The sequence below is a fragment of the Ruegeria sp. CDSA079 genome (assembly GCF_059612245.1).
In genome coordinates this window covers 1-56,919 of sequence record NZ_JBXWQF010000022.1, presented here as the reverse complement: position 1 = coordinate 56,919, position 56,919 = coordinate 1, and the positions used below count along the sequence as shown (strand labels likewise).

Below are 56,919 nucleotides of genomic sequence, written 5' to 3'. Positions count from 1 at the left end.
AATCACCTTCAAATTGGTCAGGCGCTTTCCGTCTTCGGACAATCGTGCCACGGCGACTGCAGTGCCTGCCCCCCGATTCTGCGGTTTCGAGAAAGTCAGGAAGACCTCGCGGCTTTGCTTGAAGTCGCGTGGGATCGTTACATCCAGCAGTCCACCCTGACCCGTGGCCGCAACTTTCGGCACGCCCTGCACTGAACTTGCTGCACCGTCTTTAACGTATAGAAGGTCGCCCTCCCGCTCTGTCACAAGGAACCTCCCATCCGGGAGAATGCCTACGGCCCAAGGCGTATCCAGTCCGCTGACCATTTCGGTCAGTTCAATGCTTCCGGCTGACGTTGGCAAGGTCTGCGCCGCAGTCGAGATAGCACTGAGGACGAAAAACAAAATCGCAGCTGCACGTAACATGTCGGCCCTTTTCGGTGATCGTCACAGAAGAATTCTATCAAAACAGTTAGTTTCGCGACCGGTAAAAACACGTTTCCGTTTGGACTTTTCTTTTTGGACCAGCTTGCCTAGGGTCGAGATCAGAACAAAGACGTTCAATACAGGGAGTAACCGTATGAAAAAGCTGCTTACTGCAACTGCAGCAACCGCACTTCTGGCCGGTGCGGCCATGGCCGAAGACGTGAAACTGGGCATTCTGCTCGGCTTTACCGGCCCGATTGAATCGCTTGCCCCAGCGATGGGATCCGGTGCCGAATTGGCGATTGCCGAAGTTAACGAATCTGGCAAGTTCATGGATGGCGCCAGTGTATCTGGTATGCGGGCCGACACGGGCTGTATCGACAACGGTCTGTCCACGTCGAACGGCGAGCGTATGATTGCGGATGGCATTGCCGGAATCATTGGCGGAGACTGCTCGGGCGTGACTGGCGCGATTCTGCAGAACGTGGCCATTCCAAATGGCATGGTCATGATCTCGCCGTCGGCCACCTCACCAGGCCTGTCGACTATGGAAGACAACGGTCTTTTCTTCCGCACCGCCCCGTCGGATGCGCGTGAAGGTCAGGTGATGGCGGACATCCTCAAGGATCGCGGCATCGAATCGATCGCTTTGACCTACACCAACAATGACTATGGCAAGGGCCTGGCAGACGCGATCCAGTCGTCGTTCGAAGCCGCCGGTGGCGAAGTGACCATCGTGGCCGCACACGAAGACGGTAAAGCCGACTATTCTGCTGAAGTTGGCGCTCTGGCTTCCGCCGGTGGCGACATCCTGGTGGTTGCGGGCTATCTGGACCAAGGTGGGCTTGGCATCATCCAGTCGGCGCTGGACAGCGGTGCATATGACACATTCGGTCTGCCGGGTGGCATGATCGGTGACTCGTTGCCAGCAAATGTTGGTCCCGACCTGAACGGTTCCTTCGGTCAGATCGCGGGTGCGGGTGGCGAAGGCCCCGAGAAGTACTTTGCCCTGGCCGAGGCTGCGGGTTTTGATGGTTCCTCGCCCTATTCACCTGAATCTTACGACGCTGCAGCGCTGTTCATGCTCGCCATGCAGGCTGCGGGCTCGGCGAGCCCTGCCGATTATGCAGGCAAAGTCATGGAAGTGGCCAACGCACCGGGTGAAAAGATCTATCCGGGTGAACTGGCCAAGGGTCTTGAGCTTCTGGCAAGCGGTCAGGACATCGACTATGTCGGTGCGTCCGGTGTCGAGCTGATCGGCCCCGGCGAAAGCGCAGGTTCCTATCGTGAGATCGAAGTGACCGACGGCGAGAACAAGACCGTCAATTTCCGTTGATCCAGCATAAAAAGCCATAAGAACAAGCAGCCCGGGCCTTGTGTCCGGGCTGTTTCAATGACAAAAGGCTGCACCTCGTTTTTGCGAGGAAAAGGCAAGGGGATAACATGATCGTCGTCGAAGACGTGCACAAGCATTTCGGCGGGTTTCACGCGGTGGACGGGGCATCGCTGGAAATCCAGAAAGGGTCGATCACCGGCCTGATCGGGCCGAACGGGGCCGGAAAAACCACTCTGTTCAACGTGATCGCGGGCGTTCTGCCCCCAACCAGCGGCAAGGTCTTCATGGATGGTGAGGATATCACCGGCCTGCCCCCACATGAGTTGTTTCACAAGGGCCTGCTGCGCACTTTCCAGATCGCGCATGAGTTTTCTTCAATGAGCTGCCGCGAGAACCTGATGATGGTGCCCGGTGCACAATCGGGTGAATCGCTGTGGAACACATGGTTCGGGCGCAAGCGCATCGCGAACGAAGAACGCGCGCTGAGGGCCAAGGCCGATGAGGTGCTTGAGTTTCTGACCATCGAACATCTGGCCGACCACAAGGCCGGTCAGGTCTCAGGCGGGCAGAAAAAGCTGCTGGAACTTGGCCGCACCATGATGGTCGACGCCAAGATCGTGTTTCTGGACGAGGTCGGCGCGGGCGTGAACCGCACCCTGCTGAATACCATCGCCGATACCATCCTGCGTCTGAACAAGGAGCGCGGCTACACCTTCGTGGTCATCGAACATGACATGGATTTCATCGGCAAGATCTGTGACCCGGTCATCTGTATGGCCGAAGGCAAGGTCTTGGCCGAAGGCACCCTGGACGAGATCAAGGCGAACGAGCACGTGATCGAGGCCTATCTGGGCACTGGCCTGAAGAACAAAGACAAGCTGGAGGCAGGCGCGTGAGCGACAATCCTTACCAGGACGACAAGGGGAACAAGGACGCCTCGATCACCAACACGCACGGCGTTGGCTCGATGACACCTGCGCATGCGAAAAGCGGTGAATCGCACTACGTCGGTGGCGGTCCCTTCCTAGTCGGGGACACGATGACCGGCGGTTACGGAAAGGGTCCGGACATCCTGCACGACTGCACAATCGGCGTTGATAAGGGTGAGATTGCGGTGATCGTTGGCCCCAACGGAGCGGGCAAATCCACGGCGATGAAGGCGGTGTTCGGAATGCTGGATGTGCGTGCCGGTTCGGTACGGCTGGACGGCGAAGACATCACCAATCTGTCTCCGCAGGACCGTGTGATCAAAGGTATGGGCTTTGTGCCGCAGACCTCGAATATCTTTACTTCGATGACGGTGGAAGAGAACCTGGAAATGGGCGCCTTCATCCGCCGCGACGAAATCAGCCAGACAATGGAGCAGGTCTATGACCTGTTCCCCATCCTGCGCGACAAGCGCAATCAGGCCGCCGGAGAACTGTCGGGCGGACAACGCCAACAGGTCGCTGTGGGCCGCGCGCTGATGACCCAGCCCAAGGTGCTGATGCTGGACGAACCAACCGCCGGTGTTTCGCCGATCGTGATGGATGAACTGTTCGACAGGATTATCGAGGTGTCCCGCACCGGCCTGCCGATCCTGATGGTCGAACAGAACGCCCGCCAGGCACTTGAAATCGCCGACAAAGGTTATGTTCTGGTGCAGGGGCGGAATGCTTATACCGGTACCGGCAAGGAATTGCTGGCCGATCCCGAGGTGCGCAAGAGCTTCTTGGGAGGGTGAGTACAGGGTTTATTACGAAAAGGCTGTATCACTTTCTTGTTTTGGCTTCCTCCGGGTTAGCTTCAGCAAGCGCAGGATATGCCGACGACATTCCTCAGACATATTGCAAAATGAAAATGTGCGCGGTTCAAGCGCACTGCATTTCCAACGACTGTGAGGCAGTCGATTGTCCAAAAGGCAGCTTTAGCATGGAACTGTCGTCCATCGGGGGTCAGCTAAATACATTTGCCGTGTCACCGGACAGGGACTCTAAGTTTCCGTTGGGGGGATTTGTGGTGGACCCAGAACTAACCGCAGAAGACGTTCTTATCGCCAGCCGCATCGAAGAAAACGAGATAGCACATATTCAAGTCAACTTGCACAAAGGTAAACCAACGGTTGTAACAATCACGACGCAAACCAAAGGTTGGATGGTCGACGTTTCAGTATTCCACGGCCACTGCGGAGAAGAGAGCTAATGGACTTCGTCAACACACTTGTGGCGCTCTCCCACATCGTCCTTGTTCCTTCAATCGCCTTTGGCAGAACCTGACCCTTCTTAAGAATGGCGAGCAAGAAGACGTGGCTGACGCACTATGTCAGCACTCCCCGTTGTCCTGGCATTTGGGAAATTCGTCCCCCTCGTCCGGAGTTTTCAGACAAGCATTGAAGGCGGCTACGACTTGCGTTTGACCACGGGCAACCGCCTTTTCCAAATTTATCCGGCTGGATCGCTACAATACCCGGAGTCATTCACTGCGTGTGGGCCTTTGATCGACATGTCATAGTGCAGGTTGTCGAAGTCCACCACAAAGGTCACGACGTCCTGATCCATGATATGCAGGAAGGTCAGTGAGTTCAGGCCGGGAATGATCTGAGCCTCTCCCTTGATGTTGTCGGCCACAATGAACCCTTTGTCGGTCGCACCGGACCGCGCCAGAGTCACCGCGCCCCCGTTGCCGTCCGACATGCAATTTACCACAAAGTCAGCACCATTCAGGGGATCGCTTGTTGCGGAATGCGCCACCACCGGCAAGATCGCTCCCAGGGCAAAAGCTGCGAAAATCTTCATGTCGAACCTCTTTCATTTCATTCTGCGCCCCCACGCCTTGGACAAAATTCGTTACGAATCCGAAGGTTGCAATAGGTTGGACCCGCAACTTCACCTAACCTTGAAATCCGGTGATGGGACGTGTGAACCAAAACCCTTGGTCAAAGTGCCTGACTGTGCCGCGGGGATGGACCGGCGATCCGTAACGAAACGTCACCTATGCGACACGAGTTAAAGGCTGCGAACGGATTTAAAGCGCGTCTTGGTCGTGTTTTCCATGCCAAACACGACGTTAAGCACATAGGAAATATTGTCATTTCACCTGACCGCGTGCCATAAGATCGCACCCGGACAAAGAGATGGATTCATGGACTTACTCAACGCGCTTGTAGCGCTTGCAAATTTTGTGTTGGTGCCTGCTGTGGCCTATGGCAGCCAACTGGCGCTTGGGGCGCTTGGGGTCACGTTGATCTACGGCATCCTCCGGTTCTCGAACTTTGCCCATGGCGACACGATGGCCTTTGGCGCAATGATCGCCGTGCTGGTCACGTGGGGTCTGCAGGCTGCCGGGATTAGTTTTGGCCCTCTGCCAACCGCTCTGCTCGCCCTGCCCTTCGCCATTTTGGGCTGTATTGTTCTGGTGCTGATCACCGACCGGCTGGTCTATCGCTTTTACAGGGAACAAAAGGCCAAACCTGTGATCCTCGTGATCGTTTCGATGGGTGTGATGTTCATCTTGAACGGCCTCGTGCGCTTTATCATCGGGCCGGATGATCAGCGCTTTTCGGACGGCGCGCGGTTCCTGATCAAAGCGCGGGATTTCAAAGAGATGACTGGCCTGCGTGAGGGGTTGGCGATCAAGACCTCTCAGGGCATCACGGTTGTCGTGGCCGTTGTTGCCGTGGTGCTTTTGTTCTGGTTCCTCAACAAAACCCGTACCGGCAAATCGATGCGCGCTTATTCAGATAACGAGGATCTCGCGCTGCTGTCCGGTATCAACCCGGAACGCGTGGTTATGATCACGTGGATCATCGTAGCGGCGCTCGCGACCACGGCGGGTGTGCTTTATGGTCTCGACAAAAGCTTCAAACCCTTTGTCTATTTCCAGTTGCTGCTTCCGATCTTTGCGTCAGCCATCGTTGGAGGGCTGGGAAACCCATTGGGAGCCATCGCAGGTGGGTTCATCATCGCGTTTTCCGAAGTGACGATCACCTATGCCTGGAAGAAGGTACTGACCTATGTCGCGCCGGAAGGTCTGGAGCCGTCGGGATTGGTGCAGTTCCTGTCCACTGATTACAAATTTGCGGTCAGCTTTGTCATTCTGCTGATTGTGCTTCTGTTCAAGCCCACGGGTCTGTTCAAAGGAAAAGTGATATGAGCGAGCCCGTCAAAAACACGCTGCTGTTTGCTGTTGTTGCCGGTCTGATCCTGCTGACTGGATTCACGCAAAGCTGGAACACGGCCATTCTTATCCTGAACATGGGGCTGATCTCGGCCATCATGGCGATTGGGGTCAACCTGCAATGGGGCTTTGCGGGCCTGTTCAATGTGGGTGTCATGGGCTTTGTCGCGCTTGGCGGTCTGGCGGTTGTGCTGGTGTCAACACCACCTACGCCGGGGGCCTGGGTTGCAGGCGGTTACGGGATTGTTTTGTCGCTGCTGCTGGGGGCCGCAACCGTTGTGGCCGCCGTTCTGGTTGCTACGAAGATGCCTAAGGGCCGGATGCAGACCTTGACGATCATCGCCGTTCTGCTCGTTGGGTTCTTTGTCTATCGCGCGGTGTTTGATCCCAATGTTGCAGCGATCGAGGCCATCGATCCAGCAATTGCTGGCAATATCGGCGGTCTGAACCTGCCGGTCCTGCTGGCATGGCCTGCGGGCGGTTTGCTGGCTGCCGGTGCCGCGTGGCTGATTGGGAAAACCGCGCTGGGTCTGCGGTCCGATTATCTGGCCATCGCTACATTGGGTATTGCCGAGATCATCATCGCCGTCATGAAAAACGAAGACTGGCTGGCCCGAGGTGTGAAAAACGTCTACGGCATCCCGCGCCCGTCCCCTGTGGTGGGGTATGAGGTCGATTTGCAGCAAGATCCAGCGTTCCTGGCGCGTGCGGATTGGTTCGGGCTTGACCCGATCACGGCCTCGACCCTATCGGTCAAGCTTGGTTATTCCTTGCTGTTCATGATCGTGCTTCTGGTGCTGCTCTGGATGGCTCAGATGGCACTGAAAAGCCCATGGGGCCGTATGATGCGCGCGATCCGCGACAATGAGGTTGCGGCTGAAGCCATGGGCAAGGACGTCACGCGTCGGCATCTGCAGATTTTTGTTCTGGGATCGGCCGTTTGCGGTATCGCGGGCGCGATGATGACCACGTTGGACGGCCAATTGACACCAAGCGCCTACCAACCGCTGCGTTTCACCTTCCTTGTTTGGGTGATGGTGATCGTTGGTGGATCAGGCAATAATTTTGGGGCTGTGCTGGGCGCATTCTTGATTTGGTTCCTTTGGGTTCAGGTTGAACCGATCGGCTTGTGGCTGATGAGTTTGATTACCTCAGGTATGCCCGATGGCAGCTGGTTGAAGGCGCATCTGATCGACAGTGCTGCCCACATGCGCCTGTTCACCATGGGCCTGATTCTGTTGATTGTTCTCAGATTCAGCCCGAGGGGCCTGATTCCAGAGAAATAGACCACAACGCTACGTAAAAAAGTTCAACCGCGCCTGAAAACGGGCGCGGTTTCTTGATTCTTGAAGGTATTATGACTAAACGGGCGCACCGCAGTGTTTTTCTTTTGCGGTCTGTTGCTGGCACTCACACCCGCTCAAGCCGATCTTAAACGATCATTCTAACGTGTTGATACGAGTAAAAAAATGAAAGCACCACGCTTCGGAACAGTTCTTTTGCTTTTGGTTGTTGTCGCCACAACAGCCGCCTGTATACCCAGACCCGAAGATCTTGAAACAACGCCGGTCAAGGTTCAGACGCCCCAAGGGGTCGTGACCTGCCAGTTGTATCGCCAGGATCGAGTGACTTGGGACCGCGCAATCGATTTTCCGGCCACAAAAATGTCGGTTCCTCAGGCCGACGCTTATTGCCGCCAGGAAGGTCTGCGTCGTTTGAAATAATTGCGTCGGCGCCCGTTTTGGGCGCCGCGCCATTATCTGTTTTTGAATAAACCGCCCAGAATACCGCGCACAAGACGTCGCCCGGTTGTTCCTTTCAATTCCTTGATCACGGCTTCGGTCATCGCCGTTGCAAACGTGTCTTTCCGGCGCTGTACACGAGAAGACGATCGCCCCACCCGGCTGCCTGAGTATCTGCGTGCGGCAGAAAATTCGCGTTCCATCGGCGATTGCGCTTCAAGCACCTCATCAGCTTCTGCCTGTTCTGCAGCTTTGGCGGCCGCATCGGCCCGCGCTTGCAAGATTTCAAAAGCAGATTTTCGGTCTACACCTTTGTCATATTTCGCTGCCATCGGGGACGCGGCAAGGATCGCTTTGCGTTCCGCCGCTGAGACCGGCCCGAGCTGAGACCCCGGCGGGCGGATCAAGGTGCGCTCGACAATGCCCGGAACGCCTTTCTTTTGCAGCATCGAGGTCACGGCCTCTCCGACGCCAACCTCTCGGATCGCGGCTTCGGTGTCGAAAGCCGGGTTCTCTCGGTAAGTTTCGGCTGCCATGCGTAGGTTCTTGCGGTCACGTGCGGTGAAAGCTCGCAAGGCGTGTTGGACCCGATTGCCCAGCTGGCCCAGAATATCTTCGGGGATATCCGCCGGGTTTTGCGTGATGAAATACACCCCAACGCCTTTTGATCGGATCAGACGCGCCACCTGTTCGACCTTGTCCACCAAAACCTTGGGGGCATCGTCAAACAGCAGATGTGCTTCGTCAAAGAAGAACACCAGCTTGGGTTTCTCGGGGTCGCCCACTTCAGGTAGTTCCTCGAACAGCTCGCTCAGCAGCCAAAGAAGGAAGGTGGCATAGAGCCGGGGCGAGGCCATCAATTTGTCCGAGGCCAGGATGTTCACCATCCCCTGCCCGTTTTCATCTGTGCGCATCAGATCGGCCAGATCCAGCGCGGGTTCGCCAAACAGTTTCGTGCCACCCTGGTTTTCCAGCACCAGCAAACGTCTTTGGATTGCGCCAATCGAAGATGTCGACACGTTGCCATAGCGCAGGGACAGCTGCGCGCGGTTCTCTCCGATCCAGACCAGCAGTGCCTGAAGGTCCTTGAGATCCAGCAGCGGCATCCCTTCTTCATCAGCCACACGGAACGCGATGTTCAGAATGCCTTCCTGCGCCTCGCTCAGTTCCATCAGGCGCGACAGCAGCAGGGGCCCCATTTCCGTGATCGTTGTGCGCACCGGATGGCCCTGTTCGCCAAACAGATCCCAGAACGTTACCGGACAAGCGGAATAGCTGAAATCCGAAAAACCGATACGTTCAGCACGGTCCAGAAATGCCTGGTGCAATTTATGTTCTGGGCTTCCAGCCAAAGCCAGACCAGACAGGTCCCCTTTGACATCCGACAGAAACACCGGGACGCCTGCTTGTGAGAATCCTTCAGCAAGTATTTGCAGCGTTACGGTTTTACCCGTTCCAGTGGCACCGGCGATCAATCCGTGGCGGTTTGCGTAGTTCAATGCCAATTCCTGCGGTGCGCCATACCCTTCGCCACCGCCGCCCAAAAAAATAGTCTTGCCCATTAACACTGCCTTATTGTTCACCGATCCGTGACCAGCATACAAAGTTAACCTTTGACTGCGATAGTCAATTTGCTCTGCGGTGGTTTTGATCTCGTGGGGCAGACTTCCTCCCTGTCGACTGGCCGTGCCTTCGGGCACGGCTTTTTTGCTTGCGTCAAGACATGTGCAAGTTCTGACGAGCAGATTAAAAATTCAGGATAGCTGTTGACCCACCTGCGCCGCTCTCGTAGGGTTTGCGCATAAATAAGTCGGCCAGTCCGACGGGGAGAACCTTTTGGGAAAGGGAGCTGATCAAACGGCTCCCTTTTTCTAATGAAAAAGGGTCTTGTCTCACATTCAGGCAAAAATCCGTTCAAGTTCACAGAGGATGCTCTGTTAGTGCCTGACACCGGTACAGAAGAATGCTAAACGAGGCAAAAAGCTCAATCATCACACCGAGGCATTCATGATCAAGAAAATCCTCTCGTTTAACACAGTGGCAGCCCTTTTGCTCTGTGGTACGGCCTATGCTCAAGAGACACCAACAACCGAACCAAAGACTGGGCTTGACCTGGGTCAGGAAGGGCCACGCGTTGGTGAACAGTTTGTTCGCGAAGAATTCGGCGATTGGGATGTGTCCTGCATCAAAGCGCAGGCTGGGGAAGACCCTTGTGCCGTCGTTCAGGTGTTGAATGGCCCCGCAGGCGACCCGATTGCAGAAGTTTCAATCGGAAAATTGCCGGAAGGTGGAGCCGCTGTTGCTTGGGCAAATGTGATCGTTCCATTGGAGACGCTGCTGCAAGCCCAGCTCGCCTTGTCCATCGATGGCGCGCCACGCAAGCTGTACAACTATCATCATTGCCTGCCGGTTGGCTGCGTTGCACAGCTTGGCCTTAGCCAAGGTGACATTGACGCCATGAAAGCAGGCAGCAAGGCGACATTCTCGCTGGTTCCGGCCCGGGTTCCCGATCAGGTACTGGAAATGGACATGTCGCTGTCCGGCTTTACATCCGGCTATGACGCCCTGAACATCAACACGAACTAATCCGCGTTAACGCTTGCGCCGCTGCACAAAGTGCGGCGGCGTTTGTGTCTGTCATATCCGCTTCAATGCCAGAACGGCATTTAGCCCGCCGAACGCAAACGCGTTGCTCAGCGCGACGTTGACTTTCGCTTCTCGCGCTTCATTCGGCACCACGTCCAACGCACATTCAGGGTCTGGTTCTTCGTATCCGATGGTCGGTGCAATGACGCCGTCTCGAAGCGCCATGATACACGCCAGCAGTTCAACGGCCCCTGTGCCACCAATCAAATGCCCATGCATGGATTTGGTGGATGAGATCATCAGATCATCTGCATGGGGACCAAAGACACCTGCAACTGCCGCGCATTCAGTTTTGTCATTCGCCGCCGTGCCCGTGCCATGTGCGTTGATATAGCAGACATCGCTGGCATTCAGTTTGGCATCGGCAAGGGCGCCCGCCATGGCCCGCGCAGCGCCCTGTTTGCTTGGCATCACAATGTCCGCTGCATCAGACGACATGGCAAAGCCGGCAACTTCACACAGTATCTCGGCACCGCGCGCACGCGCGTGTTCATATTCTTCGAATACAAAGATGCCGGCACCTTCCCCCTGAACCATTCCGTTGCGGTTGGCGCTGAAGGGGCGGCAGGCGTCTTTGGACATCACGCGTAAACCTTCCCACGCTTTGATCCCGCCGAAACACAGCATGGATTCCGACCCACCTGTGATCATCGCCGGGGCGGCCCCGCTGCGCACCATCTGAAAGGCTTGCGCCATGGCGTGGTTCGAAGAGGCGCACGCGGTCGAGACCGTAAAGCTGGGGCCTTTGAGGTTGTACTCTATGGACACGTGACTGGCTGCCGCGTTGTTCATCAGCTTTGGAACAACAAACGGGTGAACCCGGTTTTTACCATCCTCATAGACCGAACGGTAATTGTCATCCCAGGTCGAGACGCCCCCACCCGCCGTTCCAAGTACAACGCCGGATCTGGCAGCCAATTCACCGTGGAACTCAATTCCCGACTGCTCAATCGCTTCTTTGGCGGCAGTCAGGGTGAACTGAGTGAACCGGTCGTACAGAGACATCTGCTGGCGGTTAAACCGCCCTTCTGCCTCAAACCCACGAACTTGACCGCCGATCTTGATGGCCAAACGATCTACGTCCCGGAATTCCAGCTCCGAGATGCCGCAGCGACCTTCGCGCATGGCTTCCAAAGTGTCAGGAACCGAGTGGCCCAGCGAATTGATCGTACCTGCGCCGGTAATGACAACACGTTTCATGAGCGCTGATCAGACCTTTTCCGACACAAGCTTTTCGATCCCGGTAATGATCGCAGCCACATTGGAAATGTCGAAATCATTGGCCTCGGGTTCGTTTGCGTTGAACGGAACAGATATGTCGAACTCTTCTTCGATGGCGAAGATGCTCTCAACCAAACCAAGGCTGTCGATGCCCAGATTTTCAAGCGTGCTTTCGGGCGTCACATCCGATGGCTCCAGCACGGCCTGCTCTGCAATGATTGCGATGACGCGGTCGCTGATGCTCATGTCGATCCCCTGGTTTCCAGTTTGAGGATGATTTAATCGCTTAGGGTCTGTTTGAAAACAGCCTTTTTGAGTGCCTCAACGTCGCGTGCCATACGCGGCAGCCGCCGCTGCGCCTTATAGACATCAGTATGGGTCTCCATTTTGATGGCTGGATACCCCATAATAACGCGCCCGGCGGGAACATTTGAAAGAATCTTTGTGCCTCCGCCCGCAATGACACCATCCCCGATGAAAATATTGTCGGACACTCCGGTCTGTCCGCCCAGAACAACGTTGTTGCCAATCTCGACGGACCCCGACACGCCTGTCTGTCCACACAGCAGGCAATCCTGCCCAACGCGGGTGTTGTGCCCGACATGGACAAGGTTATCCAGTTTCGAACCATCACCGATGCAGGTGTTGCGGATCGTGCCGTTATCCACTGTGCAGTTTGACCCAACTTCGACGTCATCACCGATTTCGACCGCGCCCAAGGAATGAATGCGCAGCCAGCTTTGGGCTTTGGCTTCGCCCTGATCGCCCAAGGTTTTTCGGGCATTTTCGGTCCCTGATATTTCGGGCGTCACAAAGCTGAACCCATCACCTCCGATCCGAGCACCGGGTTGGGCGATAAAGCGGTTACCAATCTGGGCCCGTGCACCAATGCTGACCATTTCCCGCAAAAGCGCCTGTTCACCAAGAACCGCGTCCATCCCAATCACACAATGCGCCCCAATGACCGAACCTGCACCAATCCGCGCGCGTGCGCCGATAACGGTCAAAGGCCCAACAGAAACTTCCGCACCAATCTCGGCTGTAGGATCGACCACCGCAGACGGGTGAACGCCAGGTTCAACCCCCTGCCCTCGATCCAGCATTGCGGTGATACCGGCCATCGCCATACGCGGTCGTTTGACGAAAATCGCAGCGCGCAGCCTCAGGGCCTGCCAATCTGCCCCTTCCCACAAAATCGCCGCCCGCGCCTGGCCGTTCGACAGTGCGTCGGCATATTTTGGAGACATGGCCAACGCCAGATCAGTCGGACCCGCATCACCGGGTTCAGCAGCCCGTACAATTGTCAGGCCAGTGTCGCCCTGACATTCAGCACTCAGAGAGTCGGCGATTTGCTGTACGGTGAACTGCATGACGGGTTTCCTTTTGGCAGGATTTGACCAGTGCTTACCCCTGAACGTCCGGCAGTGCCACCCCTGCCTTTTGCAGAGCCTCCCAAATCTTGGCATCGCGATTATAGACATCGCGGCGATACTGCACTTCGCCCTTCGGCCCGATATAGGCCGTCCGATAAATCAAATGTACCGGAACATGTTGTTGCAGTTCGACCTTGGTTTCCTTCCCGCTCTTGAGGACACGGTGAAAGAATGCCTTGGGGTCTTCTTCCTGTTTCGCCAGCAAAGCATAAGCGAACTCGAATGGTTGCGCCAATCGGATACAGCCATGCGAAAACGCCCGCACCTCACGCGCGAACAGGTTTTTCTGAGGCGTATCATGCAGATAGATGTTGTACTTGTTGGGGAACATGAACTTCACCAGTCCCAGTGCATTGCTTTTGCTGGGTGGTTGGCGCATTGCAAACGGGAAATTCCGGGCCGTGAACTGGGTGAAATCCACCGCTCCACGATTGACTTGCCGGCCGCTTCGATCGGTGATTTCAATGTGCCCAACTGCATTTGGATTGGATTGCAGTTTCGGCAGGTATTCCTTGGTAATGATCGAGCGCGGCACATACCAACTTGGGTTGATTACCATATGCTCCATCACATCCGAAAACTCGGGGCTGCGTCGATCACTGGTGTTCTTGCCAATCACCGTGCGGGTTTCAAAAGTGACCCGGCCGTCATCAACGATCTTGGCCGAGAAATCGGCCTGATTCACCAGGATATGACGTGCGCCCCGCTCTCGTGGCAGCCAACGTTCACGCTCGAGCGCTACATAAACGGCCTTCAACCGGTCTGAGGCTGGGCGATTCAGTTCTGTGATCGTGCCCTGACCTGCGACACCATCAGACGCCAGCCCATGCGCGGTTTGAAACGCTTGAACCCCGGCCAGAAGCGCATCGTCAAAAACCGGGCTGGCCGAAGGTTTCATATACCCCATCTCAACCAGTCGGTTACGCAGTTTCACAACATTGGGGCCGGTATCGCCGAATTCCAGCTTGCTTACGGGCACTGTTGCGCCCCATCCACCTTGATCCACCAGCGCTTCAAGTGCCAGTTTCTGCTTCATCAACGCCCGGTATTGAGGGGTTTGCGGTGGCAACTGCTCAATATACTGTGCGCCTTCCGCATTCAAACCTGCCAAGTGCGCTGCGGCGCTGCGGCGTTCAACGGTCCGAACCAGACCCTCGTCCACACGCCCAGGCTGAACTGTACCCGAATATAGCGTGTCGGCATATTCAACGAAAACCCGACTAAGCTCTGCTTCGATTGCGCCAAGGTCGCGCACGGATCGCGCTTGCGCCATCTCTTCCAACACGACTGCCACCGTAGCCTCGGATCGTGGCAAACCATGCAGATGTGCGTTTGACAATGCCGAGATCAGCGCGGCCCGGCGCTGAGTATGTTCCAGCGTATCCCCAACCCAGATCGGCGCGAATCCATTGGCGCGATAGAACGCGGAAATCTCTGAATTTAGCGGTGTATTCTCAGCGATTGCCATCTGAAACGCGGTGTTCGGCGCTGGTTCAGAAGCGGTATTGGCGACACTGGCCGTTGCCGCAAAACATGCGGTGAGAAGGATACTGGTACTGGTTCGAAAAACAGAAAGCATTGGATGGCCTTGAGGATTCAATAACTTGAGGTGGGATATTCGCGTCGAGCCACTATGGATTTGAGGTCCAATGCTTGTCTATTCACAAATACCCTACCATAACGCTTCTGTCCGCGCCTGATGCGCGTTTGCATCGGCAGGGTGATCCAATCCTCACAACTGCATAAAAAATGCGAGACCCTGTGTCATTTGCGCAAAAAACTGCCGAAAATTCCCCCTTGAAAAGGTGAATGTGAAACACTTCTTGGCCGCTGATTCCGATTGTGCCATACATTTCGCATCTGGGGTGGAAAAAAATTAAGACAGCGCGCGTAACATCGTGTGCAGGCAGGAACAGTACGGGACGAACCAAAAATGACCAAGAGCAGTTCCTCGGGCTTGACCCGGCGTGCCCTATTGGGTGCGTTTGCAGCAACCGCAGTCGCGGCAGCACCCTCTTACTCCAATGCAGCAGGCTTTTTGCGCGGTGGCGGTGATATCCGTCGCATTCGTATGTATTCCGGTCGCACGGGCGAACGGTTGGATATGATTTATTGGGTCGATGGTAAATATATCAAGGACGCTGTCAAAGAAGTGAACCACTTCATGCGTGATTGGCGTACAGATCAGACAAAATCCATCGATTTGCGCGCGATTGATATCATGGCAGCATCACACAACCTTCTGGATGTGAATGAACCCTATATGCTGCTGTCGGGTTATCGCTCGCCGCAGACCAACGCGATGCTGCGGTCCAGGTCGCGCCGCGTTGCGCGCAAGTCGCTTCACATGGAAGGTCAGGCTGCTGACCTGCGTTTGGCGTCTCGCTCGGTGTCGCAGATGGCCAAGGCCGCGATGTCTTGCCGCGCCGGTGGCGTTGGCCAGTATTACGGTTCGAATTTCGTTCACATGGATTGCGGCGTTGTCCGCACCTGGCGCGGTTAAAGCCCAGCTTGAACGCCTGACTATATCTGTCCCCGCGCCTCGCGGGTTGAGGAAACTCAACGACTTCTCTGGTCGAATCGTAGTGCTGAGAGGCCTGCTTCCAGATTGTGTAGAGTCTCAGCCTGCCACAGATGGATTTTCTTTAGCACCACTGTGTTTTTGAGTTGCTCTGCAACCACTCACCCCCACGATTGTCACGCGCGTCGGGGTAAAACCCTCTTTTTGCGAAAGAAAACCTACAGGAGGGTATTTTCGAAAATGGCGCACCTGAGAGGATTCGAACCTCTGGCCTCTGCCTTCGGAGGGCAGCGCTCTATCCAGCTGAGCTACAGGTGCCTTGAGGGTTAGCTAACCTTGTTCCGGTTTGGGTGCAACTGGAAATCGTGCCCGTTGCACCCAGTTTCAGACCAAAATCAGGCGAAAAGATCGTGCGCTAATTCAAGGGCATCGATCAAAATGTCGACCTCTTCCGTGGTGTTATAAAGACCAAAGCTGGCACGGCAGGTTGCGGTCACGCCCAGATGGTCCATCAGCGGCCCGGCGCAGTGATGACCAGCGCGGACAGCCACGCCTTTTTTGTCCAGGATGGTCGAAACATCATGTGCATGGCCAGCCCCGTCCAGTGTAAAGCTGAAGATCGCGGCCTTATCGGGACGTGTGCCTTGCACCTGCAACCAGTTCAATCCTGTCAGTCGCTGCATGGCATAGTTACGCAGATTGGATTCGTGGACCGCGATGTTCGCCATTCCCAGATCCATCATGTAGTCCAGCGCAACGCCCAAGCCTATGGTCTGAACGATACCGGGCGTACCCGCTTCGAACTTCATTGGCGGGTCGTTATAAATGACCTCATCCTTGCTGACCTCTTTGATCATGTCACCGCCACCGATGAAGGGGCGCATCTCGGCCATGCGTTCGGATTTGATGAAAATCGCGCCAGACCCGGACGGGCCATACAGCTTGTGACCGGTGATTGCATAGAAATCACAGCCGATCTCTTCGACATTCACCGGCATATGGACCGCGCCTTGGCTGCCATCCACCAGAACTGGAACACCTTTGGCATGGGCACCCTCGGTGATGGCTTTGACATCCACGACCGTGCCCAGCACATTCGAACACTGGGTCACAGCAACCAGCTTGGTTTTTGGACCAATCGCATCAATTACGGCCTGAGGGTCCAGACCCCCGTCCACGTCCACATCCACCCACTTCAGAACAACGCCTTGCCGTTCCCGCAAGAAATGCCAGGGTACGATATTGGCGTGATGCTCCATGACGCTTAGAACGATCTCGTCCCCGGCCTCAAGTCGCGGCATCGCCCAGCCGTAAGCGACAAGGTTGATCCCTTCGGTCGTGCCCGAGTTCAGGACGATCTCATCCTCATTCGAAACCCCAAGAAAACGGGCAATGGTGCCACGCACGGATTCGTATTTCTCGGTGGCCAGATTGGACAGGAAATGCAGGCCGCGATGAACGTTCGAATATTCCTCGGCATAGGCGCGAGTCACGGCATCAATAACGACCTGAGGCTTCTGAGCCGAAGCGCCGTTGTCCAGATAGGTCAAAGGTTTACCATTGACCTGACGCGACAGAATCGGAAAGTCAGAGCGGATTTTCTGCACATCATACATAAGCGTATTTCCTAGACAGGTCCGGTTGGGGTGAACATGAGGACTATGGGCAAGGCGACAATCGCCGCCAGCAGGATTACGGCAAACGCCTTGCCGAGCGAGCCGAACTGATGCGCCTCGTTCAGGAAATGGAGCGTTATGTAAAGGCTCCACCCCAGGGTCGCCAGCAGCAGCAGAAACGTCAAGGCGGGTATGGTTACGCTGGAGATGACCATGGCCAGCAAAGCACCGCTTTGCAAAAAGCTCAGCCAGATCATAAGGGTCAACAGGCCCGAAAGCGTTGCATTCCCCCCAAGCACTCGCCCGACCAACAGAAAGGCGACGACGCTCAGCAGCATTGCACCAGCTGATCGGATCAGAATGAAAGGGATGCCTTCCGCCTCGGGGTTCAACTGGGCGTCCGGCGTCGGGATGATCAGATCGGTGCTGAGTTGGATCAGGCAGTTGAAGACCACCACCAGGAAAAAGCTCAGCCAGACGGCTTCCCGCCCCAGATCAAGGGTCAAAATCTGACGGGCCGCTTCGGCAGGCCGTCTGAGCGTCAGAACGACCAGGGGACCCAAAGGTGGAATATTCATTCAGCTGACCTTTGTACTTGTCTGAGACCGGATAACCAGAACCAGACAAAAACAGCAACCCAAAGGAAGCCCACAATCGACAAAGCAGGTCCCGGCCCGATGAATCCGGCCACCAAACCGTTCAGCAAGACCAACGGCGCCGACGAAAGTAAGGCCCAGAACAGGGCAAGCCTTGCCCCGTAGGCGGTGCCCTTGCCGCCAACCAGTCGCGCAGCCCAATGCGAGACCAAAGCCAGCGTGTAGAAAAACAAAGGCAAAATGAACACAGTACCCAGCAGCGCACCACCCAGCAGCATATTCAACTCAACGCCTTCCAGATGCGCCTGACGCGAGAGCCCAGGCATCTGCGCAATAAACGCGACGATGCAAAAGCCCATCACAAAGACCAGCGCCCGGTCTTCTCGTGGCCCCAAGTCCAGAAGCCGGCGCACAACACGCCCCGGCCCCCGGTATGTTGCCAAAATATCCGACGAAAGAGCCATTAACTGCGGCGGGCGAGCCACCCCTCCAGACGGCTGACAATCTCTTCAGCCAACGCGCTGTCTTCGATTTCGTCCACCGCTTCGGCCAGGAACGCAAGTGTTAGCATATTGGTCGCGTCCTTGGTCGGCACCCCGCGAGACCGCAAATAGAACAGTGCGGTTTCGTCAATCGCACCCGACGTCGAGCCATGCGAGCATGCCACATCATCGGCGTAGATCTCAAGCTCGGGCTTAGCGAGAAACTGGCTGTCACCGTCCAGAAGCAGCGATTGGCTGATCTGATAGCCGTCGGTTTTCTGAGCCCCTTCTTTCACAAGGATCTTGCCCTGAAACACGCCGGTCGCACCGTTGCGCAGCACTTTCTTGAAAACCTGACGGCTTTCACAATTCACTGCGTCATGGGTGACGAACACAGTGTCGTCATGATGGAAGTCGCCATCACCGACACAGGCCCCGGCCACATGGGCCATCGCGTCATCGCCGGTCAATTCCACGACCTGTTCATTGCGCGTCAGCATGCCATTTACGGTCAGGGTGAAGGATTTGTAGACCGACTCAGTCCCCAGGCGCGAGAACATATGGGTCGCAGCGCGACGCTCATGGTCCCTGCCCTGCGCACGGACATGATGCAGCGTGCCCTTGTCGGCAATGTCGATTTCCATGCACTTGTTGAAGCGTGACGCCGCCGGGCCGGTTTCCAGAATGGTTGCCTCGGCCCCGCTTTCCACACGCACAACATGGTGCATGATCACGTCAGAGGTTGGCGAGGCGTGGCGATAGATCAGGTTAATCGGCTTGGACGGTTTGCCTGTCACGTGAATGGCCACACCATCCGAAGCAAAGGCCGTGTTCAGTGCCGCGAGCGGACGCTGCACCGGAGTTTGACCGCGGGCTTCCAGAACCCCATAAAGATCCTTGGCCCAGTGAATATCCTTGCAGCAGATATCCTCGAGCCGGTCGATGCTTACACCTTCCAGTGACAAGTCGTCCGACTCCTCGGCGCTGAAAACACCGTCTACGAAAACGATACTCAACCGGTCGAGCGCATTGAACATCAGGGGTTCATCATCTGCAAAAACTGCAGCCGGGATAGCATCTGGCGAGACCAGCGAATCCGGTTGAGTGTACTTCCAGTATTCATCACGCCGGTTTGGCAGACCAGTTTCAAGCACACGTGCCAGCGCATCTTCGCGCGCGGCACGGGTGCAGCCTGCGTCGGGCATGGTCAACGTAGACAGCCGTGCCTCGGTTGCGGATTGTTTGGCTTCGGGCAAGGCCATCAGTTCACCTCGGCAAGAATGTCGGCATAACCATTGTTTTCAACCTCAAGCGCCAGATCCGGACCGCCGGTTTTGACGATGCGGCCATCGGCCATAATGTGCACCACATCCGGTTTGATGTGGTCCAGCAGGCGCTGATAGTGCGTGATCACCAGGAAACCACGGCCTTCGTCGCGCAGTGCGTTTACACCTTCGGCCACCAGCTTCATCGCATCCACGTCAAGACCCGAGTCGGTCTCGTCCATGATGCACATTTTGGGTTCCAACATGGCCATCTGCAGAATCTCGTTGCGCTTTTTCTCACCACCTGAGAAGCCCACATTGACCGGACGCTTCAGCATGTCAGCGTCGATTTTCAGAGTTTTTGCCTTAGCGCGCACTTCTTTCAGAAAGTCGGCGGCTGACAGCTCTTCTTCGCCACGTGCCTTGCGCTGCGCGTTCACGGCGGTCCGCAGGAAGGTCATGTTGCCAACGCCCGGAATTTCGACCGGGTACTGGAATGCAAGGAAAACACCCGCCGCGGCGCGCTCTTCCGGTTCCATTTCCAACAGGTCTTCACCGTTCAACGTGGCCGACCCTTCGGTAACCTCATAGCCGTCGCGACCGGACAGAACATAGCTGAGCGTCGACTTGCCCGACCCGTTCGGACCCATGATTGCATGCACTTTGCCGGCTTCAACCGTCAGGTCCACACCTTTGAGAATTTGCTTTTCTTCTTCTTCAAGCTGCACGTGCAGGTTTTTGATTTCCAGCATGTTTTGTCCTTTTGCGTATCGCAAGGGGCGTCACGGCCCCATCAATTTCCTAACCCAGAATTCTGCGGATCAGCCGCGCGACGATCCAACCCAGGATCGCCCCTCCGCCCACCGCCCAAACCGGGTTCATGAACTCCATATGATTGACATTGACGAATGCGACGCCCAGCAACCCACCCAGAACAGGAAGGATGTATCCAACCCAGGTCAGCACATTATCCTTCTGGATGCGAGTGCGGCGTGCACGTGTCATCAGCCAACCGAACCTTCCAGCGAGATTGCCACCAGTTGCTGTGCTTCCATGGCAAATTCCATCGGCAGCGCTTGCAGCACGTCCTTGCAGAACCCGTTGACGACCAGTGCCACGGCTTCTTCTTCGTCCATGCCGCGCTGACGGCAGTAGAACAGTTGATCGTCATCCACCTTGGACGTCGTCGCCTCATGCTCAACGCGGGACGAGTTGTTCTTGACCTCGATATACGGAACCGTATGCGCACCGCATTTGTCGCCAATCAGCAGACTGTCACACTGGGTATAGTTCCTGCTGTCCTTGGCTTTCGGGTGCATCGAGACCAGACCGCGATAGGTGTTTTGGGCTTTGCCCGCGCTGATGCCTTTGGACACGATGCGCGATTTAGTGTTGTTGCCCAAGTGAACCATCTTCGTGCCGGTATCGGCCTGCTGATAGTTGTTGGTGATCGCAATCGAGTAGAACTCACCCTGGCTTTCGTTGCCACGCAGAATGCAGGACGGGTATTTCCAGGTCACGGCCGAGCCGGTTTCTACCTGCGTCCACATCACCTTGGACCGATCGCCTCGGCAATCGGCGCGTTTGGTCACGAAGTTATAGATGCCGCCCTTGCCGTTCTCATCCCCGGGGAACCAGTTCTGAACGGTCGAGTATTTCACTTCAGCGTCTTCCTCGACGATGATCTCGACCACCGCGGCGTGCAGCTGTGCGGTATCACGCTGAGGCGCCGTGCAGCCTTCCAGATAAGAGACGTAAGACCCCTTGTCGGCAATAATCAGGGTGCGTTCGAACTGACCTGTGTTTTCCGCGTTGATGCGGAAATAGGTGCTCAGCTCCATCGGGCAGCGGACGCCCGGTGGGATATAGACGAAGGATCCATCCGAAAACACGGCCGAGTTCAGAGTGGCATAATAATTGTCCGATACGGGAACAACAGTACCAAGATACTTCTTCACCAGTTCAGGATGCTCTTTGATCGCTTCCGAGATGGAACAGAAGATCACGCCCGCTTTCTTCAATTCGGCCTGAAAGGTCGTCCCCACAGAAACCGAGTCGAAAACCGCGTCTACAGCAACCTTGCGACCCTCGGCCGGAGCGTCTTCAGCGCCTTCGATGCCAGCCAAAATCATCTGTTCTTTCAGAGGGATACCAAGCTTTTCGTATGTGGCCAAAAGCTTGGGATCAACCTCATCCAGTGACTTGGGCTTTTCTTGCATCGATTTCGGACGCGCATAATAGTATTGGTTCTGGAAATCGATCTCAGGGTAGTCGACCATCGCCCATTTGGGCTCGTTCATCTTGGTCCAGCGCTCGAACGCAGCCAACCGCCATTCGGTCATCCACTCCGGCTCTTCGTTCTTTTCCGAGATCAGACGAACGATATCCGGGTTCACACCCTTCGGCGCGTACTCCATCTCAATGTCAGTATCCCAGCCGTACTTGTAGGTTCCGACCTCGCGTACCGCATCCACGGTTTCCTGATCGACACCATCTTTCACCTGGGTCTGGTCCAAAGCGGCCATAACTTACCCTCCGTCAGATCACGCGGCACGCGCGCGATGCTTTTTCTCTTTCTCAAGCCACGTTTCGGCGAAACGCAGCACATCTTCTTCCGTTGTCCTAGAGCCCAGCGACACGCGGATAGCGCTGCTGGCTGTCACCTCGTCATAGCCCATTGCGGTGAGAACCGCGCTGGCACGAACCTTGCCGCTGGAACAGGCAGAGCCCGCACTGATTGCGAATCCCGACAGGTCCATCTGCATGACCTGGGTTTCGCCCTTCCAACCAGGCGCAGCAAAACACAGGGTGTTCGGCAAGCGTTGCCGCCCTTTCCCGACAAAAATAGGTGATTTTACAGCGGCCTCAAGAGCGTTTTCTAGAATATTTCTAAATTCTTCGATCTGCTCCCAAACGCCGTTAGCCAAGTCCCGTGCCGCAGCTTCAGCTGCGGCCCCGAAGCCCGCGATTCCAATGACATTTTCGGTACCAGATCGACGCCCCATTTCCTGGCCGCCGCCCTTGATGTGCGCTGGCAGATCAGTACCGCGCTTCATCACAACGGCACCAACGCCTTTCGGCCCGCCCAGTTTATGAGCGGACATCAGCGCCATCTGCGCATACATCCAGTTAAACGCAATCGGCAACTTTCCAAATGCCTGAGTGGCATCCGTCACCGCCAAGCCAGGTGGCAGTGTTTGAACGATTCCTGTCTCGGAATTCGCCAATTGAAGGGTCGATTCGCCGGGCACCGAAATCAGAACCTCTCCGGTCGTGGAAACTGGAAGACTCTCATTGATCCAAGCTCTTACCGCATCATGTTCGACTGCCGCGCCGTGCAGGTTACGCCCGGCCAATGTCAACGCCGCGCCTTCGGTCGACCCAGATGTGAAAATGATATCAGCCCCATCGGCACCAAAAGCCGTGGCAACCTGAGCCCGCGCGCGTTCGACAAGTGCCTTAGCAGCACGGCCTTCGGCGTGAACAGAAGACGGATTTCCGCAGATATCCATCGCCGCAATCATCGCCTCTCGTGCTTCGGGGCGAAGCGGTGTTGTTGCATTATGATCCAAATAAACACGATTCATGGATGCATCTTTTTGCCAACAGATTTCATGCGCTTGCGTCGCCTCATTGGATTAATCGTCTACTACCGAGAACAGGTTAGGCACTGCGGGGCATGGGGCGAGGTCGTTCTTGATCACATCGGACAGGCGCGTCTGATGCAAGAACACATATACATGCGCGCTGAGGCTTTCCCAAAGACGATTGGTCAGCGATTGCGCCCGGCTGCCCGAGGATGCACCCGAAGCTCCGGCCCCTTTTTGCAAGGCATCCACCGTTTCATCCACGGCTGCCAGAATCTCGACTACACGGATTTCAGACGCAGGGCGCGCTAGGCGGTATCCACCACCCGGCCCGCGTACCGAAGAAACCAACTCAGCCCTGCGCAGTTTGACAAAAAGCTGTTCCAGATAAGGCAGCGACACGTCCTGGCGTTCAGAGATCTCGCCAAGGGTCACAAGACGGTCAGTTGGTTGCAACGCGATATCTGCCAAGGCAACCATCGCATATCGGCCTTTGGTCGACAGCTTCATATTTAGCCCCTTCTTTGCAGGATTTGCGCGAAATCATTGACGCCGACGCTGCCAGTGCGTATCTCCGACTGACAGCGCAAATAGCGCCAAGCAATGTAATTAGAACCGTTCTAAGGTGTCCGACGATTATCGTCAAGTATATCCGGGCACCCGCACGAAAAAGACAGGACCAAAGCACACATGCCCGAGGTGATTTTTCCCGGACCCGAAGGCCGCCTGGAAGGCCGCTACCACCCGCAAAAGGAAAAAGACGCACCGATCGCAATCGTGCTTCACCCACATCCTCAATTTGGCGGGACCATGAACAACAAGGTGGTCTACAACCTGCACTATGCCTTCTACAACATGGGCTTCACCGTGTTGCGCTTTAACTTCCGCGGCGTGGGTCGCAGTCAGGGCGAGTATGACCAAGGCGTAGGTGAACTGAGCGATGCGGCCTCGGCGCTGGATTACCTGCAATCGATGAACAACAACTCGAAACACTGCTGGGTTGCTGGGTTTTCGTTCGGGGCTTGGATCGGAATGCAGTTGCTGATGCGCCGCCCAGAAATCACTGGCTTCATCAGCGTGTCGCCACCAGCCAACATGTATGACTTTTCGTTCCTGGCCCCCTGCCCGTCTTCGGGCCTGATCATCAACGGATCAGCTGACCGCGTGGCCCCTCCGGCAGACACCACCTCGTTAGTGAACAAGCTGCATGAACAAAAGGGCATCACGATCACTCATACCGAGGTTGAGGGCGCGGATCACTTCTTCCAAGATCGCCACATGGACACGCTCATCACCGATGTCAGTGACTATGTGAAGCGCCGCCTGACCGAGACCACCCGCTGATGTCTGACACCATCATATCTCTTGCGGCCAAACTGGCCGAAGACACGATGAAGGTTATGGATGAAACCGGGGAAGACCGTTTTTTTGTTGAGGTCGGCGAAGTTCTTGGGGCCGCGTCACAATCGCTGGAAGAGGCGTTCTTGACCGAGATACGTGTGCGGCTGGCCGAACGCAAAGCCAGACAGTTTGTAATCAAGCGCCTGACCGCGCATCGCTCGAAACAAAAAGCGATAGAAAAACAATGACGGATCGCTTGTCGGCGCAAATTGCGTTTTTGAAACGGGCCGACATGCTGAAAATGGTTGAGCGGGCAAATGTTCTGCTCGATCAATCCCGGCCCGAGAATTCTGCCGAACACAGCTGGCATCTTGCATTGTGGGCTTTGGTTATGGCCCCCTTGGCCGAGCCAGATGTATCAATTGACCGCGTCATCCGTATGTTGCTGCTGCATGATCTCGTCGAGATCGTTGTAGGCGACCATCCGATCCACTTGGAAACCGACTGGGATCATCTGGCTGATGCGGAACAGGCTGCCGCGTCAGAGCTGTTCGGCTTGCTGCCAACGGATCAGGCACAAACGTTCCTAACTTTGTGGCAGGAGTTCGAGGCGGATCGGACGCCAGATGCGCAGTTTGCCAAGATCCTGGATCGGTGTCAGCCGCTGTTTCAGGTTCTGTGCGCTTCTGATCCTCACCCGGACCACGTGAAAATTGCGCGCGCCAATCTGGACGGTGGTCGCGCCGCCTATCTCGCGCAGGTCTTCCCGCTGGCCTACCACCATGCCACCAACCTACTGACCGGATCTGAAACGCAAGACAACGCGTTCACAACGCGGCTTGAGTTTCTGACTGAAGCGGACCAGTTGAAATCGATCTTGCGCGCGTCGCGTCTGATGGCGGGTGATCGGTTCGAAAACTCTGCCGAGCATTCGTGGCATATCATGCTGTACGCTTGGGTTTTGGCCGAACACGCGCATTCTGAGATTCGGATAGATCGCGTGCTTCAGATGCTCTTGTTGCATGATGTCGTTGAAATCGATGCCGGAGATCACCCAATTCACGGGCAAGTGGATCATGCCGCCCAAGAGGCCAAGGAACAAGCCGCGGCACAGCGGTTGTTTGGTTTGTTGCCGGATGCACAGAGAAGTTTTTTCAAAGACTTATGGCAAGAGTTTGAAGCCGCAGAAAGTGCGGATGCCCAGTTTGCAAAAGCTGTGGACCGGTTTCAGACACCGATTGCAAATCTGGAGACCGGCGGCGGTTCTTGGGTGGACTACAATGTCACCTATTCCCAGCTCGAAGCGCGCGTGCGTCCTGCCATAACAGGTGGGGCACCGGCACTTTGGAATTGGCTTCAGCCCCAACTTGTGACGCATTTCCAGAGTTGCGACGTTACACCTTTAGACGCTTAACGAAAAAAGGAGCCCAAAGGCTCCTTTTTCCTTCTTGGTTCTGAGTGGCGTTAAAAAACACGACTACGATCAAACTGTTGAACCACAATGGCTGCTTCATTTTTGACGGACCCCCCGTCAGCAAGCCACCCAATTGCCACTATCAGACCAGAAACAAAAACGATCGATTTCGCGAATTTCGTCATCAAACAATACTCTTTAACAATTCATAAAATATGAGGTATATCATACACTTATTCTAAGTCGGGAATAGTAAGGTATACCTGACCCAACGGAAGTTAAGATGTGAGACTGTTCTTGCCTTTTTCGCGAATTCTGTGTTCAAGGCGATGACACCACAAAACTCCCGAAAGACCATAATGCCTCAAGCTTACCTGTTTCTGTTGCTGGCCGTTTTGGCGGAAACCATCGGCACAACCGCCCTGCAGGCCAGCCAGCAATTCACCCGGTTTTGGCCGTCCGTTCTTGTTGTTTTGGGCTATGGTGTTGCTTTTTATTTGCTGGCACTGACCCTAAAATCCATGCCTGTGGGCATCGTCTATGCAATCTGGTCCGGGCTGGGCATCTTTTTTATCGCCCTCATCGGCTTCCTGGTTTTCGGGCAAAAACTGGATTGGCCTGCGGTGCTTGGACTGACCATGATTCTGGCTGGAATTCTGATCATTCACCTGTTTTCGAAGACTGCCGGCCACTGATCCTCGGTTAGGGCTGGTATATTTTGTCGCGCCGCGTTATGCGCGCGGCAACTTCCCGTTCAAAGGCTGACCTCTCATGGACCTGCGCAATATCGCAATCATCGCTCACGTGGACCACGGCAAAACGACCCTGGTGGATGAGCTGCTCAAACAATCCGGTGCGTTCCGGGAAAACCAGGCCGTGGCGGAACGCGCCATGGACAGCAACGATCTGGAACGCGAACGCGGTATCACGATTCTGGCCAAGGCGACGTCTGTCGAGTGGAAAGATACGCGTATCAACATCGTCGACACGCCAGGCCACGCCGATTTCGGCGGTGAAGTCGAACGAATCCTCAGCATGGTCGATGGTGTTGTCTTGCTGGTTGACGCTGCCGAAGGCCCAATGCCGCAGACAAAGTTTGTAACCTCCAAGGCGCTTGCGTTGGGTCTGCGCCCGATCGTTGTTCTGAACAAGGTCGACAAGCCCGATGCCGAGCCTGACCGCGCCCTGGACGAATGTTTCGACCTGTTCGCCAACCTAGGCGCTGATGACGACCAGCTCGATTTCCCGGCGATGTACGCGTCGGGCCGCTCTGGCTGGGCTGACATGGAACTTGACGGCCCTCGTAAAGACCTGAGCGCTCTGTTCGATCTGATCGTCGATCACGTCCCTGCCCCCAAGCAAATTGATCAAAAAAGCGAACCGTTCCGGATGCTGGCCACCACACTTGGCAGCGACCCGTTCATCGGCCGTATCCTGACTGGTCGCGTAGAAAGCGGAACACTGAAAGCGGGCGACAGCCTGAAGGCGCTTAGCCGGGATGGCACGCTGATCGAAAACTTCCGGGCCTCGAAAATCCTGGCCTTCCGCGGCTTGGGGCAGCAGCCCATCGACGTCGCCGAAGCTGGTGACATCGTGACCATCGCAGGCATGAGCAAGGCCACCGTGGCGGATTCGCTGGTCGCCCCACAAGTGGAAGAGGCGCTGCCCGCGCAGCCCATCGACCCGCCAACCATCACCGTGACCTTTGGCATCAACGACTCACCGCTTGCTGGCCGCGATGGCAAAAAGGTTCAGTCGCGCGTCATCCGTGACCGCCTGATGAAAGAAGCTGAGTCGAACGTTGCGATCCGGATCACCGACACCCCGGGCGGCGAAGCCTTTGAAGTCGCTGGACGCGGCGAATTGCAGATGGGCGTTCTGATCGAGAACATGCGCCGTGAGGGTTTCGAGCTCAGCATCTCGCGCCCGCAGGTTCTGTTCCGTGAGGAAAACGGTCAGCGGCTGGAGCCGATCGAGGAAGTCACAATCGACGTGGATGATGAGTATTCAGGCTCGGTCATCGAAAAGATCACGGGTGCCCGCAAGGGTGAACTTGCCGAAATGCGCCCTGCCGGTACTGGCAAAACGCGCATCATCGCACATGTCCCGTCGCGCGGGCTGATTGGCTATCATGGCGAGTTCCTGACCGACACACGTGGAACCGGTGTTCTGAACCGTGTGTTCCACGACTGGGCCCCGCACAAAGGTCAAATCCCGGGCCGTCGCGCAGGCGTTCTGATCTCGATGGAGAACGGTCAGGCCGTGGCCTATGCGCTCTGGAACCTGGAAGAGCGTGGCCGCATGTTTGTAAGCCCTCAGACAGATGTTTATCAGGGCATGGTGATCGGAGAGCATTCTCGCGACAATGATCTGGAAGTGAATCCGCTCAAAGGCAAGAAACTGACCAACGTCCGCGCCAGCGGTTCGGACGATGCAGTACGCCTGACGCCCCACATTCAATTCTCTTTGGAAGAGGCGATTGCCTATATCGATGACGACGAGTTGGTCGAGGTGACGCCAAATGCAGTGCGGCTGCGCAAACGCTTTCTGGACCCGCACGAACGCAAACGGATGGCGAAATCGGCCTGATCAACCTGCGCCTGAATCTGTTTCAATTGGAAACAATGGCGCAACTGTGGCAAATTTGCTTCCAACTGATCAAAAAACGCAAAATCGAAAGCCGGGCATTACGCCCGGCTTTTTATTGTAATTACTATAATTTCTTCTTTAAATTGCATTAACTCCCAGTAGCTCTCTCAATCCACATCTTGCGATTGCGACAAAGGCAAGGTGTAAATATGCCGGAAGTGTGACGATGTTCACTCACACCAGCGTCCATTCGGTGCATAGAGGTGAACATACAAGGTACCGAGTTTCGAGGAGTTAAAGATGGTTGTTCCTTCCCTTAAGTTGCCAGTTTTTTTGGCCGCAACAGTATTTGTCGTCGTGCCCATGACCGAAGCCCTTGCAAGCGGAGCGTGTACAGTGAAAACCGCTCGCCAGTCTGCTGGGTCTCCTGGGGTCCTGTGCGAATGCGATAGTGTTACATCCGGCATGTTGCGTTATATCCAGCGTCGCGCTGATTTTGACCAGATCGTTGCGCGACTGGGGGCGGAGTGTTCTCCGCTGGCCGACTTGCTGACTGACCTTCCGACGGCTTCGACCGGAGCGACGGACTCCCGGTCAGGTGATGGGCCGTCCCAAGAAGGTGACAACGGCGGCACCCCCGGAGGCACAAACAATCCCGGTGGAAACAGCGTCCCTGATGGAAATGACTCTCCTCAGAGCGGTGATCCCGACCAGAGCGAGCCTGAACGTGAAGAGCCCGATCGGGGCGAACCTGAACGTGAAGAGCCCGATCAAGGCGAACCTGAACGTGAAGAGCCCGATCAAGAAGAGCCTGATCAAGAAGAACCTGATCGCGAAGAGCCCGATCAAGAGGAGCCTGAGCGCGAAGAGCCTGAAGAACTGCGCTGACAGTTGGCAGCGGCATAAGTGTACGTGCTGCGGTAACTGACGGTCAACTTGAGACAACGGATCCCAGAACCGTCAGGCCGACTATGAAGTAGCGATGAAGACTTGGATGCCAAATCCAGCAATGAAAAAAGTGGGCGCAGTCAAAACTGTGCCCACCTAGCTTTCAAAGCGGCTGGTTTTCAGCTGCTTCCGTAGACACCAACCCAACGACCGGGTTTTTTAGGGTCCTGCATGCGAAGGAATAAATACCGGGTCTTGGACCATGGTTTGATGCGGTTGGTCAGGTTGTCCAAGACCAAGTCGCCCTGCGCCGAACGATAGATCAAAACCGCATGAGCAGTCCGGCGCGTATCCAGAACCGTAGCAATAAAGAGCTTGCTTGGATCCACTCCGGCGTGGATGAGGTCTCTTTTCTTCAACAACGCAAAGTCTTCACAATCCCCACCTCTGGCCGTTGGGAGCGCCCAAAGCTCGCGCGTTTTGTACTGCGACTGATCCGTCACGTCGCGCGTTGAGACATTCACCCGCCGGTTAATCTCTTTCACTACCTGCATTTCAGATTGAATGGTCAGTGTCGAAGATCGTGCCGCAGTACACGCCCAACTATATTGGCGGCACAGGTTTCTTGCCCCGGTTGGCGGTGGTGAGGATGTTACGGTGGGAATAAATCGGCCTTCAGAGGCATGCGCTTCATTCGCGACAAAGCTAGTTGCCATGACTGCCGCTGCCATGCCAATCGCGCAGACTGAAGCTGACAAAACTCCGGTAACTCGGTAGCCGACCGTTTTGACCAATGACATCATGCCCATTCCCCGATCCAGTATCATCCAATTGATTGCCGATACTGCAGACCCACATTCCGCTTCTTGAATCTATTCGCGAAAGGGCCTCAGTCGCAATCATTTCGAACGTGCCGAGGAAAAAGGGCGAAAATTCGTTCTGTAATTTGACAATTTCGGGCAGGAATTAGGACGACTCTGCCACATTTCCAGGCAGCACCTTTGAAAAAGGAACTTTAGAATCTCATGGCAAGCTTTTGTTAAAGAAAATAAAATACGAAGGCCCGCAGATCGCGGGCCATTCTCAGTGTGTGGTAAGGGCGTATAAGCTGAAAATCGCTGAAACCAGCCCAAAGGCGGTCTGTTCGATAACTATTCAGTGATCTCAACCACAAGCAGCTCTCTCTCGCTAGCATTGCGGGCATGATTCAGCGCCTGTTGGTAATCATCCGAGTTGTAACACTCGACCGCTGCCTCAAGCGAGGGGAATCGGGCGACCACGTTGCGTGGCCGCTCTTTGCCTTCCAACTGAACATAGCGTGCAGCACGCGCGATGAACTCACCACCGTGCTTAGCTATGGCTGGTCCTGCCAGCTCGGCATATTTTCCATATGCATCGGCGTCCGTTACAGTGACATGTGCAATCCAAAGTGCAGCCATCTTATCCTCCCAATACCTGTTCTGCGGCCTTGATCGCAGCATCCGCATTCGATGCGTCCTTGCCGCCACCCTGGGCCATATCAGGTCGGCCACCGCCGCCCTTGCCGCCCAATTCAACCACGGCCGCTTTGACCAGATCCACCGCCGAAACGGTTCCCGTCAGGTCCTCGGTCACACCAGCTGCGACCGCAGCCTTGCCGCCTGTATCTGCAATAAGAAGAACAGCACCTGATCCAAGACGCGCCTTATGTTCATCGATCAGCGCTGGAAGATCTTTGCCCGACACACCATTGAGGGCTTGCGCCAGGAATTTAACGCCATTGACATCGCGCGCCTCGGCCCCACCGCCCTGCCCGGCCCCGCCGGCCATGGCTAGATCGCGGCGCAACTGAGCCACTTCGTTCTGCAATGACTTGCGCTCATCCAACAGGCTCTTAACCCGGGCGACAACGTCATCCGGTTGTGCCTTCAGTTCCAGCGCCACCTGAGCAAGCCGGTGATCTTGAGCCGACAGGTAACGGTTGGCCTCATCCCCGGTCAGCGCTTCGATCCGGCGCACACCGGCACTGCTGGCGCTGTCCCCCAGCAAGACAAACGTACCGATATCCCCGGTCCGGCGCACATGAGTTCCCCCGCACAGTTCGATTGACCAGGTTTCACCATCCTGACCCTTACCCGTGGGGGCTTTGCCCATCGAGACAACACGGACCTCATCGCCGTACTTCTCACCAAACAACGCTTGTGCCCCCAGTTCTCGCGCATCATCCGGTGTCATGATCCGGGTTTCGACGGTTGAGTTCTGGCGGATGAAGCTGTTCACTTCGCGCTCGACCTTCTGAATTTCATCAAGGCTCAATGCTTTGGAATGGCTGAAGTCGAAACGCAGACGATCCGCTGCATTCAGCGAGCCACGCTGCGCCACGTGATCCCCCAGAGCTTCTCGCAGCGCTTCGTGCAGCAGGTGCGTGGCCGAGTGGTTGGCGCGAATAGCCGACCGGCGGGCATGATCCACCTCAAGCTCGACCGCGTCCCCCTTGGACAGCGTGCCGTTTTCGACCGATACTTTATGCGCATAGACTTTGCCGTCGGCAAACTTCCTGGTATCCTCTACCCGGCTGAGATCATCGCGATCGTCGACACGGCGCAATTCACCGGTATCACCGATCTGACCACCGGCCTCGCCATAAAATGGGGTCTGGTTGACGACCACCCAACCGCTTTCCCCGGCGTTGATTGTGTCCACCAAAGCGCCGTCTACAATCATAGCAGCAACCTGAGCTTCGGCCTTCTCAGTCTCATAGCCCAGGAAATCCGTCGCACCTGCCGAATCCAACACATCAAACCACACGGCTTGATCCGCAGCTTCGCCAGAACCGGCCCATGCCGCCCGCGCCTTGGCTTTTTGTTCGGCCATGGCGGAATCAAACCCTTCGGTATCAACAGCACGACCCTTTTCGCGCAACGCATCCTGAGTCAGGTCCAGTGGGAAGCCATATGTATCATAGAGTTTGAAGGCCGCGGCACCCGGTAAAGGCGCGCCCTCGGCAAGTCCCGCAACCTCGTCATCCAGCAGTTTCAAACCGCGATCCAACGTTTGCTTGAACTTGGTTTCTTCAAGCAACAAGGTCTCTTCAATCAGGGGCTGGGCCTGCGTCAGTTCCGAGTAATGCCCACCCATCAGCTGTACCAGAGTTGGCACAAGACGGTGCATGACGGGATCCTTTGCACCCAACAGGTGCGCATGGCGCATGGCGCGGCGCATGATCCGGCGCAGAACATAACCACGCCCATCATTGCTGGGCATGACCCCATCCGCAATCAGGAACGATGTCGACCGCAGGTGGTCTGCAATGACGCGATGATGCACGTTCTGATCACCAAAAGGATCCACGCCGGTCGCATCCGCAGACGCTTCGATCAGGGTTTTAAACAGGTCGGTGTCATAATTGTCATGGCTGCCCTGCAGCAACGCTCCGATCCGTTCCAGCCCCATACCAGTGTCAATGGACTGCATATCCAGCTCGACCATCGAGCCGTCTTCGAACTGCTCGTTCTGCATAAAGACGACGTTCCAGATTTCGATGAACCGGTCACCGTCTTCTTCAGCAGACCCCGGAGGGCCGCCCCAGATGTGATCGCCATGGTCATAGAAAATCTCAGTACACGGGCCACAAGGACCGGTCGGACCCATCTGCCAAAAATTATCGTTGGTGGCGATACGGATGATCCGATCTTCCGGCACGCCGACTTTTTTCCAGATTTCAAACGCCTCGTCATCGGTGTGATAGACCGTGGCCAACAGGCGGCTTTTGTCGATGCCGAATTCCTTGGTAATCAGGTTCCAGGCGAACGGGATTGCCTCGGACTTGAAGTAATCACCGAAGGAGAAATTGCCCAACATCTCGAAAAACGTGTGGTGGCGCGCGGTATAGCCCACATTGTCCAGGTCATTGTGTTTTCCGCCTGCACGCACACATTTCTGCGCTGTTGTGGCGCGTGTGTAGTCGCGGGTCTCCAAGCCGGTGAACAGGTTCTTGAACTGGACCATGCCCGAGTTCACGAACATCAGCGTCGGGTCGTTGCGCGGGACCAGCGGGCTGGATGCCACAACCTCATGCCCCTGTTTTTCAAAGTAGTTCAGAAAAGTCGATCGGATATCGTTCAGGGTTGGCATAGGGCTCTCTCGGCGCGCAAAAGTCTTGGTCTCCGCTGGTTTATCCCCCTGTCCGAGCAGTGTCCACAGTGGAGGCGCCCCGGAACGAAACAAGGCGGCCCGATGGACCGCCCCTTTCATAGTCTTTTCAATTTACAACCGGAAACCGAAGAGCTTCCGAAGCTCTCGTCAGCGGCTGTTAGGCTTCGAGGATGTCATCATCCTCAGCGGCACCCTGAGGCATGTCAAATTCTAGCCCATGAGCGGCGCGAATCTTGTCTTCGATGTCCAGCGCAATACGGCTATTGTCACGCAGGTATTGTTTAGCGTTCTCACGCCCCTGCCCGATCCGTTCATCGCCATAGCTGAACCATGAGCCTGACTTTTCAACCACGCCTGCTTTGACACCCAGATCCAGCAACTCACCCATTTTCGAAATGCCTTCGCCATACATGATGTCGAATTCGACCTGCTTGAAGGGCGGTGCCACCTTGTTCTTCACAACCTTGACGCGGGTCTGGTTGCCGACAACCTCGTCCCGGTCCTTGATCGCACCGATGCGGCGGATGTCCAGACGAACCGAGCTGTAGAATTTCAGTGCGTTACCACCAGTAGTGGTTTCGGGGCTGCCAAACATGACGCCGATCTTCATCCGGATCTGGTTGATAAAGATGACCATACAGTTCGAGCGGCTGATTGAACCCGTTAGTTTCCGCATCGCCTGGCTCATCAGGCGGGCCTGAACGCCAACACTGCTGTCGCCCATATCGCCTTCAAGCTCGGATTTCGGCGTCAACGCCGCAACCGAGTCGACGACGACCATATTTACTGCACCTGAACGAACCAAAGTATCGGTGATCTCAAGCGCCTGTTCACCCGTGTCAGGCTGTGAAATCAGCAGTTCGTCCAGATCGACACCCAGCTTACGGGCATATTGCGGGTCCAGCGCATGTTCCGCATCAACAAAGGCACAGACACCGCCGCGCTTTTGCTGCTCTGCAATGCAATGCAGCGTCAGCGTCGTTTTACCTGAGCTTTCAGGGCCATAAATCTCGACAATTCGCCCCATTGGCAGACCACCAATTCCCAGCGCAATATCCAGCCCCAGCGAACCGGTCGAGCTTGCCTCGATATCCTGCGTGGCACCTTCGCCCAGCTTCATGATCGAGCCTTTTCCGAACTGCCGTTCGATCTGGGCCAGCGCACTGTCGAGCGCCTTTTGCTTGTCTGCGTTTTTCTTGTCGCTCATTGTCAGAAGATCCGCCATTGTCCTGTCGCCTTCCCTTTTGTCACACCCTTGAACGGGCGGCAATCGCTGCTTTGTTCGCCTCTTGTTCCTTATGGGACCAAAAAGAGAACATTTCAACTAAAACTTACAAGACTCACTCTTCTGCAATTGTGTTAAAGAGTCGTTTACGACAATCTGCCAAAAGGATCAGGTCGAAGCGGAACGCGATATATGCTTGTTTTTTATGAAGAACGCCTGGCTTTTCTTGCGGTTCCCAAGACCGGCAGCACGGCGTATCACACAGCGTTGCGCGACCGGGCCGATCTTGTCGTGACCCATCCGCCCGAATTGAAACATGCCACCGTGCGCCGATATGATCGGTTTTTTCAGAATATTTTTCAAAAAGTCTGCCACACCGAAATGGAAATCATAGCCATCGTGCGTGAACCGATAGACTGGCTGGGCAGTTGGTATCGTTTTCGCGGCCGCGACGATTTGCAGGGTCATCCCCGTTCCACTCGTGACATGAGTTTTGAAAGATTTGTTCAAGCCTACATGCAGTCGCCGCGCCCCGACTTTGCCGATGTCGGCAGCCAGAGCAAGTTTTTTCAAACTCGCAGCAACAGCACCGGGACGATCCATACTTTTAAATACGATCATCAGGACAAGATCCTGGATTTCCTGCAAACCCGTCTGAACACGCAGATCGCGTTACAGCAGGAAAACGTATCCCCCCTTAAAGATCTTAGCCTATCGCCAGAGACCGAGGTGCAGTTCCGGGAGACTCACGCGGCGGAATTTGCGCTCTATGATGCGGCCCTCTGAGCCCGTCAATTCAGCTGTTGGAACACTGCTTCTGTCAATTGATTAAGCGAAAAGGGTTTCGGTAGGAAGGTGGAGTTGGCGATATCCGGCCCCGAATCTCCGAACGCCCCTTCGGTGTACCCAGACACAAAGACCACGCGGGCACCCGGGCGTGTTTTTTGCGCTTCGCGCACCCAGGTCGGACCGTCCATGCCCGGCATCACCACGTCAGTGACAAAGACATCGACATTCAACGCTGGATCCTCAAGCAGTTTCAGCGCCTCTTCCGCCGAGTCTGCTTCAAGCACGGTATACCCCTTCAAGCGCAAGGCGCGCGTCGCAAAGGCGCGGACCGGAGCTTCGTCTTCGACCAAAAGCACCACCCCTTCCCCTTGCCGCGCGTTATGCGTTTCAGGTTGCTTTGGCGTATCGACCTCAACCTCGGCTGCGGTCACGCAAACGGGCAAAAAGACGGTGAATTCAGTGCCGCGCCCCACAACGCTGTCTACAAAGATGAAGCCGCCCGTTTGCTTCACGATGCCATAAACCGTGGACAGCCCGAGCCCGGTGCCCTCACCCGTGCGCTTGGTTGTATAAAACGGTTCAAACACTTTCTGCAGCTTGTCCGCTGGGATGCCCGTTCCACTGTCGACAACCCGGACTGTCACATATTCACCCGGTTGCACAGTTGCCCGATCGCGGCTGAACGGTTGCGATAGATTCACAACCCCGGTTTCAATGCGGATCTCGCCGCCGTCCGCCATCGCGTCGCGGGCATTGACGACCAGGTTCATCAGCACCTGCTCCAATTGGCGCTTGTCGGCGCGCACCGGTTTCAATACCGGATCGTGGCTCAGCGTCAGTTGAACTTTCTCACCGACCAGCCGGTTCAACAGGTGAATCAGGTCCGAGATCGTTTCTCGCAGATCCAGCACCTCGGGTCTGAGGGTCTGCTTGCGGGAAAACGCCAAAAGCTGGCTGACAAGTGCGGCCGCGCGATTTGCGTTCTGATTGATCTGAACGAGATCGCCGTAATCCGGGTCATTTTGATCATGCCGCAGCAAGAGCAAATCGCAGTGACCCGAGATAGCCGTGAGCAGATTGTTGAAATCATGCGCCACACCCCCGGCCAATTGGCCCACAGCCTGCATCTTTTGACCCTGAACGAACTGACCCTCCAGCGTTTTCAGTTCGGTGGCGTCATTCAATACAGCAATCAGCCCCGCTTTGCCGTCTGAAACGACTTTGCTTAACGTGACCTGAACAAAGACCTCTTTTTCGTCTCGGATCAGCTGCAGAAACTCCGTGCGTTGGACGTCCTCTTCAGACGCTGTGCGCGCCAACCAGTCTGGAATAGGTATGCGCAGTCCCCGCATGACTTGGTCGATATTGGTGCCTTTCAGCGTATCCTTCCCAAGCAGTTTCGCGGCCAATCTGTTGGTGTCGAGGATCGTACCATCTGTCGACAGGTTCAGAATTGGAACCGGAAGATCTGCAAAAGATGTCCCGGCCTCTGACACGGCGGGTTTCGGCAGCGGGACCAACCCCAGACATCGTTTGGTCCCGGTTTGCGACAGGTCTGCCACTGCGACTGACACCACCCCATCACGAGATCGGACAGTGTTTACGGACCCGTTCACGGGAACTTCCCCACAGAAGATGTCCGGAATATTGTTGGGTGCGTTGCCGAACATGCGCGTGGCGGCCAAATTTGCGTGTTGGATTTCACCCCTTTGCCCAATTGTCAGTACTGGTATGCTCAGCTCTGCATTGACAGCTGCCTCTCCTTCCTGAAAGCGCCAGTAAAATACATCAGCGCTTAGCCGAAACGCGGTCACGGACAATGTATTTCCGCCGTTCGGAAACTCTTCAAACGCACGCCCGTTTGATTGAACTTGAGATTGCAACCTCAACAAAACCGCCTGAGGGTTCGAAAACGTAGACCGCAAACACAAGGTCAGCGGAATACCTTGTACAGCCCCGAACCTTTTCTTGGCCCGCGCGTTGGCGGTCAGAACTTCCCCGAATGTGTTGGCGACCACAAACGGAGCATCTTGGTGTTCCGCACAAGCACTCATGACCGCCACATTGTTTTGTGCGGTGACATTGGCCATATGTACCTTGATCGCGACGCAGATCGCCACAACAAGCAGGGATATGCCGGCAACTGTCAGACCCGCGTTCCAGTCCGACGACAGAATGCCCGTCATCGGTGTCAAAATGATCAGAAACGCAAGACACAAAAGTGAACCGATGCGTGTGGCTGATGGCAGGTTGGCTAGGGAAGGATCTCGAACAAATACGGCAGTGTCAGACATAAAATAGGCTCAGACGAAAAGGTGGCAGCAGTAGAGGCTAAATTGGTTAACGCACGCTTAACGGATTTCGACAAGCGCCAATCTACCCTGGGTTGCTTTCGCCAATGTCTTAAGATGTCAGGTGTGACGTGAAAAACCCGTCCGACTTTCCAGTAACCGGCCATGATTTCCGGAAGGTTTCAGTCCAACCCGAATGCTGAGCCAAAAATCGCGTGACAACTGCGCTGTTTTCATCGTCGAGAACCGAACAAGTCGCATAGGCCAATACGCCTCCCGCACGAACCAAAGGCGCGATTTCCTTAAGAATACCGGATTGAATGCGCGTGAGTTCTGTCAGACGTTCCTCGGTCAACGCCCATTTTCCGGCAGGCGCTCGCCGCCATGATCCGCTGCCCGAACAAGGCGCGTCCGCCAAAACCACATCAAAAGGGGCTAAACCCGCAAGATCTGAACTGTTCAGAACAGTTATTCTGGCCCCTGCCCGTTCCGCTCGGATCGGAATGTCTTTCAAGCGCCCCTGATTTACGTCATGCGCGAAGACATCGATGCTCTTATTCGCTGCAAGCGCCAGTGATTTGCCACCACCGCCTGCGCAATAATCCAGGACACGCATTCCCGGCTTTAGCTCCAGCGCTGAGACGACAGCCTGACTCGCGGCATCCTGAAGTTCGACCAGACCCTCGGCATAGGCCCGGCTTTGTGCGATGCGTCGGGCACCTTCCGTGACCTCTAGCGCCGTGTGGCACACAGATGTTGGACGGGCGATAATCCCCTCGGCTTTCAACGCCTCAGATGCCTTAGCGACATCCGATTTCAAAAGATTGACTCGCAGGTGAACGGCTGCCCGACTCTGCAATGCCTGTGCGCATGGCACCGCTTCGCCGCCCAGAGACTGGGTAAAACGCGGCCACAGCCATTCCGGGATGTCGAACCTTTCCGCTTCGGTTTCAAAACCCAGCGCTGCCTCTGCATCCTGCACCGGCAATGGCGCATGGCCGTCGCCGGTGAACAAACCGGCCGGATCCGCGTCAGAGGCACGGATCGCTCCGATCATCAATCCGCGACCGCTATTGCTTCCACCAAGCGCCGCATATGACCGTCTGCATCGCAACGCGTCGAAAACATGGTCCCGTACGGCCGCGCGATCTTTGGAGCCTGCAAACCGGCTGCGTCGCGCCCAACCGGTCAACGCCTTTTCCACCGGAGCTCCGGTCAGAATCTCATCCAGAATTTCTATAGATGCCTGAACGCGGGCGGCGGGTGTCATTGCATTAATACCTTGTAACGAAACAGCCCGTTCGCCGTTTCAAACGTAAACGACGCCCGTATTCGAGCGCCGTATATGGTTCTCAAGTTCTCACATCCCCCGGTAATTCGGGCTTTCGCGGGTGATCTGAACGTCATGCACATGGCTTTCCTTCAGGCCCGCGCCGGTAATTTTAACGAAATGGCAGTTTTTGCGCATCTCTTCGACAGTCGCGCAGCCGGTATAGCCCATCGCGGCCCGCAAACCGCCCACAAGTTGGTGGATGACGGCGCTGGCCGATCCTTTGTAGGGCACCTGCCCTTCAATGCCTTCGGGCACCAGCTTGTCGTTGGCCGCGTCCTTCTGAAAGTACCGGTCCGCCGACCCGCGTGCCATGGCACCCAGGCTGCCCATCCCCCGATAAGACTTGAACGACCGACCCTGATACAGGATCACTTCGCCCGGGCTTTCATCGGTGCCCGCGATCATCGAACCGACCATGGCGCAGGATGCCCCCGCGGCGATCGCCTTGGCAAAATCGCCTGAGAACTTGATGCCACCATCCGCGATGACCGGAACGTCACCTGCTGCGGCGGCGCAATCTCCGATTGCCGTCAACTGAGGTACACCCACGCCCGCGACCATCCGTGTGGTACAGATCGAACCCGGGCCGATGCCCACCTTGATTGCATCAGCTCCAGCATCGATCAGCGCCTTGGTGGCCTCACCCGTGGCAACGTTTCCTGCGATGATCTGGACCTCGTTCGACAGCGTTTTGGCGCGTGTAACCGCGTCCAGAACGCCCCGAGAATGGCCATGGGCCGTATCGACCACAATGATGTCGACACCGGAATCCACCAGTTGTTCGGACCGCTCAAAGCCCGCATCACCCACCGACGTCGCGGCAGCCACGCGCAAACGACCAAGCCGGTCCTTGCAAGCGGTTGGGTTCAGGACGGCCTGTTCTGTGTCCTTCAAGGTCAAAAGACCGGTCAGTTTCCCTTGGCGGTCTACCACAAGCAGTTTTTCGATGCGTCTGGCCCGCATCAGGCTTTTTGCTTCTTCCAGATCAGCCGGCTCTTGCAGCATGGCCAGATTGTCAGCGGTCATCATCGCCTTGATCGGTGTGTCGTCCGAAGTCGCAAAACGCATGTCCCGGTTGGTCACAATGCCCACGACACGACCTTCCGCATCCACGACGGGGAAGCCGGTGAAGTTATAGCGTTCCACCAAAGCCTGTGCATCCGCCAGCGTCTGATCTGCGCGCAACGTCACCGGGTTGTAAACGATACCCGATTCAAACCGCTTGACCCGCCGCACTTCACGGGCTTGCTCTTCAACCGAAAGGTTCTTGTGAATGACCCCGATGCCACCTGCTTGTGCCATGGCGATGGCCATTCGGGCTTCGGTCACGGTATCCATAGCTGAGCTCAGCAGCGGGATGTTCATGGTGATTTCACGCGTCACACGCGTGGTGGTATCCGCCGTCGCCGGAAGCACAGAAGATGCGCCCGGAACCAGGAGAACGTCGTCAAAGGTGAGTGCCTCACGAATCTGCATCTGATAACCCCATGCAAAAGCCCGTTTGACGGCGACGCTATCGCATGGATTGAACCAAAGGGAAAGCCCCCCAACGCAACTCTGGGCTATGGTAGCGCAGAAAACGCCGCAAGCCGAGCAAATCGTGCCGCTGATAGCCCTTTCCCTTTTTGCTCAACATCATATCTTGCGCCACATACGCGCGAATATGAAAAGGTATGTCACTAATGACCACCGACCCTCTTGTCGTCTTTACGCCCTCTGGCAAACGCGGGCATTTTCCCGTCGGCACCCCGATATTGACCGCGGCCCGCCAATTGGGCGTGGATCTGGATTCGGTCTGCGGCGGGCGTGGAATCTGCTCCAAGTGTCAGATCACCCCAAGCTATGGCGAGTTTCCCAAGCATGGCGTCACTGTGTCCGAAAACGCGCTGAGCGAATGGAACGCGGTTGAACAGCGCTATGACGATAAGCGTGGCCTGAAACCGGGTCGTCGTCTGGGATGTCAGGCGTCGGTTCAAGGCGATGTGGTGATCGATGTCCCGCCCGAAAGCCAAGTGCACCGTCAGGTTGTGCGCAAAGCCGCGGCGGCCCGCGCCATCACCATGGATCCCGCGACACGCCTGTATTTTGTGGTCGTCGAAGAACCCGACATGCACTCACCCACCGGCGATCTGGAGCGGTTGGAACGTGCCCTGCGCGAACAATGGCAGATCGAGGCTATCACAGCAGATCTGTCGCTGTTGACCAAGCTGCAACCGGTTCTGCGCAAGGGGAAGTGGGAGGTCACGGTGGCCGTTCACAAAGGTCACAACGACAACGTCGCCCGCATTGTCGAAATCTGGCCCGGCCTGCATGAAGGTGGGCTTTATGGTCTGGCGATCGACCTCGGTTCGACCACCATTGCGGCCCACCTGACCGATCTGGAAACGGGTGAGGTCAAGGCGTCGTCGGGTCTGATGAATCCGCAAATCCGGTTTGGCGAAGACCTGATGAGCCGTGTTTCATATTCGATGATGAACCCGGGCGGCGATCAGGAGATGACCAGGGCCGTGCGCGAGGCGATCAACGACCTGACCACTTCAATCGCTGAAGAGGCCGAGATCGACGCCGCACTGATCGTGGAAACCGTGTTTGTCTGTAACCCGGTCATGCACCATTTGCTGTTGGGTCTGGATCCGGTCGAATTGGGGCAAGCACCTTTTGCTCTGGCCACTTCGGAAAGCATGTCCCTGCCCGCGCGTGAAATGGACCTGACCACCATGAACCCCCGTGCGCAGGTCTATATACTGCCCTGCATCGCAGGCCACGTGGGTGCGGACTGTGCCGCTGTAGCGCTGTCGGAAGAGCCAGGCAAATCCGAGGATCTGGTGTTGATTGTGGACGTCGGCACCAATGCGGAAATCCTGCTGGGCAACACCAGCCGTGTTCTGGCCTGTTCCTCGCCCACCGGGCCAGCGTTTGAAGGTGCTCAGATCAGTTCCGGCCAACGCGCCGCGCCTGGCGCCATCGAGCGGATTGAGATTGACCCTGTCACAAAAGAACCCCGCTTCAGCGTGATCGGGTCCGAGAAATGGTCGGATGAGGACGGGTTTGACCTCGACATCGCCACCACGGGCATCACCGGCATCTGCGGTTCCGGTATCATCGAAGCCGTGGCCGAAATGCGTATCGCCGGATTGCTGGACGAAAGCGGATTGATTGGCTCGGCCGAGCAGACCGGAACCGCGCGCTGCGTCCCCGAAGGCCGCACCAATGCCTATCTGATCCACGATTCCAGCGCTGAAGGCGGCCCGCGCATCACGGTCACCCAGGGCGACATTCGCGCCATCCAGCTTGCGAAATCGGCGCTCTATGCCGGTGCGCGCCTGCTGATGGATGAGATGGATGTCGACCGCGTGGACCGTGTGGTTCTGGCCGGCGCGTTCGGGGCGCATATCTCGACCAAACACGCAATGGTTCTGGGGATGATCCCGGATGCGCCGCTGGACAAGGTCTCAAGCGCAGGAAACGCCGCAGGGACTGGTGCGCGTATTGCACTGTGCAATATCGGCGCACGGTCCGAGATTGAACGCGTGGTGCGCGAGATCACGAAAATCGAAACCGCCATCGAACCCAAGTTCCAGGATCACTTCGTCGCGGCCAACGCAATCCCGCATAAAACTGATCCGTTCCCGGAACTGGCACAGGTTGTCACGTTGCCCCGTCCCAGTTTCAACACCGGGGGGGGTGAAACCGAAGGGGGCGGCGGGCGTCGCCGCAGGCGTCGCGGCTAACCAAGAAATGGAACGACCCGGGAATCCTCTCCGGGTCGTTCCATCATTTCATTTCGGTATCCTTGGATCTTTAGGCGCGGAAGCCGCTATTGCCTTCGATGCACGTGAACAGCGCAAGGTGCGTGACGGACAACACGTGAAGCTGTCGATCCAAGAAAATAGTCGCTCAGCCCCGGTTTGTGAGAACCGATGACAATGCAATCCACCTCATTGTCGACTGCATAATCGATGATTGTTCGGGCTGTATGACCTTTGACGATCACGGGTTTAACCCCCGACAACCCTTCGACCTTTTTCAGCAATGTCAGTCGCGCACGATCAAACCCTTCGGCAACAACGGATTTGTCCAGAAAGGCGCTGACCGACCCATGTGGCATCTCGTAAACGTGCAAGGCAATGATCTCGGCTTCGTTTTCCGTCAATGCGCGCGCAACATCCAGCGTGTGTTGCGATAGGCCATGATCCAAAGCCATCGGAACAAGGACTTTCTTATACATAGAGGCCTCCAAATGTGGCGGGGCTATGCCCAGGGTCTCAGGATAATCTTAGGAGCAGCCACAGTACCAGAGCGGATATCACGAAATGCCTGTGCGCCATCTGCCAAGGCACGCTCCTCTACCCAGTCCAACGCGCCAAGCCGCCCGTCAAAGATAGCGTCGGCAGTCTGGCGGAAATCCTGCGCGGTGTAGGTATACGAGCCGATGAAGGTGATTTCCTGCAAGGTCATGCGGCGCACGTCCAAACCGCCGGTATCTTCGCCCAGGCCAACATGAACAATCACGCCGCCGGGATCTGCAACGGCAGATGCAACAGATCGCGTGGCCGCATACCCCACGGCATCAATGACAAGCGAATAGTTCCCTATCGCGGCGTCCGTGACTTTAAAATCTTCAATGCGCTGCAAATGCGATCTTCGCAAAGCATTGGGTTCCGTGATGGTGACATCATCGGCCCCCATCGCGCGCAAGGCCAGTGCAGCAGCCAATCCAATCGCGCCTCCACCAATGACCAGGGCCTTACGGGACATCGCCGGATGCAACACCTCAAGTCCCAGCCTAACCGCGTGCCAGCTAACGGCCAGTGGTTCCGCCAAAGCGGCTTTGGCGAACGAGACATGATCTGGTACAACAACCAGATTTCTGTCCGGCATCGAGACAAACTGCGCAAAGGCCCCTTCCCGCGGCGGCATCGAGATGATTTGACGTTCGGGGCACAGGTTTTCCCGGCCCGCGACGCAGGCTGGACATTGACCGCAGCTCACCAGCGGATTGATCGTCACTCGGTCTCCGGCGCGTAAACCTTCGACAATCATCCCGGCGGCCTCGTGGCCAAGGATCAAAGGGGCTGGACGACGCGCATCATGGCCGAGATAGGCGTGCATGTCCGATCCGCAGATACCTGCGGCCTCGACCCGGATCAAATGCTCAGACGCGTCAGGCACGGAATCTGGGACATCGCCGAATTCCATCTTCTCCACGCCTTTGTACACCAGTGCTTTCATTTGGCTGTAAACCCTCCGTCCACCATCAAGACTTGTCCAGTTACATAGTCAGAGGCTTGCGAGCACAAAAACAAGATCGGCCCATCTATGTCCTGCATCCGACCATTGCGCCCAATGCAGGTTTGCGCGGCATTCCGCTTGGAACGCTCGGGGTCATCAAAAACGGCCTGCGTCAATTCAGTGGGAAAGAACCCGGGACCAATAGCGTTGGCGGTGATCCCATAAGGCGACCATGCCTCGGCCATGGCTCGGGTCAATTGCCCGATACCCGCCTTCGTCGCGCCATAGGCGATACCACCAGGAAAAGCGCGCGTTGTTTGCAGCGAGGCGAAGTTTACAATGCGGCCCCAACCTTTCGCCTTCATCGCAGGCACCATAGCCTGACTTAGAAAAAAAGGTGCGCTGAGGTTCAGCGCCAGCGTGGCATCCCACCCGTTTGGTGTTACATCATCAGCGACCTCGCGCGTGTTTATCCCGGCTGCATGGACCAGAATGTCAGGCGCGCCGAACTTTGCGTCCACAGCTTCGACCAGGCCATTGATCCCGTCTCGGTCCGCGACATCGGCCACCACCGAAGCAGACCCGGACCCAATCTCGGCCCGCATCTGCGCCAACGCATCTTCACGCCGCGCTACGCCGACAATCTGCGCGCCTGCGGCAGCGAGCGCGCGCGCAACCTGCCGACCCAGCCCCGAACTTGCGCCGGTAACGCAGGCCACCCTGCCCGTCAGGTCAAACAAAGCGCGCGGGTCATCCATCGGCGGTCAGATCAAACTGCTCATCCGGAAAATACTTGGCCAGACGCACGTCTGCCGCACGTGCGTGCCCCTCCATCCCCTCCAGCCGCGAAATCCGCGCTGTCGCAATGGCAATGGGTTTGGACCCTTCCCGTGTTGCGCGCTGCCACGTCACGATCTTCATGTACTTATGGACACTCAGACCGCCGGTATAGCTGGCCGCGCCAGAGGTCGGCAGAACGTGGTTGGTTCCGGTGGCTTTGTCGCCGTAAGACACGGTGGTCTCTTCACCCAGAAACAGCGAACCATAGCAAGTCAGCCGGCCCAGCCACCAGTCGAGATCCTCGGCCTGAACGGTCAGGTGTTCGGGCGCGTAGTCATCGGAACAAGCGGCCATTTCTTCGCGATCACCGCAGACGATCACTTCGGCATAGTCTCTCCACGCGGCGGCAGCATTTTCCCTGTTCAGCTCGGGCAGGTCGTCAATCAATTGCGGCACCAGTTCCATCACGCTCTGAGCCAAAGTGCGATCGTCCGTCACCAGCCAAACCGGCGAGTTGTATCCGTGTTCGGCCTGACTGACCAAATCAGTTGCGACCACGTGGGCATCAGCACTTTTGTCGGCCAGGATCAGGCTGTCAGTTGGCCCCGCGATCATGTCGATGCCTACCTTGCCGTAGAGGATGCGCTTGGCCTCGGCCACGAACTGGTTGCCGGGACCCACGAGGATATTCGCCCGTGGCAGGCCAAACAGGCCATAGGTCATCGCGGCCACGCCCTGCACACCGCCCATCGCCAGAATGCTGTCGGCCCCGCAAATATGGGCAGCATAGACGATCGCAGGCGCCACGCCTTCGCCCGGACGGGGTGGAGAGCACGCGGTGATGTGGCGACACCCGGCCACCTTGGCCGTGGTCACCGTCATGATCGCGCTGGCGACATGGCTATAGCGCCCGCCGGGCACATAGCAACCCGCCGCATCAACCGGGATAGCCTTTTGCCCTGCAACAACGCCGGGCACGATCTCAGTCTCGACATCTGACACGGTGGCCTTTTGCGTCTCGGCAAAGCGGCGTACGTTGTCATGGGCAAAACGGATATCGGCCTTCAACTTCTCGGGCACCAAGGCGATGGCGGCGTCGATCTCGTCCTGGGTCATCAGGACATTGCCTTCGAACTTGTCGAATTTGACGGCGTATTCCAATGCCTTGGCGTCGCCTCCGGTCTCGATTTCAGACAGGATAGTCTTGACCGTATCATGCACCTCGGTCGCATGAGACTCCGCCGTCAAGGTTGCCTTTTTCAGATAGTCACGCGGCATGTTCAACAGGTCCTATTGGTAGATTTCAGGAAGCAAGGTGGTCGAGACAGCTGGTACGTAGGCAATCAAGAGCACCACGATCAGCATGGTCAATACGAAGGGCACAGCCCGGACGGCAATCTTCAGAATCGACTCTCCGGTAATGCCAGATACAACGAACAGGTTCAGACCCAGCGGAGGCGTGATGAAACCAACACCCAGCGCGGTGATCATCATTATGCAGAACTGAATCTCATTCATTCCGATATTATCCGCCAGCGGTTTCAAGATCGGTGCCAGGATCACAATATTGGGCGTCGTCTCCATGACACAGCCAGCAGCGATCAGAATGCCGATCATCAACAGGATCAGCAGATAGGGATCGTCGGTCATTGCCGTTATCGAGGTCACAAATCCCTGCGGAACCCCCATGATCGCCAGCGCCTCGGCCAGTGGTGCAGAGAAGGCGATGATCGGCAGGATTACCCCGTTCACCTTGGCAGAACTGACCAGCATCGACGGAAAATCGGCCAGTGTCAGTGTGCGCAGGATGAAACCCATGATGATAGTGACAACAACTGCAGTCGCACCGGCCTCGGTCGGCGTCAGGCGGCCCGAGAAGATGCCGTAGAAAATGATACCCGGCACGATGAAGGCATACCAACCAGATTTCAGGGCTTTGCCCAGATTGGACAACCATTCACTCATGGTCATCAGTCCACCACCTTCATAGGCATAAAGACGGTTCATGATGATGTTGGTGATCAGGATCGACACCAGAATGGCCAGACCGGGGATCAATGCGGCCAGAAACAGGGTCGAGGCGGAAATACCCAGTACAAGCCCGATGATGATGTATGCAATCGACGGTGGGATCAGAATACCGGTGCAGGCCCCTGCCGCGACCAGAGCACAGGCATAAGGGCGCGGATAACCGCTTTCGACCAGACGATTAATGGTCATTCGTCCCACAGCTGCAGCCCCTGCAGCATCCGAACCCGAGATTGCAGCAAACATGCCGCAGACCAGCACCGTAGCCGACCCGAAACCGCCCTTGGCAAAGCACGTCAGTGCCTCGGCCACGTCCAGAAATTTACGCGACAATCCTGTTCGAACCAGCACGTCCCCGGTTAGAATGAACAGGGGAACGGCAGTTAGAGCAAAGGCGTCGATACCAGTGAACAGGCTCTCGCCCACCAGGCTTAGCGGCAGGTCGCCGGACATGATCAGCATCACGATGGCTGCCGACCCAATGGCGGCCCATACAGGCACAGCCATAGCGATCAAAGCAACGAACAGGATCACAGGGACATAAAAGTCCCAGCCCAGTTCAACGGTTTGATTGAGGGAATTCCAAAGCATTGCGCGTCTCCTCAGTCAAACAACTTGTCGCCTTCGAAGACGGGTGTGCCGTCTCGCAGACATTTCAAATCACGCATCAGGGATTGGATCAGTCGCCAGATCATCAGCGCAAATCCGGTGGGTACAGCCATCAGGAACCAAACTTTTGAAACCCGCAGACCATCCGTCACCGAGCCAAATTTTGCTGAAACATGCACCGCTTCATAAGACCAGTAGAGTGCAATAGCGGCCACGGCGAACATCACCAGATCGCCGAAGATATACAGCACCGCCTTGGGACGAGGACTGAGGTAGTGCATGATGACATCAATACGGATATGGGCGCGTTCCTTGACCGCCGCAGCCGCGCCAATCCAGGCGAGGTAGATAAAGGAATAGCGAACGATCTCTTCGCCCCAGATCGAGGAATAGGCGAATATCTCACGCCGCAGCACTTCGATCGCCATGGTGATCACCAGCATCACGTAGAAAACCAGCAGCAACCAGCGCTCTGCGTTTCGGTCAAGGTTTTGAAGAATGGTCATCAGATCCCCCGGCGATAGGACAGCGATCCCCTTGCCCGGAACGGCAAGAGTATTGCAGTCGGTCTGTGCGACAAGGTTGTGGACGCCAAAACGGCGTCCACAGTTTGGGTACTATGCGTCGTGAACGTAGTATTTGCCCTGCGTTCCGGCGGCTTCGACCAGCTTTTCGAAGTTTTCCATTGACCCGGCCAGCTCGGTCTTGAACGGGTCCCAATCGGCGTTCTGATAGCCACCCGCATCCTGCCATTCGGCCAGTTGATCATCGCTGAGCGAGTGGAATTCTACGCCCGCCTTGTTCAACTCGGCCATGGCATAAGCACGAGCAGACGGAACCTTGGACAGGTTTTGATGCGCGGTCATTTCAGACCCCCACATGATGCCGTCCTGAACGTCTGCTGGCATTGAGTTGAACCACTCAAGATTGCAGGAATACACCTGACTGTCCGGCACCGCCTGCGTGAAGGTCACGTGGCTCAGGATGTCCTTGAAACCGAAGACAAACAGCGCGCCGACAGAAGGATCAAGCGCATCCGCGACACCCTGTTTAATGGCCGAAGGTGTCTCACCCCAGGCGACAGGTGTCGGGTTGGCGCCAACCATGCGATAATATTGCTGAAGCATCTTTGAGCCGGGAACACGGAACTTGATGCCGCTCATGTCGCCTGGAGTAATAACGGCGTTACCACCCTGACGAACTGCAACAACACGCGGATCGATATTCACGTAAAACAGGGCCTTGAAGCCCGCAGCCTCGACCTTGGGATGAACCTCGTTCTCCCACGTGTCCGAATGGACAAGGTTGGTGAAACGCTGGTTCGAGCCACAAAGGTACGGCATGTTGATCAGGTCAACGGTCGACGCAAAAGGCGCGAAGTTCGACAGCGAATGCTGCGCAGCCTGAATGGTTCCACCCTGCACTTTCTGCACCAGTGAACCACCTGCACCCAACTGCCCGCCCGGTGCCAGTTTGACATAGACCTTACCATTGGTGGCGTTCTGAATGTTCTCTTTCAGATCCAGTTGCATGATTGGATAGCTGCGTGAGGCGCCCAGCACATAAGCCGTGGCCACAGTCATCACATGTTCTGCCGCCTGCTCGCGCTCGCGCTCTTCCTTGGCGGTTTGCGCGGCGGCCTCGGACGACCACAACACCCCGCCTGCCCCGGCTACCAAAGCGGCGGTAAACGCACCACTTGCGCTCAACTTCAGGAAATTGCGGCGTTCAGCGGACGCCAGTTCGGTCTTGTCGTTGTTCATGAATTGCCCTCCCAAGCAAAAAATTCAGCTGCCGTCTGTTGCGTCGCGGTCAGCTTCCTTTTTCAGAATTGCGACAACGAACAAGATCGACGCCGCGAACAGAACCAACATCTCTCCAACGTCCCCAAGAAACGCGCTGTTCGCATAGGCACCCAGGGCGACGTTGGCGAAGTAGATCGCAAAAACGACGGCAGATGCAGCGACAAACATATTTGGGACTCCTTACAGAATCGGCTCTTAAATCTATTTGTAAGCGCTTACATGCTAAATGCAAGCGCTTACATAGGCACTACCATCGCCCCAAAAAAGCGCATAACTTAAGGCAAACGGAATAACGGGTTTGAAAATGTCAAAACATCGATCCGCACCGACGTTGGATGACGTTGCCAAGGCTGCGGGGGTTTCAACCGCCACTGTGTCGCGGTGCCTGAACAATCCGCAACAGGTTGTTGAAGCCACGCGCCAGCGTGTTTTGTGCGCGGTTGATGAACTGGGATATACGCCAAACTTCGCAGCCCGCGTGATGGCGGCAAAACGGTCATTTACTATTGGAGCAATCATACCAACGATGGAAAACGCCATTTTTGCGCGCGGTTTGCAGGCGTTTCAGGAAGAATTACACAAACGCGGTTACACGCTGCTCGTCTCAAGCTCTGCCTACAGGCCCGAAGCCGAAGAAGAGCAAATCAGAACACTGGTTGCCCGCGGCGCTGATGGGCTTTTGCTGATCGGTCACGATCGTGAAGAGCAGATATATGATTATCTCGAACGGCAAAAGGTGCCAGCGCTGGTTGCCTGGTCTTTCAACCCGACCAACCGCACACCCTCGGTCGGATTCGACAACCGGCAAGCCATGAATACCCTCGCTCAACAGGTCATCGCGCTGGGGCACAGGCATCTTGCGACAATTTCGGGCATCAGCAAGGGTAACGATCGCGCGCGGTTGAGAATCGCGGGTATCAAAGACGCGATGGCCGAGAACGGACTGGCGCCGGATGATCTGTTCGTAGTCGAAACCACCTATGAAATCGAAAATGGCGCTGAAGCCTTCAGGGATCTCATGTCTTACGCCCCTGCCCCGACCGCAGTTCTTTGCGGCAACGACGTTCTGGCAGTGGGTGCTATACGCCAGGCGCAAGAGATGGGGCTGCGCGTGCCTGACGATGTTTCGATCACCGGGTTCGACGACATCGAATTAGCCCGTATCGTTTCGCCCGCGCTGACCACGGTTCATGTCCCTCATCGTGAAATGGGGCAAAAAGCGGCGCTGGAATTGATTCACATGATCGAAACAAGCGCGTCCGGTCGTTCAGTTGAACTATCTACACGACTGATAAACCGAGAATCTTTGCAGGCAGCAACAGTTTAAGCGCCGGGAAACCACGTAACACATGAGACTGGATTCTGGAGTGGGTAGCGAGCACCATGTTGCTGTTGCAACATGTCGCAAATAGAACGTAACCCACAGTTTGTGTTCCATTTTGCAAATTTCACTTGTAGCTAATTGTGTCATCATGTGGCAAATCAACCCAACGCACGTATGGGGCAGAATGTGGGGCAGATATGGCAAGAGGAAATAACCGACTTTCCGCGACACAAGTAAAGAACGCGCCTCCCGGCAGCGTCGTGCAGGATGGTGGCGGCCTATCCCTAAAGCGGTCGCAGAGCGGCGGGCGCTGGACATTCCGTTTCCAGATCAATGGAAAGCGGCGAGATATGGGCTTGGGCTCTTACCCTGACATGTCCCTGCATGATGCACGTAAAGAACGATCTAAGTGGACCGCCTTCGCGGAACGCGGCGAAGATCCGATTGCGGAACGTGAGCGTCGGCGCTTAGAGGAAGAAAACAGCCAGAACGACCCTACGTTTGAGGAAATGGCACAACTGGTGTTCGATGGGCGCAAGGAGCGTCTGCGCGGCGATGGCAAGCGAGGCATGTGGTTTTCGCCGCTCAAGAACCACGTAATCCCCAAGATCGGCAATCGCAGAATCAGCACCCTGCACCAGCGCGATATTCACGATGCCTTGAAACCGATCTGGCGCACCAAGCACGAGACTGCCGACAAGGCGATGTACCGCACTCGCATGGTTCTGCGGCAGGCAAAGTTGATGGGCTATGAGGCGGAACCGTTCATCTGTGACGCGGCCCGTCATATGTTGGGTTATGTCGAGCGCGTTCAAAAGCCCCTGCCCGCAACGCCTTGGCAAGAGATCCCTGATCTGTACTCGCGGCTGGATCAACATCACCCTTCTTACCTAGCTCTGCGTTTCACGATCCTGACGGCGGCGCGCGGGATGCCCGTTCGCGGGGCTCGATTCGATGAGATTGACGGCGACGTGTGGACGGTCCCAAAAGAGCGCATGAAAGGCGAACGAGGCAAAGTGCAGGATTTCCGTATCCCTCTATCGACCGAGGCCATGAACGTGGTTGAGATATGCCGCGAACTACGCCGCAATGACTTCCTGTTTCCAAGCCCGAGGACGAATAAAGGCGTCAGCGACGTTGCCATGGCGAAGGTACTGAACCATCTAAATGAAGTGGGTCGCATACACGGCTTTCGGTCGTCGTTCAGGATGTGGATTCAGGACAATGAAACGGCAAGTTTCGAAACCGGGGAAACGGCCTTAGCTCATGCCATCGGCAATAAGGTGGAGCGGTCCTATGCGCGCTCGGATCTGCTGGATAAGCGACGTGTCCTCATGCAGAAATGGGCCGATTTCGTAGCCCAGACCGAAAGCAAGATATTGCAGCTTCGCGGTTAGATAGGCAGCGGCTCGGTTCGTTTATGAAACAAATTTTGTGTACTCTGGGGGCAAGACCCGAAAACAAGCATATATTCAACTGCAGCTTCACACTAAATTGCAGACGTTCGTCAAAATTTGGGCTGTGACCGTTGTGCGGACGGAGCAGACATTCAAAGCAAAGGCCGTTGCCGCCAGCGGCCCATCGGATTTAGAGAGCTTGCAAGGCGGAACGGCAGCGATGCACAGTGGACGCATGTCAACCTTTCAACGGATCATTCTACCTGCAAGCACTCTGATGCTTGTTGGTACTGCGGCAGTGTCTTTGGAGATGTCCTGCACTCACCCTGACAGGCCAAATCACACGTATAGCATTGACGGTGATCAGGGTATTTTTACCTGGGATGACCACGACATCGAGCGCACTTGGTTGCTCAAGTGCAATGACCAACGAAACGGCTTTCATGCTTGCCACAGGTCAGAGAGCTTCGGCGAGCGCGGCACTAGCGTGATTACTTTCGTGATGCTTCCAGATGGAATCTTAGTCGAAAGCGGCTATTGGGCTCTGCTCGATACCAGCCGCGTCAGCGTAACATCAGGCTTCGTTTGTGAGACCGAAGGCAATTGACCGCTTTGCGGACAATGCCTCTGTTTTCGTGGCTTCGAAACTCTAGCCGTTCAGGCAAACAGAACAGAAGGCTGCTCTTGCTTCAAGGCGGAGTCTCACCTGGCGAGTTTGGCATATTTTGTTGCGGGCGTGCCGACCTGTAGCCATAGTCCTGACCGAACGAAGTAGGAGATGCACCTCATGCCCGCCCGCAACAGATTTGCCGAAATGCATGCCGAGATCACTGAGTGGCGGCGGGACATTCATGCTCATCCCGAACTGCGGTTCGAAGAACATCGAACTGCTGCAAAGGTGGTCAAATTGCTCACTGAGTTTGGCTGCAATGATGTGGTCTCTGGCGTCGGCCGGACCGGGGTAGTGGGCGTGATTCACGGTCGAACGCAGACATCAGGCAAGGCGATTGGGTTTCGAGCGGACATGGATGCATTGCCAATTCCGGAAACCACAGGTTTATCGTACGCCTCGACTAATCCTGGCGTTATGCACGCATGCGGTCATGACGGACATACTGCAATGCTGCTTGGTGCTGCGAAATACCTAGCCGAGACGCGCAATTTCAACGGTACCGTAGTGCTGATTTTCCAGCCCGCTGAAGAAGGTAGCGGTGGCGCGCGCGCGATGCTTGACGATGGATTGATGGACCGTTGGGGCATTCAGGAAGTTTATGGTATGCATAATTGGCCGGGCATTCCAGCTGGTCAGTTTGCAGTGCGCGACGGACCGCAAATGGCCGCTACTGCGTTTTTCGAACTCACAATCAAGGGCAAGGGAGGCCACGCGGCGCTACCTCATATTGCGGTGGATACAACCGTGGCTGCTGCGCAGGTGATTACCGCGCTACAGACCATCGCGGCACGCAATATCGATCCGTTAAAATCCGTTGTTGTTTCCACCTGCGGACTGCGCAGTGACAGCAATACCTTCAACGTTATCCCGGAAGAGATAATATTGCGTGGTACGGTGCGCTATTTCGATGCTGACGTACATGAGATCGTGCAAAAACGTCTACGCGAGCTTGCCGAACTGACGGCGCAAGCAAACGGCGCAAAAGCACATCTAGATTACACTTCACGCGTGCCACCCACCATCAACAACCCAGAAGCCGCTGCGCGCGCTGCTAAGGTGGCACAGGCAGTTTCCGGCAATGTAATCCGTGAATTCGACCCGGTCATGCCCGGCGAGGATTTCTCTGAAATGCTGGCCGAACGGCCCGGGGCTTATCTCTTCATCGGCAATGGTGACAGCGCCGCCCTGCACAACCCGGCGTACGAATTCAACGACGACATAATCCCGGCAGGCAGTACATGGTACGCGGAGATGGCGGAGAGGCGCATGCCAATTTGATCAGGAGTAGCTGACCCAATACGACAACCGCTGTACTAAGAAACCTATTTCCTGGTTAGATGGTTTGCCGTCAGTTGGTTAGTAGGAAGAGATTACTTTGCACTTAAGTCATGCTCTTTCTTGCGGCTACTCATGGGCCCTGTGCCGCTTCGATCGGCAGCAGATCTTCTCGAAAATTGCAGTTATGCTGCGGGCAGCAGTCGCCGCTTGTAGCGGGCCTTGCGCTTCCGCAAACGATTGGCAGATCGAATACGCATAGGCCACGATTTCTGGCAAAACGGTTTCGAATTTTGAGAGGGTAGCCACAGTTAGAAAGCGAGCCACGCCTCGCATGAACAAATGATAAGGTTGAAGAGGGTTCTTCACTTCGCGCTCGATCAAACGGGAAAGGCAGTATCCGCGTAGTCATCGGCACCTTCCCGCGTAGGAATCTGCGTAGTTTTCCAAATGCGTCGGATTTAGCTCCGCGCTGCGCTGATTGGCACGATTTGAGTCGTCCGGTTAGACCGTTAGAGCGGTTTGGATAAATGACGAACAGATTGCCGTTCAGATTTGGATAGCAAGCGGAATCTGCCAATCGACTAACGGTCTATTGGACAAGGTGTAAGAAATCCTATGGTTTAATCGACCAAACCTTGTGCGGCACATGCTTGAGCATGAAGCTAATCAGCGAAAACTCGACCGTCTATTTTAATCAAAACGCATACCCACCATCACCCGTGTATTGAATTTGTGAGACAATACCGCAAAAAATGCCCCGCGCAGAGGCAGGAGTTATTTGACCGCTAGCCCATTGTTGCGAGAACTGCGACGCGCCGAACTCGTACCCCCTCATTAAAATCGTAAATCCCCATCAGGGCGCGCCGCCTCACTCTGATAGATTTGCCGTTTGTTCAAATTGCGCCCATGGGATGAAAGGTGCGGTAGCCTCCTGACATTCAAAAATCGCAATTCAATCTTCGAACAGATAATGAAAAGCTCGTGGGGCGACACGCCGAACTCAACAACCCCCTAAAATCCGGCTAGAAAGACCGGATCACCCAAAAATCTTCACGTGCCGCCCACGGGAAGAGGATCGCATTGTGGCAAAGTTGTGTCCACGGCTCGTTCTGAAACTTACCGTTCGCACTTTGGAAACAGACTATTTCGACTGAGCTTGCTGCATTACGGGAATCCCCCAATTTAGGGCAAGACGCCAATTGAGTAGTGTGGGATTAAATTATCAACTTACCCCCTCGTGATGAAGATAGGGGCTGGCCCGACCCGCCTCAGCCAGCCCCTACGATTGCTCTAGGGTCAGGACCTTTTAAAACGCCCCAACCTCAATCGCAGCTATTGTAAACCGAAGACATTTGAAAAATTCGGGCTGTGGCCGCTGAGCGGACGAAACTGCCATTCGTCGTTGTGCTCAAATCACCCGAATTTGGACCGAACTTCAGTTATGGACCTGTGATTGGAGGAGGCTTGCGGCGTTGTCCAGACATTGCGTTTCCGACAATCGCGGCAAGCAGGACCGCGCCTCCGATCAGCGTGTCGGTCGTCGCGGTTTCTCCTAAGAAAAGCCAAACCCAAAGCGGGCCCAGTAGTAATTCAGCCAACGATAGGAGAGTGAGTTCTGCCGCTGGCAGACTTCTCGATCCAATGGTGTAGAGGATCAAACCGGCCCCGACCTGAAAGATCCCCATGGCAAAGGCTACGCTGCCGTCATTCAGGCTTGTGATCAGCGAAAGACCTTGAAGCTGGCAGATCGCAAGGGTGATGATGACTCCGAAGAGCCCAGACAGAAACACGGACGGCAGCATCTCTGACGTTCGACCCCAGCGCAGCGCAACTGTAAAGACAGCGAAACCGAACGCGGACCCAAGTGCGGCTAGGCTGCCTTTCAGAACAACGTTTCCTGATTTATCGACAACCATGATCGCAATTCCAACCAGTGCGATCACGATTGCAATCCAAGTCGCTCTGCGTACAGGCTCTCGAAGGACAATCCATGCTAGAACAGCCGTCAAAAACGGTGCTGTAGCAAAGAGCAACATCGCGTTGGCAACAGATGTATTCTGTATTGCGTAAATCGCGCCAGAATAAGCAGCCAGCAAAGACAAGGCAGCGACAACAGCGGGCAAGCCGGTTCGGCGAAGCTGAACGAACGGGTTTTCACCAGACCGAAAGCAAATAACGACATAGAGGAACAGCGACATCGCCATCGAGCGGTAGAGCAGGATTTGCCAGACGCCGGCCTCTTCTATCAGGCGAATGCCGAGACCCACCGTTGACCAAAGAACGCCAGCGGCAAAAACAAACAGAACACCGTGTTGATGGGCGCCTGAAGAGCTCGGTATGTTGTCAGTAGTCGTAATTGCAATAAACTCCAAACCCAGAGCCAGCCTAGTTGTGTCTGCGAGTACGTTCTGCATCATTTGCGACAACGACACGTCGATCTTTATTGTGACTGTAGCTGCGTTCCAGCGAACAAATAACGTGAAATTGAGTTCCGGGGAGGCCCGCAGAAAACGGTCTCGGCTTTACCGCTTCGGCACAGAATCCGCCGTTCCACTAATCTGGACCAATGTCTACAATGCGGACTTAGCAGCCTGATGCAGATGCGGCGAACTTCGCGATCGAACTCGCGTCACGTCGCGGAGAACTTCGCGGCAATGCAGCGCGTTTTCCCGAAAACGGACATTGAACGCGTTGAACTTGGCCTTTTCCTATTTTGTTGAAAAACTCGGGCTTGATCGGTTGGTAAGTTGCTGATTCAATTCTTCCTAAAGGGAGGGATCAGCC

General features: G+C 55.9%; 53 protein-coding genes and 1 tRNA gene (1 of these 54 only partly in view). 21 read left to right on the top strand and 33 right to left on the bottom strand.

Going from position 1 to position 56,919, the window contains the following annotated elements:
• Positions 1–405 carry the 5' portion of a PQQ-dependent sugar dehydrogenase gene (locus AC2FJZ_RS18790; protein ID WP_496779542.1) on the bottom strand. It extends 693 nt beyond the left edge of the window, so 405 of the gene's 1,098 nt are visible here — the first part of the coding sequence; it begins with the start codon at positions 403–405; its stop codon lies beyond the left edge, outside the window.
• 154 nt (positions 406–559) lie between these two features.
• Here AC2FJZ_RS18790 and AC2FJZ_RS18785 point away from each other — a divergent pair, with 154 nt between their 5' ends.
• The 4 genes from AC2FJZ_RS18785 (at position 560) to AC2FJZ_RS18770 (ending at position 3,922) form a co-directional block, all read left to right on the top strand.
• Positions 560–1,741 (top strand): ABC transporter substrate-binding protein, encoded by a 1,182-nt coding sequence (locus AC2FJZ_RS18785; RefSeq protein WP_496779540.1) that lies wholly within the window; start codon positions 560–562, stop codon positions 1,739–1,741.
• Between the two features lie 107 nt (positions 1,742–1,848).
• Complete coding sequence (locus AC2FJZ_RS18780) at positions 1,849–2,637, top strand: ABC transporter ATP-binding protein (protein WP_050602483.1); 789 nt, start codon at positions 1,849–1,851, stop codon at positions 2,635–2,637.
• Positions 2,634–3,464 (top strand): ABC transporter ATP-binding protein, encoded by an 831-nt coding sequence (locus AC2FJZ_RS18775; protein ID WP_496669930.1) that lies wholly within the window; start codon positions 2,634–2,636, stop codon positions 3,462–3,464. Before AC2FJZ_RS18780 ends, AC2FJZ_RS18775 begins: the two co-directional genes overlap by 4 nt.
• 188 nt (positions 3,465–3,652) lie before the next feature.
• Complete coding sequence (locus AC2FJZ_RS18770; RefSeq protein WP_496779538.1) at positions 3,653–3,922, top strand: hypothetical protein; 270 nt, start codon at positions 3,653–3,655, stop codon at positions 3,920–3,922.
• A 239-nt stretch (positions 3,923–4,161) separates the two neighbouring features.
• Here the strand turns inward: AC2FJZ_RS18770 and AC2FJZ_RS18765 are convergent, their stop codons facing one another.
• A complete protein-coding gene (locus AC2FJZ_RS18765; protein WP_496669933.1) occupies positions 4,162–4,515 on the bottom strand; it encodes a hypothetical protein in 354 nt (117 codons plus the stop codon).
• A 346-nt stretch (positions 4,516–4,861) separates the two neighbouring features.
• Here AC2FJZ_RS18765 and AC2FJZ_RS18760 point away from each other — a divergent pair, with 346 nt between their 5' ends.
• From AC2FJZ_RS18760 to AC2FJZ_RS18750, 3 genes are all read left to right on the top strand, one after another.
• Complete coding sequence (locus AC2FJZ_RS18760; RefSeq protein ID WP_050602487.1) at positions 4,862–5,872, top strand: branched-chain amino acid ABC transporter permease; 1,011 nt, start codon at positions 4,862–4,864, stop codon at positions 5,870–5,872.
• The gene (locus AC2FJZ_RS18755) at positions 5,869–7,182 is read left to right on the top strand and encodes a branched-chain amino acid ABC transporter permease (protein WP_050602488.1); all 1,314 of its coding nucleotides are present in this window, start codon (positions 5,869–5,871) and stop codon (positions 7,180–7,182) included. Before AC2FJZ_RS18760 ends, AC2FJZ_RS18755 begins: the two co-directional genes overlap by 4 nt.
• A 183-nt stretch (positions 7,183–7,365) precedes the next feature.
• Positions 7,366–7,620 (top strand): hypothetical protein, encoded by a 255-nt coding sequence (locus AC2FJZ_RS18750; protein WP_050602489.1) that lies wholly within the window; start codon positions 7,366–7,368, stop codon positions 7,618–7,620.
• A 32-nt stretch (positions 7,621–7,652) separates the two neighbouring features.
• Here the strand turns inward: AC2FJZ_RS18750 and AC2FJZ_RS18745 are convergent, their stop codons facing one another.
• Positions 7,653–9,200, bottom strand: a complete 1,548-nt coding sequence (locus tag AC2FJZ_RS18745; protein WP_496669935.1) for a helicase HerA-like domain-containing protein — start codon at positions 9,198–9,200, stop codon at positions 7,653–7,655.
• A 445-nt stretch (positions 9,201–9,645) separates the two neighbouring features.
• Between AC2FJZ_RS18745 and AC2FJZ_RS18740 the strand changes: the two genes are divergently transcribed.
• Positions 9,646–10,224: an invasion associated locus B family protein gene (locus AC2FJZ_RS18740; protein WP_496779536.1), complete on the top strand. Its 579-nt coding sequence runs from the start codon at positions 9,646–9,648 to the stop codon at positions 10,222–10,224.
• Positions 10,225–10,275: 51 nt separating this feature from the next.
• Here the strand turns inward: AC2FJZ_RS18740 and AC2FJZ_RS18735 are convergent, their stop codons facing one another.
• The 4 genes from AC2FJZ_RS18735 to AC2FJZ_RS18720 are packed head-to-tail and all read right to left on the bottom strand — an operon-like array spanning position 10,276 to position 14,517.
• The gene (locus AC2FJZ_RS18735; protein ID WP_050602492.1) at positions 10,276–11,484 is read right to left on the bottom strand and encodes a beta-ketoacyl-[acyl-carrier-protein] synthase family protein; all 1,209 of its coding nucleotides are present in this window, start codon (positions 11,482–11,484) and stop codon (positions 10,276–10,278) included.
• A 9-nt stretch (positions 11,485–11,493) separates the two neighbouring features.
• Positions 11,494–11,751 carry an acyl carrier protein gene (locus AC2FJZ_RS18730; RefSeq protein WP_050602493.1) on the bottom strand — a complete coding sequence of 86 codons (258 nt, stop codon included), beginning with the start codon at positions 11,749–11,751 and terminating at the stop codon, positions 11,494–11,496.
• 32 nt (positions 11,752–11,783) lie between these two features.
• The gene (gene lpxD, locus AC2FJZ_RS18725; RefSeq protein WP_496669936.1) at positions 11,784–12,875 is read right to left on the bottom strand and encodes a UDP-3-O-(3-hydroxymyristoyl)glucosamine N-acyltransferase; all 1,092 of its coding nucleotides are present in this window, start codon (positions 12,873–12,875) and stop codon (positions 11,784–11,786) included.
• A gap of 34 nt (positions 12,876–12,909) precedes the next feature.
• Complete coding sequence (locus tag AC2FJZ_RS18720) at positions 12,910–14,517, bottom strand: L,D-transpeptidase family protein (RefSeq protein WP_496779534.1); 1,608 nt, start codon at positions 14,515–14,517, stop codon at positions 12,910–12,912.
• A gap of 354 nt (positions 14,518–14,871) precedes the next feature.
• Between AC2FJZ_RS18720 and mepK the strand changes: the two genes are divergently transcribed.
• Positions 14,872–15,441: a peptidoglycan L,D-endopeptidase MepK gene (gene mepK, locus AC2FJZ_RS18715; protein WP_050602496.1), complete on the top strand. Its 570-nt coding sequence runs from the start codon at positions 14,872–14,874 to the stop codon at positions 15,439–15,441.
• Positions 15,442–15,700: 259 nt separating this feature from the next.
• Here the strand turns inward: mepK and AC2FJZ_RS18710 are convergent.
• The 10 genes from AC2FJZ_RS18710 to iscR all read right to left on the bottom strand — a co-directional run bounded on the left by AC2FJZ_RS18710 (position 15,701) and on the right by iscR (position 23,515).
• A tRNA-Arg gene (locus tag AC2FJZ_RS18710) sits at positions 15,701–15,777 on the bottom strand.
• A gap of 77 nt (positions 15,778–15,854) precedes the next feature.
• Positions 15,855–17,075, bottom strand: coding sequence for a cysteine desulfurase (locus tag AC2FJZ_RS18705; protein WP_496779532.1), 1,221 nt, complete (start codon positions 17,073–17,075; stop codon positions 15,855–15,857).
• Positions 17,076–17,086: 11 nt separating this feature from the next.
• A complete protein-coding gene (locus AC2FJZ_RS18700) occupies positions 17,087–17,653 on the bottom strand; it encodes a YIP1 family protein (RefSeq protein ID WP_496779530.1) in 567 nt (188 codons plus the stop codon).
• Positions 17,650–18,135 carry a YIP1 family protein gene (locus AC2FJZ_RS18695; protein ID WP_050602503.1) on the bottom strand — a complete coding sequence of 162 codons (486 nt, stop codon included), beginning with the start codon at positions 18,133–18,135 and terminating at the stop codon, positions 17,650–17,652. The genes AC2FJZ_RS18700 and AC2FJZ_RS18695 overlap by 4 nt, the downstream gene beginning before the upstream one ends.
• Positions 18,135–19,415, bottom strand: coding sequence for a SufB/SufD family protein (locus AC2FJZ_RS18690; RefSeq protein ID WP_496779528.1), 1,281 nt, complete (start codon positions 19,413–19,415; stop codon positions 18,135–18,137). The genes AC2FJZ_RS18695 and AC2FJZ_RS18690 overlap by 1 nt, the downstream gene beginning before the upstream one ends.
• Positions 19,415–20,170 (bottom strand): Fe-S cluster assembly ATPase SufC, encoded by a 756-nt coding sequence (sufC, locus tag AC2FJZ_RS18685; RefSeq protein WP_050602505.1) that lies wholly within the window; start codon positions 20,168–20,170, stop codon positions 19,415–19,417. The genes AC2FJZ_RS18690 and sufC overlap by 1 nt, the downstream gene beginning before the upstream one ends.
• A gap of 49 nt (positions 20,171–20,219) precedes the next feature.
• A complete protein-coding gene (locus AC2FJZ_RS18680; RefSeq protein WP_496779527.1) occupies positions 20,220–20,423 on the bottom strand; it encodes a hypothetical protein in 204 nt (67 codons plus the stop codon).
• Positions 20,423–21,943: a Fe-S cluster assembly protein SufB gene (gene sufB, locus AC2FJZ_RS18675; RefSeq protein ID WP_496779525.1), complete on the bottom strand. Its 1,521-nt coding sequence runs from the start codon at positions 21,941–21,943 to the stop codon at positions 20,423–20,425. Before sufB ends, AC2FJZ_RS18680 begins: the two co-directional genes overlap by 1 nt.
• Positions 21,944–21,961: 18 nt before the next feature.
• A complete protein-coding gene (locus tag AC2FJZ_RS18670) occupies positions 21,962–23,005 on the bottom strand; it encodes a cysteine desulfurase family protein (RefSeq protein WP_496779523.1) in 1,044 nt (347 codons plus the stop codon).
• A gap of 51 nt (positions 23,006–23,056) precedes the next feature.
• On the bottom strand, positions 23,057–23,515 hold the full coding sequence (gene iscR / locus AC2FJZ_RS18665) for a Fe-S cluster assembly transcriptional regulator IscR (protein WP_496669967.1): 459 nt from the start codon (positions 23,513–23,515) through the stop codon (positions 23,057–23,059).
• Between the two features lie 180 nt (positions 23,516–23,695).
• Between iscR and AC2FJZ_RS18660 the strand changes: the two genes are divergently transcribed.
• The 6 genes from AC2FJZ_RS18660 to AC2FJZ_RS18635 all read left to right on the top strand — a co-directional run bounded on the left by AC2FJZ_RS18660 (position 23,696) and on the right by AC2FJZ_RS18635 (position 29,237).
• Complete coding sequence (locus tag AC2FJZ_RS18660) at positions 23,696–24,349, top strand: alpha/beta hydrolase (RefSeq protein ID WP_050602510.1); 654 nt, start codon at positions 23,696–23,698, stop codon at positions 24,347–24,349.
• Entirely contained in the window at positions 24,349–24,594 is a 246-nt protein-coding gene (locus AC2FJZ_RS18655) for a hypothetical protein (RefSeq protein ID WP_050602511.1), read from the top strand. The genes AC2FJZ_RS18660 and AC2FJZ_RS18655 overlap by 1 nt, the downstream gene beginning before the upstream one ends.
• Positions 24,591–25,760 carry an HD domain-containing protein gene (locus tag AC2FJZ_RS18650; RefSeq protein ID WP_496779521.1) on the top strand — a complete coding sequence of 390 codons (1,170 nt, stop codon included), beginning with the start codon at positions 24,591–24,593 and terminating at the stop codon, positions 25,758–25,760. Before AC2FJZ_RS18655 ends, AC2FJZ_RS18650 begins: the two co-directional genes overlap by 4 nt.
• Positions 25,761–26,119: 359 nt before the next feature.
• Positions 26,120–26,455, top strand: a complete 336-nt coding sequence (locus tag AC2FJZ_RS18645) for a DMT family transporter (RefSeq protein WP_496779519.1) — start codon at positions 26,120–26,122, stop codon at positions 26,453–26,455.
• Positions 26,456–26,531: 76 nt separating this feature from the next.
• Positions 26,532–28,349: a translational GTPase TypA gene (gene typA, locus AC2FJZ_RS18640; RefSeq protein ID WP_496669970.1), complete on the top strand. Its 1,818-nt coding sequence runs from the start codon at positions 26,532–26,534 to the stop codon at positions 28,347–28,349.
• Between the two features lie 300 nt (positions 28,350–28,649).
• Positions 28,650–29,237 (top strand): hypothetical protein, encoded by a 588-nt coding sequence (locus tag AC2FJZ_RS18635; protein WP_496779517.1) that lies wholly within the window; start codon positions 28,650–28,652, stop codon positions 29,235–29,237.
• Between the two features lie 179 nt (positions 29,238–29,416).
• Here AC2FJZ_RS18635 and AC2FJZ_RS18630 read toward each other — a convergent pair whose 3' ends face one another.
• The 4 genes from AC2FJZ_RS18630 to recA form a co-directional block, all read right to left on the bottom strand.
• Positions 29,417–30,040: a transglutaminase-like cysteine peptidase gene (locus AC2FJZ_RS18630; RefSeq protein WP_496779515.1), complete on the bottom strand. Its 624-nt coding sequence runs from the start codon at positions 30,038–30,040 to the stop codon at positions 29,417–29,419.
• Between the two features lie 348 nt (positions 30,041–30,388).
• Complete coding sequence (locus AC2FJZ_RS18625) at positions 30,389–30,676, bottom strand: DUF1330 domain-containing protein (protein WP_496669974.1); 288 nt, start codon at positions 30,674–30,676, stop codon at positions 30,389–30,391.
• 1 nt (position 30,677) lies between these two features.
• Positions 30,678–33,350 carry an alanine--tRNA ligase gene (alaS, locus tag AC2FJZ_RS18620; protein ID WP_496779513.1) on the bottom strand — a complete coding sequence of 891 codons (2,673 nt, stop codon included), beginning with the start codon at positions 33,348–33,350 and terminating at the stop codon, positions 30,678–30,680.
• Positions 33,351–33,528: 178 nt separating this feature from the next.
• Positions 33,529–34,596: a recombinase RecA gene (gene recA, locus AC2FJZ_RS18615; protein ID WP_496669976.1), complete on the bottom strand. Its 1,068-nt coding sequence runs from the start codon at positions 34,594–34,596 to the stop codon at positions 33,529–33,531.
• A 192-nt stretch (positions 34,597–34,788) separates the two neighbouring features.
• Here recA and AC2FJZ_RS18610 point away from each other — a divergent pair, with 192 nt between their 5' ends.
• Positions 34,789–35,382: a sulfotransferase family 2 domain-containing protein gene (locus AC2FJZ_RS18610; protein ID WP_496779511.1), complete on the top strand. Its 594-nt coding sequence runs from the start codon at positions 34,789–34,791 to the stop codon at positions 35,380–35,382.
• A gap of 5 nt (positions 35,383–35,387) precedes the next feature.
• Here the strand turns inward: AC2FJZ_RS18610 and AC2FJZ_RS18605 are convergent, their stop codons facing one another.
• The 3 genes from AC2FJZ_RS18605 to guaB form a co-directional block, all read right to left on the bottom strand.
• On the bottom strand, positions 35,388–37,679 hold the full coding sequence (locus AC2FJZ_RS18605; protein ID WP_496779509.1) for an ATP-binding protein: 2,292 nt from the start codon (positions 37,677–37,679) through the stop codon (positions 35,388–35,390).
• A gap of 109 nt (positions 37,680–37,788) precedes the next feature.
• Positions 37,789–38,946, bottom strand: a complete 1,158-nt coding sequence (locus tag AC2FJZ_RS18600; RefSeq protein ID WP_496779507.1) for an RsmB/NOP family class I SAM-dependent RNA methyltransferase — start codon at positions 38,944–38,946, stop codon at positions 37,789–37,791.
• Positions 38,947–39,036: 90 nt separating this feature from the next.
• Positions 39,037–40,485 (bottom strand): IMP dehydrogenase, encoded by a 1,449-nt coding sequence (guaB, locus tag AC2FJZ_RS18595; RefSeq protein ID WP_496779505.1) that lies wholly within the window; start codon positions 40,483–40,485, stop codon positions 39,037–39,039.
• Positions 40,486–40,691: 206 nt separating this feature from the next.
• Between guaB and AC2FJZ_RS18590 the strand changes: the two genes are divergently transcribed.
• Positions 40,692–42,740, top strand: a complete 2,049-nt coding sequence (locus tag AC2FJZ_RS18590) for an ASKHA domain-containing protein (protein ID WP_496779503.1) — start codon at positions 40,692–40,694, stop codon at positions 42,738–42,740.
• 86 nt (positions 42,741–42,826) lie between these two features.
• Here AC2FJZ_RS18590 and AC2FJZ_RS18585 read toward each other — a convergent pair whose 3' ends face one another.
• From AC2FJZ_RS18585 to AC2FJZ_RS18550, 8 genes are all read right to left on the bottom strand, one after another.
• A complete protein-coding gene (locus AC2FJZ_RS18585) occupies positions 42,827–43,237 on the bottom strand; it encodes a universal stress protein (RefSeq protein ID WP_050602523.1) in 411 nt (136 codons plus the stop codon).
• A 23-nt stretch (positions 43,238–43,260) separates the two neighbouring features.
• Positions 43,261–44,241, bottom strand: coding sequence for an alcohol dehydrogenase catalytic domain-containing protein (locus tag AC2FJZ_RS18580; protein ID WP_496779501.1), 981 nt, complete (start codon positions 44,239–44,241; stop codon positions 43,261–43,263).
• A complete protein-coding gene (locus AC2FJZ_RS18575) occupies positions 44,238–44,999 on the bottom strand; it encodes an SDR family NAD(P)-dependent oxidoreductase (RefSeq protein ID WP_496779499.1) in 762 nt (253 codons plus the stop codon). Before AC2FJZ_RS18575 ends, AC2FJZ_RS18580 begins: the two co-directional genes overlap by 4 nt.
• Complete coding sequence (hisD, locus tag AC2FJZ_RS18570; RefSeq protein ID WP_496671187.1) at positions 44,992–46,299, bottom strand: histidinol dehydrogenase; 1,308 nt, start codon at positions 46,297–46,299, stop codon at positions 44,992–44,994. The genes AC2FJZ_RS18575 and hisD overlap by 8 nt, the downstream gene beginning before the upstream one ends.
• 12 nt (positions 46,300–46,311) lie before the next feature.
• Positions 46,312–47,640, bottom strand: a complete 1,329-nt coding sequence (locus AC2FJZ_RS18565) for a TRAP transporter large permease (RefSeq protein WP_496671190.1) — start codon at positions 47,638–47,640, stop codon at positions 46,312–46,314.
• Between the two features lie 11 nt (positions 47,641–47,651).
• Complete coding sequence (locus tag AC2FJZ_RS18560; protein WP_050602528.1) at positions 47,652–48,164, bottom strand: TRAP transporter small permease; 513 nt, start codon at positions 48,162–48,164, stop codon at positions 47,652–47,654.
• 111 nt (positions 48,165–48,275) lie between these two features.
• Positions 48,276–49,421, bottom strand: a complete 1,146-nt coding sequence (locus AC2FJZ_RS18555; RefSeq protein WP_496779497.1) for a TRAP transporter substrate-binding protein — start codon at positions 49,419–49,421, stop codon at positions 48,276–48,278.
• A 24-nt stretch (positions 49,422–49,445) separates the two neighbouring features.
• Positions 49,446–49,631 (bottom strand): hypothetical protein, encoded by a 186-nt coding sequence (locus tag AC2FJZ_RS18550; RefSeq protein ID WP_050602530.1) that lies wholly within the window; start codon positions 49,629–49,631, stop codon positions 49,446–49,448.
• A 136-nt stretch (positions 49,632–49,767) separates the two neighbouring features.
• Between AC2FJZ_RS18550 and AC2FJZ_RS18545 the strand changes: the two genes are divergently transcribed.
• From AC2FJZ_RS18545 to AC2FJZ_RS18530, 4 genes are all read left to right on the top strand, one after another.
• Entirely contained in the window at positions 49,768–50,790 is a 1,023-nt protein-coding gene (locus AC2FJZ_RS18545) for a LacI family DNA-binding transcriptional regulator (protein ID WP_496671197.1), read from the top strand.
• A gap of 194 nt (positions 50,791–50,984) precedes the next feature.
• Positions 50,985–52,184 (top strand): tyrosine-type recombinase/integrase, encoded by a 1,200-nt coding sequence (locus AC2FJZ_RS18540; RefSeq protein ID WP_496671200.1) that lies wholly within the window; start codon positions 50,985–50,987, stop codon positions 52,182–52,184.
• A gap of 37 nt (positions 52,185–52,221) precedes the next feature.
• Positions 52,222–52,791, top strand: a complete 570-nt coding sequence (locus AC2FJZ_RS18535; protein WP_496779495.1) for a hypothetical protein — start codon at positions 52,222–52,224, stop codon at positions 52,789–52,791.
• A 180-nt stretch (positions 52,792–52,971) separates the two neighbouring features.
• Positions 52,972–54,135, top strand: coding sequence for a M20 aminoacylase family protein (locus AC2FJZ_RS18530; protein WP_496779494.1), 1,164 nt, complete (start codon positions 52,972–52,974; stop codon positions 54,133–54,135).
• A 1,439-nt stretch (positions 54,136–55,574) separates the two neighbouring features.
• Here the strand turns inward: AC2FJZ_RS18530 and AC2FJZ_RS18525 are convergent.
• Positions 55,575–56,567 carry a DMT family transporter gene (locus AC2FJZ_RS18525; RefSeq protein ID WP_496779493.1) on the bottom strand — a complete coding sequence of 331 codons (993 nt, stop codon included), beginning with the start codon at positions 56,565–56,567 and terminating at the stop codon, positions 55,575–55,577.
• Positions 56,568–56,919: the final 352 nt, after the last annotated feature.

Bases quoted from the DNA above. Each gene is read 5' to 3' on its own strand.
- AC2FJZ_RS18785 (WP_496779540.1), top strand. From the start codon at position 560: ATGAAAAAGCTGCTTACTGCAACTGCAGCAACCGCACTTCTGGCCGGT.
- AC2FJZ_RS18780 (WP_050602483.1), top strand. From the start codon at position 1,849: ATGATCGTCGTCGAAGACGTGCACAAGCATTTCGGCGGGTTTCACGCG.
- AC2FJZ_RS18770 (WP_496779538.1), top strand. From the start codon at position 3,653: ATGGAACTGTCGTCCATCGGGGGTCAGCTAAATACATTTGCCGTGTCA.
- AC2FJZ_RS18765 (WP_496669933.1), bottom strand. From the start codon at position 4,515: ATGAAGATTTTCGCAGCTTTTGCCCTGGGAGCGATCTTGCCGGTGGTG.
- AC2FJZ_RS18760 (WP_050602487.1), top strand. From the start codon at position 4,862: ATGGACTTACTCAACGCGCTTGTAGCGCTTGCAAATTTTGTGTTGGTG.
- AC2FJZ_RS18755 (WP_050602488.1), top strand. From the start codon at position 5,869: ATGAGCGAGCCCGTCAAAAACACGCTGCTGTTTGCTGTTGTTGCCGGT.
- AC2FJZ_RS18750 (WP_050602489.1), top strand. From the start codon at position 7,366: ATGAAAGCACCACGCTTCGGAACAGTTCTTTTGCTTTTGGTTGTTGTC.
- AC2FJZ_RS18745 (WP_496669935.1), bottom strand. From the start codon at position 9,200: ATGGGCAAGACTATTTTTTTGGGCGGCGGTGGCGAAGGGTATGGCGCA.
- AC2FJZ_RS18740 (WP_496779536.1), top strand. From the start codon at position 9,646: ATGATCAAGAAAATCCTCTCGTTTAACACAGTGGCAGCCCTTTTGCTC.
- AC2FJZ_RS18735 (WP_050602492.1), bottom strand. From the start codon at position 11,484: ATGAAACGTGTTGTCATTACCGGCGCAGGTACGATCAATTCGCTGGGC.
- AC2FJZ_RS18730 (WP_050602493.1), bottom strand. From the start codon at position 11,751: ATGAGCATCAGCGACCGCGTCATCGCAATCATTGCAGAGCAGGCCGTG.
- lpxD (WP_496669936.1), bottom strand. From the start codon at position 12,875: ATGCAGTTCACCGTACAGCAAATCGCCGACTCTCTGAGTGCTGAATGT.
- AC2FJZ_RS18720 (WP_496779534.1), bottom strand. From the start codon at position 14,517: ATGCTTTCTGTTTTTCGAACCAGTACCAGTATCCTTCTCACCGCATGT.
- mepK (WP_050602496.1), top strand. From the start codon at position 14,872: ATGACCAAGAGCAGTTCCTCGGGCTTGACCCGGCGTGCCCTATTGGGT.
- AC2FJZ_RS18705 (WP_496779532.1), bottom strand. From the start codon at position 17,075: ATGTATGATGTGCAGAAAATCCGCTCTGACTTTCCGATTCTGTCGCGT.
- AC2FJZ_RS18700 (WP_496779530.1), bottom strand. From the start codon at position 17,653: ATGAATATTCCACCTTTGGGTCCCCTGGTCGTTCTGACGCTCAGACGG.
- AC2FJZ_RS18695 (WP_050602503.1), bottom strand. From the start codon at position 18,135: ATGGCTCTTTCGTCGGATATTTTGGCAACATACCGGGGGCCGGGGCGT.
- AC2FJZ_RS18690 (WP_496779528.1), bottom strand. From the start codon at position 19,415: ATGGCCTTGCCCGAAGCCAAACAATCCGCAACCGAGGCACGGCTGTCT.
- sufC (WP_050602505.1), bottom strand. From the start codon at position 20,170: ATGCTGGAAATCAAAAACCTGCACGTGCAGCTTGAAGAAGAAGAAAAG.
- AC2FJZ_RS18680 (WP_496779527.1), bottom strand. From the start codon at position 20,423: ATGACACGTGCACGCCGCACTCGCATCCAGAAGGATAATGTGCTGACC.
- sufB (WP_496779525.1), bottom strand. From the start codon at position 21,943: ATGGCCGCTTTGGACCAGACCCAGGTGAAAGATGGTGTCGATCAGGAA.
- AC2FJZ_RS18670 (WP_496779523.1), bottom strand. From the start codon at position 23,005: ATGAATCGTGTTTATTTGGATCATAATGCAACAACACCGCTTCGCCCC.
- iscR (WP_496669967.1), bottom strand. From the start codon at position 23,515: ATGAAGCTGTCGACCAAAGGCCGATATGCGATGGTTGCCTTGGCAGAT.
- AC2FJZ_RS18660 (WP_050602510.1), top strand. From the start codon at position 23,696: ATGCCCGAGGTGATTTTTCCCGGACCCGAAGGCCGCCTGGAAGGCCGC.
- AC2FJZ_RS18655 (WP_050602511.1), top strand. From the start codon at position 24,349: ATGTCTGACACCATCATATCTCTTGCGGCCAAACTGGCCGAAGACACG.
- AC2FJZ_RS18650 (WP_496779521.1), top strand. From the start codon at position 24,591: ATGACGGATCGCTTGTCGGCGCAAATTGCGTTTTTGAAACGGGCCGAC.
- AC2FJZ_RS18645 (WP_496779519.1), top strand. From the start codon at position 26,120: ATGCCTCAAGCTTACCTGTTTCTGTTGCTGGCCGTTTTGGCGGAAACC.
- typA (WP_496669970.1), top strand. From the start codon at position 26,532: ATGGACCTGCGCAATATCGCAATCATCGCTCACGTGGACCACGGCAAA.
- AC2FJZ_RS18635 (WP_496779517.1), top strand. From the start codon at position 28,650: ATGGTTGTTCCTTCCCTTAAGTTGCCAGTTTTTTTGGCCGCAACAGTA.
- AC2FJZ_RS18630 (WP_496779515.1), bottom strand. From the start codon at position 30,040: ATGATGTCATTGGTCAAAACGGTCGGCTACCGAGTTACCGGAGTTTTG.
- AC2FJZ_RS18625 (WP_496669974.1), bottom strand. From the start codon at position 30,676: ATGGCTGCACTTTGGATTGCACATGTCACTGTAACGGACGCCGATGCA.
- alaS (WP_496779513.1), bottom strand. From the start codon at position 33,350: ATGCCAACCCTGAACGATATCCGATCGACTTTTCTGAACTACTTTGAA.
- recA (WP_496669976.1), bottom strand. From the start codon at position 34,596: ATGGCGGATCTTCTGACAATGAGCGACAAGAAAAACGCAGACAAGCAA.
- AC2FJZ_RS18610 (WP_496779511.1), top strand. From the start codon at position 34,789: ATGCTTGTTTTTTATGAAGAACGCCTGGCTTTTCTTGCGGTTCCCAAG.
- AC2FJZ_RS18605 (WP_496779509.1), bottom strand. From the start codon at position 37,679: ATGTCTGACACTGCCGTATTTGTTCGAGATCCTTCCCTAGCCAACCTG.
- AC2FJZ_RS18600 (WP_496779507.1), bottom strand. From the start codon at position 38,946: ATGACACCCGCCGCCCGCGTTCAGGCATCTATAGAAATTCTGGATGAG.
- guaB (WP_496779505.1), bottom strand. From the start codon at position 40,485: ATGCAGATTCGTGAGGCACTCACCTTTGACGACGTTCTCCTGGTTCCG.
- AC2FJZ_RS18590 (WP_496779503.1), top strand. From the start codon at position 40,692: ATGACCACCGACCCTCTTGTCGTCTTTACGCCCTCTGGCAAACGCGGG.
- AC2FJZ_RS18585 (WP_050602523.1), bottom strand. From the start codon at position 43,237: ATGTATAAGAAAGTCCTTGTTCCGATGGCTTTGGATCATGGCCTATCG.
- AC2FJZ_RS18580 (WP_496779501.1), bottom strand. From the start codon at position 44,241: ATGAAAGCACTGGTGTACAAAGGCGTGGAGAAGATGGAATTCGGCGAT.
- AC2FJZ_RS18575 (WP_496779499.1), bottom strand. From the start codon at position 44,999: ATGGATGACCCGCGCGCTTTGTTTGACCTGACGGGCAGGGTGGCCTGC.
- hisD (WP_496671187.1), bottom strand. From the start codon at position 46,299: ATGCCGCGTGACTATCTGAAAAAGGCAACCTTGACGGCGGAGTCTCAT.
- AC2FJZ_RS18565 (WP_496671190.1), bottom strand. From the start codon at position 47,640: ATGCTTTGGAATTCCCTCAATCAAACCGTTGAACTGGGCTGGGACTTT.
- AC2FJZ_RS18560 (WP_050602528.1), bottom strand. From the start codon at position 48,164: ATGACCATTCTTCAAAACCTTGACCGAAACGCAGAGCGCTGGTTGCTG.
- AC2FJZ_RS18555 (WP_496779497.1), bottom strand. From the start codon at position 49,421: ATGAACAACGACAAGACCGAACTGGCGTCCGCTGAACGCCGCAATTTC.
- AC2FJZ_RS18550 (WP_050602530.1), bottom strand. From the start codon at position 49,631: ATGTTTGTCGCTGCATCTGCCGTCGTTTTTGCGATCTACTTCGCCAAC.
- AC2FJZ_RS18545 (WP_496671197.1), top strand. From the start codon at position 49,768: ATGTCAAAACATCGATCCGCACCGACGTTGGATGACGTTGCCAAGGCT.
- AC2FJZ_RS18540 (WP_496671200.1), top strand. From the start codon at position 50,985: ATGGCAAGAGGAAATAACCGACTTTCCGCGACACAAGTAAAGAACGCG.
- AC2FJZ_RS18530 (WP_496779494.1), top strand. From the start codon at position 52,972: ATGCCCGCCCGCAACAGATTTGCCGAAATGCATGCCGAGATCACTGAG.